Below are 56,103 nucleotides of genomic sequence, written 5' to 3'. Positions count from 1 at the left end.
ACGGCTTGGCTTTAGAGCCAAGATCCCTGCGCCAGGCACGGAAGGCTTTTTCGACCGCATCATAGCCCAGAGGTTCATTCAGGTTCTTAGACAGTATGTACCGGGCTGACTTTGTTTATGTCGATCACGCGCTGGGCGTTCAGGTGATCGAGGACCGCAAGGGTCATGCGACCGACGTGTTCAACTTGAAAAAAGCGATCCTTGCTGCGCAAGGCGTCGATGTGGTGCTGACATGACGATGGCGGCAGAACTGGTGCCCCCGCTGCCTGACAGTGTCGCTGAGATTGCCGAAGTCATCGGCCGGGACCAAGCGTTGCATTTGATCGGTTCATTGCCGCAGTCGGGGTCTCGTGCCTGGCGCAAGTGTTTCTATGTGCCAAAGAGCCTTCCCTCGGTTGATCATCCCCTTGTTCATGTTCTGGGGTGGAATGATGCGAACAAACTTGTGAGTGCCTTTTCCGGGATGATTTTACAGCCTTCAAACTGCAGGTTTCTTGTACGCGCCGCCCGAAATCGCAGGATCAGAGAGATGGCCGACGAGGGCTGTTCCGTCAAAGAGATTGCACATGGTATCGACCTGTCGATTGACCGGGTGCGCGAGATCCTCGCAAAACTTTGATTGGCGGGTTAAGTTCAGACTTGGCTGGTGGATTTTGCCGCAGTACAACATCTTGAATCTCGCTATTATTAGCTGTAGTCAACTTTGAGATTACCTGCTTCCTGACACTATCGTAATGCTACCGTTAAGAGCGTTGTTAAATGAAAATAAATACAATCGAAGTGAATGGACTCCTCGGTCGAAAAGGTGTCATGAAGGTCCATTTTAACGATGACTTGAATATTGTCACCGGCCGAAATGGCGCAGGAAAGACTACCTTCTTAAAGCTTTGTTGGTACTTGGTCAGTGGATCGATTCACCATGCCATATCGGAAATTCAATTCGAAACGGCTGTATTGGAAACCGAAGATTTTACTCTCGCAATCAAGCGGCATTCGGAGAATACATGTACTGCGTTGCTGATAGATGAGAACGGTAGGACGGAATTCGAAGACCAGTATGAAGAGGACGGATTTGTCGAATCTGACGCTCGAGACCAACTATCGTCTGCCTTGGTGGATAAGGCTACAAGCCTTTTCTTTCCAACTTTTCGGCGAATCGAGGGAGGTTTCTCAACCTCAGTAAGAAAGAGGGCGAGGCACAGACTTCGTGCCCAGGCAAATAGTGACCTCGAAGAGGCTATGTCGGCTCTTTCAAAGAACCTGTCGAATTCTGAGAATACATTTGTTAGCTCTATTTCTACCGTCGATATCGAAGCGTTGCTGTTGAAAAATTATGCTGACCTTTCAGAAAGATATAATAAGCTGCAAAGGGCAGTCACCAGCGAAGTTATCGAGTCTATCCGTGGGTACGAAATCGAAGCTTCGCAGTCGGCTAGTTCCGGACAAAGCGATATAGACAGCGCCCGTCAGGTCATCGAAGGGGTTAGGGCGAAGATTGAGAGCATGGAAGCTCAGAGATCCGCGATAATGGCACCAATGACTGCCGTTCAGAAAACTGCGGTTAGACTTTTGCGTCACTCAGGCATCCAGTTCGGCTCTCGACTAAGTTTTGGTGACGCCGCCGAGGCCATAAGCTCTGAGCATCTTTCTGCAGGCGAAAAGCAGATGTTGAGTTTTGTTTGTTATAACGCTTTCAAAGAGAATTGCATTACTTTCATTGATGAACCTGAGCTTAGCCTTCACGTCGACTGGCAACGGAATTTATTTCCAACACTTTTGGAGCAAAATTCTACAAACCAGTTCATAATAGCAACTCATTCCCCCTTTATTTACTCAAAATACCCTGACAAGGAAATTTGTATCGATATTGATGAGAGCCGCGGTGACGACTTTGGTGAAGGCTTCGAATAAAAATGCCGATTCCAGAGCCGACTGTGGATGAGTTGTTTTCATCAATCAAGAAGTCAAATTCAATTAGTATCGTTGTCGAAGGCAAGGATGATATTGTTGCATTCCGAATTCTCGAAAAGGACTTGATAAATTCCACTGTTGATATGGTTGCACTTGTACCAACCGGTGGTAGGAGTAAACTCCTAGAACTGCGTGATCGTTTGAGAGAAGATCCAGCTCAGAGACGTTGTGTTTTCGTTTGCGACAAGGACTTTTGGGTTTTCGACGGGGTTCCGGAGAATGTATCCGGTGGTGATTTGATCACAACTGATGGATATTCAATCGAAAACGATTTGTTGCGGGACAATCCGCCCGAAAGTTTAATGACTATTGATGAAGAGGCCAAATTCAACGACGAACTCAATTATTTTGCGGGTTGGTTTTGCATTGAACTCGACAAGGTTCGGAGGGGAGAACGCGGGAGTGAAGTAAAAAAATTCGTTGGCTTGGTTCTTGATAATGAAAAACCGGACCTAACGACTTCACTTAATGATGGTGGGCAATTAAGCGAACTACATAGTGTGGTGAGTTCGGACAAGGCGCGCTACGTGAGGGGTAAGTCATACCTTCAAGTGGTGATGCGTCAATTGGCTCGGAAAGGTCGAGTAAACAAGCACCATCATTTATCATATCTTGAATCCTCCGCGGCAGTTCAAGGGCAGTACTTCAAGCGAATAAGGGACGAGGTTTTTGAAAAGATCCGGTGAGGCGGAAAATAACTTTATGAACCGCTGACATACAGCGCCCTCTTTCTCAGAATATCTCTATAGGGTTCGTAAAATTCTACTGTCCGATTGTAAGCAATGAACCGATCAAACCCGGGCCAGTCTCCACGGAAGTTGAGGGTGAACCTCTCAAGGCAACTAGAAAGGCTCCGATCCACAATGCGCCGGACAGTGCGAACGCATTCGGTAGCAATTTTCCATAAGTAGCTGAAAAACCTTTTCCTTCGCGGTATTCCGCCATTTTATCACTGGCCAAAACTATTTCCGCGCTGTGGTGTCTTATTCTTGCTGCCATGCATCTTTGTTGAACTTTTAGCAGTGCCTCGTCGCATAAAACTAACTGTTCATTTCTTCGATCCAATCTGCCGAACAGAACGCAGATTAATAGGGCGACGCCAGCAACGGCCGCAGAGAAATAGAACGCATCCTGATGATAGGCTGTTCCGAAAGCGGCTAGGGCCAATCCCATTGCTAAAATAAAAAACCTGAATCCGTGGAGCCGTTGTTGTGCATGGTAAACATACATTGTTGTCGCATGGGACAAAGCGACTTCGTCAAACTTCGGTTCAATGCTCAAGTCGCTACCTAGACACTCCATTCTCGAGTAAAATTCTTCAACGGATCTGCTCATATCTTCGGACGAGGTTTGCTGTTCTTGTGGGGCAAGGCAAAAGGCCAATCTCGCTGGCTCACTCACTTTGCCATCCATTTTTGCAAACTCCTCTTTCAGATCGTCCACAAAAAACACGGTACGTCCCGGGTAAAGCTGAAGTATGTGCTCAATTTGAGTGAGCTTAGAAACCCTACCGACACTAAAAATCTGATTAGGGCGTAGCTGGTGCTTGTCTAGAAACTCATACAGTCGACGAACAGCCGCCGGAGAAGAGCGCGAAGTGAGAATGTACCAATCTGAACAGCGGGATTGTATTCGCTTCGCTATATCAAACAGTGGGCCGGTTTCTATCTCATCGCCAAGCCGATATAGCGCTGTTTGATGGCAAACGTGCCTAAGATATCTTCCTTCTCGCTTGTGCTCGTCGTCATTCCGCCCCGTGCCACTATAGGAAATCCCCAACACCCGAGATAAGCGGTCCAACCTCGCGCGTTCATGCCTTTCATCAAAGTCAGCTTCGTAAATTATGTGATCTTTAGCGCTTGCGAGCGTGCCATCGAAGTCCAGAACTAAGACGGATCTATCGTACATTAACACATTGTTTTCAAAAATTTTCTCTTCAAGCGTTGGTAGGGAAACTCTCTCTATGGTCATGAAACATCCAACTAAAAAAACCACTACATCTGTCCAAAAACTTATTCTCAAAGGGGAAATTTCTCAAATCCCAAGCTGAAATTGGTTCGATCCCCCTCTGGCAGCTGAGGGGGGAACTCGCCAGAGGTAATCAAGTTCTTTCTGCGCAACCGTGGAACACGTCCAATGCAAAAGCGTGATCTATGAGCAGAAAAAACTACGATGCGTGTCTAGCACATGTGCTGAAATGGGAAGGCGGTTACGTCGACCACCCGAAAGACCCGGGCGGCGCGACAAACCACGGAATCACACACAAGACGCTTTCGGCATTTCTCGATCGGCCGGTCACTAAAGCCGAGGTGAAGGCTTTGACCAAGAAACAGACGGGGCAAATCTATCGGTTGCGCTACTGGAATAAGGTTAAGGGCGATGAGCTGCCCCAAGGGCTGGATCTGGTGGCATTAGACGGGGCCGTCAATTCGGGGCCGTCGCGCGGCGCGAAGTGGTTGCAGTCCGGTTTAGGTGTCAAGGCTGACGGCGTCATCGGGCGTGCAACGCTCGGCGCGGCCATCAACGCGCGTGACGTTGTTCCTGTGATCCAGAAAGCCTGTGCCGCGCGCATGGGTTTTCTGCGCAAGCTTCGGACGTGGTCAACGTTCGGCCGTGGTTGGGCGCGTCGTGTGGCGGATACAGAGGCCGAGGCCGTCGCCATGGCCACGCAATCACCCGAGCGCGTGAAGCTCGAAGCGGACAACGCCCAAAAGGCCCGCGCCAAGCAGGCCAAAGGTGCACGTGCGGCCCCTGTAGGCGGTGGCGGTGCGCTGCTGGTGGATCTGCCTGTATGGGCGCTTTGGTCCATCATCGGCGTTCTGACCGTCTGCACCCTGATCCTACCCGCTGGTTTCCGGCATCGGTGACGTGCTGGGGCTTTGGGTGATCGAGGGCGTCACAGAGGGCCAAGCGGTGTTTGTGGCGCAGGGTATTCCGCAACGGCAAGATTTCACAATGAGGATGGCTCGTTATGACGGTGGCCCCAGATCAATTCTACGTCTCGCGCGACGGTGACGTTCTCGATCAGATCGTCAGCGCCCACTATGGCGGCGAGGACGTCGAAAAGGTCGAAACTGTACTAAAAGCGAACCCGGGACTTGCTGCACGTGGCGCTGTTCTCAACGCTGGGGTTCGGATGCGACTGCCGGATCTACCATCCGAAACACCGCAAGAGACAGAGCAACTATGGGGTTGACCGATTTTCGCCCATTGGTGCGCGTTGTCGTCGACGGCGTGCCACTGTCGAATCTGGCGTTCTCCCAGCTGTCAGCGGTGCGCGTTACCGATGTGGCCGGGTTCGTGTCGGACGCGGCCGAGGTGTCATTCGCAAATGTATCGCCAGCGTCCCGGCTCGTAATGCCCGAGCCCGGGGCAGAGATCGAGATTGCCATGGGCTACTTGGGCAAATTCAAGTCTATGGGCTTGTTTGTGGCCGATGAAGTCGAGGAATCCAGCCCGCCGCGCAATATCTCGATCGTAGGACGCGCAAAGGCGCAGGGGGAGACCAAGGGCGGTCTGGCACCTATACACCAGCAGAAAACGCGCTCTTGGGCCGCTGGGATGACGCTGCAAGCCTTGGTCGACACCATTGCCAGCGAAAACAACCTGAAACCGGGCCTCACAGACGCCGTCAAGTCCATCGTCTTAGGGCATATCGACCAACTTGACGAAAGCGATCTGTCGGTTCTGACCCGGGTCGCATTGGCGCATGACCTCGTGGCAAAGCCTGCCAGCGGGGTTCTGTTCGTTGGGCGGCGCGGTGGCGCAACGAAAGCCTCTGGCGGTGCAACGCCGACCGTGACGCTGTTGGAAAGTGATATTTCCAGTTGGACCATGCGGCGCGGACTGGGCGAGGTCGCAGGAACGGTTATCGCGACTTACCGGGATCTTAAACTCAAACAGGACATAGAGGTGAAAATCGGTGACAAGGAGCCAGAGCGACGACTGCGCCAGAGGTTCGCATCAGAGGCCGAGGCCCGGGCGATCGCGGAATCCGAGGCGCGGCGCGCGAGCCTGGCAAAAGAAACCTTAGAGTTCGAAATGCCAGGCAACCCCTCGATTGTTGCCGAGGGCAAGGTCGTGCCGGTCGGCCTTAGCTCGGCAGCGTTGGGCGAATGGCTGGTGGCGTCCGTGTCACATTCCGTTTCCGAGGCTGGCTATACAACGGCGGTGCGGGCCGAGCGCCCAAAGTAGGGAACCGCCAGAGGAAACGCGGAAGCGCGTCGGGCAGGGTGGCCGGACAAGCAACAGGGATAGCCATGTCTCTTTACACCTACCGCGCCCGGCTACCCGAGCATCCGACCAGACACCCTATTTATGATGCGGACACCGTTCGCTTAACTGTCGACCTTGGGTTCGGCCTGACCAGTGAGTTAGGGTCGTGCCGTTTGTTCGGGATTGACGCGCCGGAAATGCGAGGCGACGAACGCCCGGCCGGGATCGCTGCGCGCGACTTCTTGCGGGACCTGATCGAGCCCGGGAAGTGGTTCACGGTCCAAACCATCAAAGACACTAAGGGCAAATATGGCCGCTATCTCTGCAACATCGTGCTGGATGACGGCACCAACATAAACGAGTTGCTGGTCAAGTCGGGCCACGCAGTCGCGCGCGAATACTGAGGGCGAGCATGACAATAGTAGAATGGATCAAACTGCTTTGGCCGATGGCCGTCTTGCTGCTGGGATTTGTTATTCGCGTTGAGGTCGGTCAGACATTGACCAGATGGCGCAACCGCCAGTTCGAAGAGAACTTTAAGACCATCAAGTCGGACCCCGCGAAGGACATCGAAGCGGTTCACGCCCGAATGTCGCGACATGAGAACCAGACGAACAATTATCTGTCAGAGATCCGCAACGACATTAAAACTTTACTGGCACGGGACAAATGAGGAGGCTCCTTATTGTTGACTTTCGAATGCCTGCTTCGATGAAGGTTCTTCGACGCGGGCCATTGCGCGCGGTTTAGGCTGGGGCCGACAATCAGAAGTAAGTCTCAATAGACAAACCAGAATAAAAATGCGCCATAAGGTATTCTGTGCTACAATCCCCATTACTTGATAGTTTGTAATTCATTGCGCATAGGGGGTGCTCGACGTGAATTATATTATGAAATCGATTGGTTTTGGCATTTTGACCACCATGCTGTTATCGCCTGTGGCTGGTTTTTCAGCCACTCTACTTCTCAACGAAGCCTTTGGCACCGTGCAAGACTTTGACCGCGATGGATCTCCGGATAGCGCTAACCCTTCTATTTTTGAGGTGTCGAACCACAATTCCGGGCAGTTTGAAAACCGAGGAGTAGCTGAGTTCGACATTTCCGGTATTTCTGGGCCAGTCGCATCAGCGTTTTTCAACTTGTCACTGCTTCGATCGAGTTACAGCGGACCTGTCAATTTCGAGTTGGTTGGGTACGAAGCGAATGGATTTCTTTCGGTTACGGATTGGAACCCGGCAAGCTCAACTTTAATTTCCAACTTCACATACTCAAATGAAGCGACCCTGGATCTTGATGTTACGAGCTTCCTGACTTCCAGTTTGATCAGTGGATGGTCAAACGTCGGGTTCCTCCTTAGACGCACAAACGAGGACTTACCCGGGGAATACGATTTCTTCCAGTTTGGTGCGACTTTCGCAAACAATTCGCCGCTACCCACCCTGACCGTCGAGACTTCTATAGCTCCCGTCCCGCTCCCCGCAACTGGCTGGCTCCTGCTTGTAGGGATATTGGGAATGGCTCTCGTACGCCCCAAGAAGCACGGCTAATCTAGCGTCGTGCCGCCTTCTGGATTCGTCGGCAGCGGTGGATGTCCAAAGCCCCGTACCACGCTACTGCTTATTTGGTTGTCTACCGAAACTCAGTTGAGGCCAGAACAAACAGGGGTTTGGGGGCGAACAAAGCGTTTAGCGCTGCCCTCCGAAAGCAGAGGCCTGAGACAACGTTCAGGTGTCAGTTATTTTGTCGCGTTGCTCGATTTGTTTTAGAGCCCCTTGTGGCAAGTTCGCATAAATTTCATCTACGTGCTTCGGCTCGGAGATCATCTTATCTGCAATAATGTTGAGCAACTTGAAAAGACTTTCAGCGGTAGCCCGATCATCCCGGAGGTCGATCTTTCCCGGGTGGACGGCCTCGTTTCCGATTACGCGAACAGAATCAAGAGCTTTTTGAATTCTAGCATCGAGGCCATCACGGACCAACGCTCCAATGTCAGAATTGATGTTTTTGCCCGGCTTGCCCAACTCAACGCACAGCTTTTGTATTGCTAGTCGAATCAAAGCAGCCGCGCCACGAGGCGAAAGTTCCAAAATCGAACTCGCTTCATCATAGTCAACACGGATTTCGTCGGACAAGTCCGGGTTCGCGGGGGGGGGGCTTCACCTGCCTTCGGATAAACCATACGATTGTGAACCCAAACCGCTATTTTTTTGCAATTGTAGCAATCGGAAACATTCATGTTATGCAAATTTTTACGAAGGTATTCCGCTTCTTTGGCAAGTTCAAAGAAAGGAAGTCCGGACTTCATGTTTTGTGCCCATTTTTGGAGCGTCGCACGCAGCTCAGAGTCTTCGATTTTGGTAAATGAAAAATCCCCTTCGTTGTCCGCTGTTATGACCATCGGAGTGGGGTGATTATCCGGGTTTTTTTGTGCAAACAATGAGTGCCAATTTTGGGTGGTCAGCACCCCGCAGTGAGGGCAGTTAAATGCTGTTTCACTTGTTGTTGGCCCCACGTACTTCATATTTTTTTCCTATTTTTGAATCAATAGATATGCTCGTCGGCAACGAGAGCTTGAATTAGAAGTCTTGGTCAAGAGGGCTAACTGACTTACTCACAGTTTCACCTTATGTTTTCGCTATGTTTCTGTGAGTGGAAACGGCCAAGTTGTTGAAATTAAACAAAGTCGTTAGAATTCAAAATCCCCCGGTAGTGATACCGTGCCGGTTCGAGTCCGGCCTTGGGTACCAAAGTAAAAACAGAGGGTTAGGGGAACCTGCTCTCTGTTTTTTCTTTTCTTACGTTTCGAATGCTCATGTTGCCACTTTTGGCCGGTGTATCGAAAATGTCGGGGTTTAGACGGTCGTTGGAAAGCTTGGCGACAATCTGAGTTCCGGATTGTGCGCGCAGTTTCATCGGGCAAGTTTTCTAGCAAACTAAGGAAAAAGCGAACAGACTAGGGTTGTTCGGGGCGAATCTGTTCCCAGTTTCTGCGCTCACTTACTGCGTCGCAGGATCAGCCACGCCAGAAACCCGATATAGGCGAAAACGCTTAGGTTCAGTGCGGTGTCGATCAATTGGCCACTCATGATCGATCCTCTTGCGCCAGACGTTTGAAGAGGCAGACAACAAGAACGGGCACGATAAACACGAAAGCGATGGCTGACAGCGCTATGATGGACCGAACCAGAGAGATATCGCCCACCAGAATCATCGCCATCCCTAACGCGCCAAGGATAATGCCCCAAATCGTACGAATTCGGGGAGAGGGGTTGTCGTCGCCTCCGGTCCCTATCATCGCAAGGGTGAACCCGGCGCTGACGACGCTGGTGACCACGAACAGGAACGCGGCCAGGATTGTTGCTATTCTTGTGATGCCGTCCAGCGGGAAGCGCTCAAGCAACGCAAATGTTGTTGCGTCGAGGTTCTCTGCGTTGACGGCTGATAAGGCTCCGTCCTGACGCAAAGCATCGAAAAAACCCAAGCCGCCAAAAACGCCGAACCACAGGATAGAGAAAAGTGTAGGGGTGACGACGACTCCGATCAGAAACTCTCGGATCGTGCGTCCGCGGGAAATCCGGGCGATGAAAATGCCCACGAAGGGTGACCAAGCCAGCCACCAGATCATATAGTTCAGCGTCCAGCCGTGGAACCAGTCGACCAACTGGTCGTCGAAGAATTCCGCGGTCGAGAACCCTGCAGGCAGGACACCGAACAGGTACCGTCCGAACCCGGAAACAATGCCGTCCATCAGATAAGAGGTTGGGCCGAGCACCAGAAGATAGACCATCATCCCGACGGCGATCAGCATTGCCGCGTTGGACAGCAGGGCCATTCCGTCGCCCAGATCGCGACGCAACGGTATGATGAACGCAATACACAGCGCGGCAAAAACGGGCAGGGTCAGCACGCCTGAGGTTTCTATACCCAACAGGCCTGCCAGTCCGGTCTGGATCTGAAATACCCCCATCGCCATCGAGCCCGCCAAACCGACGGCAATTGCGACGATCGAGAGTAGATCGAAAATCCACCCCAGCGCTTTTGTCCATCCTGCTTCGCCAAGTGCGTCGGTGACTGGGGCGCTCAGCAACAAAGTGCGATTTCGGCGATAGGCGAAATAGGCGATGACCAATCCGACGATTCCGTAAATCGCCCAGGCGTGGAATCCCCAATTCAAGTAGGTCACGAACATTGCATAGCTGGCCGCTTCGGCATCGCTATTGTACTGGCGCAGCACTTCGTAATGGGTAAGGGGCTCGGCCGCCCCATAAAACAGCAGCCCGACCCCCATCCCGGCAGCAAATAGCATTGCGATCCATGCGGTCGTTGAAAACTCTGGTTCGGCTGCGTCAGGGCCAAGGCGGATATCTCCGAATTGTGACAAGGCCAGAAAGAGGACCACAAACAAAAGCCCGCTGACCTCAAGCATGATGAACCAGCCGCGGCTGTTGAATTGCGTCGCAACCGCCGATGCAGCAATGCGGCCCAAGCCTTGCGGGTCAGCAATGCCCCAGATTGCGATGGCCGCACTGAGGGCTAGGGCGATCACAAGCATCGGACTGGGTGATTTGCCGTCCACTGTCCAGAACCCTTCCGCGTAAATTTATGAAACATCGGGTCGTTAGGCCAAGCCTAGGTTGGGGATTCCAAACTTTCAAAGTGTTTTTGGATATTTAGCTGCCACGGTTGTTCATGATCCGGTCCAGTGATGCCGATCTGTGCAAAACCGCCCCGCTAAAGGGGGAAACTTTCGGAAATCTCCTCACATCTGCGGATCGGGGCCTTCATACCCCGCGCAGGGGTTGACAAGCGGAGTGTCTGAATGAAACGTCAAAGGTGTTGGGAGACTTTTAAATTTCAGATGCTTGACCCGTTGCAAGACGGGTTCGCTTGCCGTACCGGCGAGGTCCCTGGATGGGGGCCGCTGAACTGTCTCTCATCCACAAAAAGAGTTGGGAGTTCTCAAAAATGAAAAACAGCAGCAAGCTTAGCCTGGGCGCGGTCGTTACCGCTGCTCTTATGGCTCCGGCCGCTTATGCAGAAGAGTTTATCACCATTGGTACCGGCGGCGTGACCGGCGTTTACTATCCGACCGGTGGTGCGATTTGCCGTCTGGTGAACAAGGGCCGCAAAGAGCACGGCGTGCGTTGCTCGGTCGAGTCGACCGGTGGTTCGGTCTACAACATCAACACCATTCGCGAAGGCGAGCTGGAGTTTGGTGTCGCTCAGTCCGACTGGCAGTACCACGCGTATAACGGCAGCTCGAAATTCGAAGAGGCTGGCCCCTTTGAAAACCTGCGCGCCGTCTTCTCGGTTCACCCCGAACCGTTCACCGTTGTGGCACGTGCCGATTCCGGCATCACCAACTTCGAAGACCTGAAAGGCAAGCGCGTCAACATCGGTAACCCCGGTTCCGGTCAGCGCGGCACCATGGAAGTCCTGCTGGGCGAAATGGGTTGGACCACCGACGATTTCGAACTGGCGACCGAGCTGAAAGCGGCTGAACAGTCCGCAGCTCTGTGCGACAACCAGATCGACGCGATGGTTTACACCGTTGGTCACCCGTCGGGTTCGATCCAGGAAGCGACCACGGCCTGTGACTCGGTTCTGGTGAATGTCAGCGGCGACGCCGTCAGCAAGCTGGTTGACGACAACTCGTTCTACCGTACTGCAACCATCCCCGGTGGCATGTACCGTGGTTCGGATGGTGACACCTCGACCTTTGGTGTGGGCGCGACCTTTGTGACCTCGGCAGACGTGTCGGATGATGCGGTTTATGCGGTTGTCAGCTCGGTCTTCGAAAACTTCGACGACTTCAAAAAGCTGCACCCTGCATTTGCCAACCTCAAGCCTGAAGAAATGATTGCAGATGGCCTGTCGGCTCCGCTGCATCCGGGTGCTGAGAAGTACTACAAAGAAAAAGGCTGGGTTCAGTAAGCCAGACCTAAAGCAGGGTGCCCAACGGGCGCCCTGCAACCAAAACCCGAACAAATCGGGTGGTTCAGAAGGCCAAAATGGCCGCGACGGGGAGACAATTCATGAGTTCCGACACACAATCCAATCGTCCGCTATCCGAAGAAGAGCTACAGGATCTTGTAGCCTCATCCGATGCGGGCGGACGTAATCCGGTCGGTAATGTCGGGGTTTTCCTGGCCGTTGTGGCCGCGATCTGGTCGATCTTTCAGGTCATCCTGGCCTCGCCTCTGGCGAACTATGTTCTGCCAGGCAGCGTAGTGAACAACGCGCGGCAGTTTCACCTGGCCTTTGCCATGTTTCTGGCCTTTGCTGCCTATCCGGCGCTGAAATCCAGCCCACGTGACTATATCCCAATTCAGGATTGGATCATGGGATTGCTGGGTGCGTTTGTCGCGCTGTATGGTTATTTCTTTTACAACAAGATCGTCGATGCAGGCGGTCTTGCGGATGACACCGACAAATGGGTCGCCCTGGTTGGTCTGCTGTTGTTGTTCGAGGCCGCGCGTCGTGCGCTTGGCCCCGCAATGGCGATCATTGCGACGATCTTTCTGGTATATGTGTTTTTCGGATCCTCTGATTGGGTTCCCGAGGTTATTCGCTGGAAAGGCGCAAGCCTGAAAAAGGCCATGAGCCATATGTGGATCACGTCCGAGGGCGTGTTTGGTATCGCGCTTGGGGTTTCGACCAAATTCGTCTTCCTGTTCGTTCTGTTCGGCGCGTTGCTGGATAAGGCCGGGGCAGGGAACTACTTTATCAAGATGGCTTTCGGTGCCTTGGGGCACCTGCGTGGTGGCCCTGCCAAGGCGGCCGTCGTGGGTTCGGCCGCGACCGGCCTGATCTCGGGTTCGTCCATCGCCAACGTTGTGACAACCGGTACATTCACCATACCGCTGATGAAACGCGTTGGGTTCAGCAGCGAGCAGGCCGGATCGGTCGAGGTTGCCTCATCCGTGAACGGACAGATCATGCCGCCGGTGATGGGCGCTGCAGCCTTCCTGATGGTCGAATATGTGGGCATCTCATATGTCGAGGTGATCACCCACGCCTTCCTGCCTGCCGCGATTTCATACATCGCGCTTGTTTATATCGTGCACCTTGAGGCCGTGAAGCGGAACATGCCCACGCTGGGCGACCGCGACGTAAAGCTGGCGCGCACAGTTGTCGGTATGTTGTCCTTCTTCCTGGTCTTTGCCGGGCTGTGCTACGGTTCTCAATTCCCGGTCGAAGCGGTGACAAACTGGGTGCCGTCATCGGCTGGGCTGGTCCTTAGCCTGATCATCTGTGCCATCTATGTGGCACTGCTGTATCTGGCCGCTCAGGTGCCGGATCTTGAGCCGGACGATCCAAACGCCAAAGAAGTGACCTTGCCGGTCATTGCCGACATCTACAAAGCTGGGCTGCACTACCTGTTGCCGATTATCGTGCTGGTCTACTTCTTGATGATCGAGCAGAAGTCACCGGGTCTGTCGGCTTTCTGGGCCACGACGCTTCTCTTCGTGATCCTACTAACGCAGAAGCCGCTCAAGGCGATATTCCGCGGGCAAAGCAACGTCTACAACACGTTCATTGATGGTGTCGCTGACCTTTGGCAGGGCATGATCGACGGCGCGCGGAACATGATTGGTATCGCGCTGGCAACGGCAACTGCAGGCGTCATCGTGGGCACCGTGACCTTGACTGGTGTGGGGCAAGTGATGGCTGACCTGGTTGAGTTCCTGTCTGGCGGCAACCTGATCCTGATGCTGATTATGGTCGGACTGCTGAGCCTGATCCTGGGCATGGGCTTGCCAACAACCGCGAACTACATCGTCGTCAGTTCGTTGATGGCTGGCGTGGTTGTTGAACTGGGTGCGCAAAGCGGACTTATTGTGCCACTTATTGCGGTGCACCTGTTCGTCTTTTACTTTGGGATCATGGCTGACGTGACCCCGCCGGTTGGATTGGCGAGCTTTGCGGCCGCTGCAGTATCCGGTGGTGACGCAATCAAAACCGGGTTCATTGCGTTCTTTTACAGCCTGCGCACCGTGGCCTTGCCGTTTGTGTTCATCTTCAACACGGACCTGCTGCTGATCGATGTGACGTGGGTCGAAGGCATAACCGTGGCGATATTTGCGACAATCGCCATCCTCGTCTTCACGGCTGGGACAATGGGGTATTTCCTGACCCGCAGCCGGATCTATGAAAGCGTCGCGCTGATCCTGGTGGCGTTCGCGCTGTTCAGGCCTGACTTCTTCATGAACCGCATCGCGCCACCGTTTACCTCGGTCGAGCCTGCTGCATTTGTGGAAACCATCGGCGAAACGCCTCCGGGTACCGAGGTGCGTATGGTCATCAGCGGGCCGGACTTTGACACGCTTGAGATGACGGACACCACGGTTGTTGTTCCCGTTGGCAGCGAAGAAGGAGGCCAAGCGCGTGTCGACGCGATGGGCCTGCTGCTGCTTGAGGAAGACGGGCTGGTCAAACTGGAAGAGCCGCTGTTCGGAACTCCGGTCGCGGATGATCTGGATATCTTCGATTACTACGGAGATGAGGCCGTCCGTCTGACCTCGGTCAGCTTGCCAGCCAGCCAGCCACCGAAACAGTTGATCTACATTCCGGCAATGCTCTTGCTGGGACTGATCGCTTTCCTTCAGCGCGGCCGCGCCGCAAGACAAGAGGTGACCGCATGACAAACGCTGTTCTCTGCGCCGTCGATATCAGCAATGGCGATCTTGATACGCATGTTCTGAAGAAAGCTGCGAAGCTGGCCGATCAGGAAGGTGCGCAACTGGATGTGGTAACCGTTCTGCCGGATTTCGGGGAAAGCTGGGTGTCTGGCTTTTTCGAAAGTGATTTTCACGACAAGGCGCTGGAAGAGGCACATACCAAACTGGCCGAGATGTGTGTGTCCACACTTGGGGCGGATCGGAATGAAAAGATCCGCCACGTGGTCGCGACGGGTACTGCCTATCAGGAAATCCTAAAAACTGCGGACAGTGCTGGTAGCGATCTCATCGTGATTGGCGCGCACAAACCAGACTTGAAAGACTATCTGCTTGGCCCGAATGCTGCACGGGTCGTGCGGCATTCAGACGTCTCTGTCTACGTGGTGCGCTAAGAAAACTAGGCGGATCAGTACCCTGTCATCTCAAGATATCCCCGTCCGGAATGGCTGCCGCTGATCTGGACGGGACCCTCCCAGTATTCAAACCGGGTGGCCATCCACGCGTCGGGTGTCAGCGCTGATACCTCGACGTCCAGATCCCGGTCAGGCAATGTGACGCGCCATCTGACAGGTACGTCGCGGCCAGCAACGGGCGCGGTCGTCAGCGGCTCGAACGCGACCGAACCATCGGGGATCGCGGTCGTCGTACCATCGGCGGCGATCCACGTGGCCGCGGTGAAATCACCTCGGTCGCCGCGTAGCCGAAAAGCCATCATCTTGTCGCCATCGTCAAAGCTGAGCGAGAACCAGTCCCAGCCGCTTTGATCTGCGGCCAAAGGTTGTGATGACCATTCGCGGTCCAGCCACCCTTGTCCGGTGACGGCGACATCTCCACCCGGCATGCGCAAGACGCCTTGGACCTCGTAAAACGGCTGGGAATAGTAGTAGCTGGCTTGCCCGTCGCCGGATTTCACCGAAAACCCATTCCGGCCGTGAAACACGAGCGGCCCGTTGGCTTCGAGTTTTAAGTCATAGCCGAAATCCGCACCGTTCGCAGACAGGCTGACCGCGTTTGGGTCTGACCCGCGCATGTGCCATTCGTCGATCCACGCCTCGAATGGCGCTGCCGTAACCCCTGCCTGACCGATGCCGCCGCGCGACAGACGCTCCGCGAAATAGTGTTTGTCGGGCGTGGTCACCGCAGCATGGCCCATCCATATCTGCGGGCTTTGCCACCCCTCGACCTCATGCGGTTTCAGTGCCGACCGAAATAGCGTCCACTGGATACCATAATCACGCCCATCCTCACCTTTGAGGTTTGCCGTCAGATACCACCACTCGATCCGGTAGTCCGGGTGGGGGCCATGATCCTGCGGGAATTGAAACGGATACCCCGGCTGGGGCACAGTGAACCCCTCGGCAGAACCGCCCAGGCCTGCGTATCCCTGCGAGCGGGCAATGCCGGGCACGGCCAGCAGCAAGACTATAAGCCAGATCCTAACGTTCATTGGCAAACACCTTCAGTAGATCCGCAGGCGGCAGGCGCACCACACGGGCGGCAGGCAGGGCCGCGGCAACGGTCGCCGCAAGCAGGGTCAGACCCAACAGATAGACCCAGTCGACAGGGAACAGGTAAATCGGCAGCCTCCAGCCAAACGCTTCGACATTGATGATCGTCAGCAAGGCCCAGGCTAAAGCCAACCCCAGCGGAAGAGCCAGCAAGGCGGTCAAAGCGGCCAGCAGAACGCTGCGCAAAAGTTCAAGCCGGGCCAGTTCCGCACGCGTCAACCCAAGGGCCCAGATGGGCGCAATCTGGGGCAAGCGCTGCGTCCACAACGTCAGCAGGCTGGTCAGAATGGCGAACCCTGCAACCCCCAGCGTCAGGATGTTCAAGGCCGAGGTCACAACGAATGTCTTTTCGAACACCTGCATGGATTGCGCCTTCATTGCGGCTTGCTGGACGACTGCTCGGCGGGGCAGGTCGAATTGGTTGCGTAACGCTTGGGCCAGATCTGTGGCCCGATCTGGCGCGACACGAATACCAAACCGGCGCGCCTCAGCACCGGGCGCGATACGGTCAAGTTGGGCCATGGAAACGATGGCCTGACCGGTTGGATTGCCATAGTCCGAATAGACACCTGCGATGGTCAACGTGTCAGCGGATGTGATCGCCAGAGTATCTCCGGGCCACAGGTTTTCCCGGCGGGCCAGCTGTTCGTTGATCAGCACGGCGGTTCCGTCATGGACCCTGTCCCAAACACGTTCCGAGGAGCTGATAAGCGGCCATTTCTCACGATAAGTCTGATCGTCGATGATACCATAGAGAAACAGAGGCCCCGACGAATGTGCCAATTCAACGCTTCGGATCGGCAGGATGGCATCCACCTGTGGGGCCAGCCATTCAGCGATGTCCTGACCCTGCTGATCAGTGGCAGCGGTGACGTAGAGCGCTGATGTCAGGCGCTGGTCCAGCCAGCCGGTAAAGGTCAGCCGAAAGCTGGAAACCATCGTGCCCACGCCGATATTCGCGGCAAGCGCCAGCAACAAGGCCATCAGCGCCAGGGACAGGCCCGGCAGTTGGGCGCGCATGTCCGCCCAGACCCATTGGGCGATCGGCCCCTTCGCTGAACGCTGAAACAGGATCAGGACGCGCGACAAGGCATAGGGCAGTACCAAGGCAGAGCCGACCAGCAACCCGGCGACCATGACGAAACCGGCCACCAACCCCCCGAACAACAACAGGGCTAGAATGCCCCCGACAATAGCGGCGACACCGGCAAGGGCGACGACCCAGCTGCCCGAAGCCGCGCTGCGCCAGGCCTGTAAGCCTGCGCCGCTTAGGATCGGCATTCGTGACAGGCGATACAAGGCGTGTCCGCTGGCCAAAAACGTGCCACCCAAGGCCATCGCCAACCCGGACAGTGCCCATTGTGGTTGCAATGAGATCTGGCCGCTGACAGGTGCGCCGTAAAGTCCGCGCAAACTTGCAGCCACATCCGGCAACAGCGCGCCTGCGAGGAAAAAGCCCAACACCAAACCGAGTATTCCGCCGGCAATCGCCAGCACGGAAAGCTCAGCCATGATCAGCCAAACCAGCCGCCGCATCGAAACGCCCAAAGCGCGCAGGGTCCGGATCATGCCGCGCCGCTGGGCAAAGGCCAGGCCCACGGTTCCGTGCACGATGAACAGACCCACCGCAAAGGACAGCAGGCCAAAGGCGGACAGGTTCAAGTGAAAACTGTCGGTCAGTTGTGCGGTATCCAGTTGTTCCTGTGCCGGGACCCGCTCCAGTTCGGGGGCAATAGTCGACAGCGGTGGAATTGAACCGGGCTGATCCGGTAAAATGATCAGGTGCGAAATCTCTCCCGGCTTCTTCAGTAACGACTCGGCCACACCAATGTCGGTCAGGATCAGATCGGGCGGTAAGGCATCGCTGATCAGGATCGGAGGCAAACCGGTCTGGCCGGCCAATAGCGGCTCCAAAACCGGAGCCGTCAGCAATCGCCCCGGCGCAGTCAACATATCGGCAGGGTTGGGTGGCGTGCCGCTTTGTTCCATCTGTGTGACAGCGGGCAGGGCGGGATAGGCCACCATATCAACGCCAAGGACCCGTAAGGTCTGACCCTGAACGCGAAATGGGCCTTCCAGTACCGCTGCAACCTGCCAGCCCGCGCGCCTCAGCTCGACGTAACGCGACAGGGGGATCGGGCCGGAGGGGTTGTGCAATTCGTCAAACCGACCTAGCGCCAGTTGATCTGCGGCCCGGTCATAGCTGGCACGAGCCTCGGCATTGATGGCCTGCACCGCAGACCAAAGACCGGTTGCAAGGGCCAGGCCGATCAGCAGGGTCGCCAGTTGCAGCCGGTGTGCCCGCCAATGAGATGCCAGCGCCTGAATGACGGTCAGCGTCATGCGATAAGCCCGCCAGACAGATGCACACGCCGATCCAAACGGGCCGCAATCTCGTGCGAGTGGGTGACCAAAAGCAGCGCGGCCCCGGTATCCGCAACAAGAGCCAACATGAGGTCAAGAACGGTGGCGCTGGCGGTTTCGTCCAGGTTTCCCGTAGGTTCATCCGCCAGTAGCAATTTGGGCCGGGCGGCTATGGCACGACCGATGGCAACGCGCTGTTGTTGTCCGCCCGACAGGTTCTCGGGATATCGATCAAGCAGATCGGAAAGGCCCATCCGTTCGGCCAGATGCTCGCACCAATCGGGGTCGTGGCACCCGGCCAAGCGGGCATGAAACGACAGGTTTTGACCTGCTGTCAAAGATGGGATCAGGTTGAATTGCTGAAACACCAGCGACAAGGACGTGCGGCGCAGGGCGGCCCGGCCTGGATCATCCAGTTGCGACAGGGCTACGCCGTCCAGTGTGATTTCCCCGCTGTCCACAGTGTCCAATGCGGCAGCGAGGTTCAGGAGGGTGCTTTTACCGCTGCCGCTTTCGCCGGTTAGGGCCAGTGTTTGGCCGCGATCCAGCGATAGGGACACGTCGCGCAGGACCGGCCGACCACCGGGATAGGATTTCTGAACCTTGTCAAATATCACAAGCATGTTCGCCCTCATTTTTACAAGGATTTGCAACAGTTTCGCCGACTGTCCAGTGTTGACGCGCCATAGGTTCCTTTCGCCGCACTATGAACATGGGTGATCGGGTTGTCTCAGCCGGAAGTGCAGGTCATTGTGAGGCGATCCGTCGTCGGTACAATTCAGGATGCGATAACATGACCTTGTCACAGCAGATCCTTTGGGGCAGCACGTTTCTCGGGCTTTGCTTTCTGGTCGAAATCTTTCTTCTGACCATGTGCACGCTGGCCATCAACAGGCTGATCGAGCGTTGGGAAGCCAGAGGCGCCATTTTGGCAACGGCCGGTCCAATTGCAACCGCGCTGGCCTTTATCGTCGCGACCCACACCATTCAGGTCTGGATTTGGGCCATCGTCTGGGTTTTCGGCGATGTATTGCCCGACTGGAATACGGCGCTGTATTTTTCGCTGGTCTCATTCACAACACTTGGCTACGGCGACATCGTCTTGGGCGAAGATCTGCGGATTTTCGGTACTTTTGCTGCAGTTACAGGCCTGTTGGCCTTTGGGTTGTCGACGGCCTACATGGTCGCCCTTATGACCCGGGTGTTTCAGGAAAGGTTCATGGCCTAAAGGATCGGCGCGAACAGTCGCGCCAGCGGAGCGCCGAGGCGTATGTACACTGGTTGCTGTTCCAGATAGCGCGTCAGCTCATAGCTATTGGCAAAATCGTCTTGCAGCATCGCATCGACTGCGGCTGTTGTCTGGGGATCAAAGAACAGGGCCATTGCCTCGAAATTCAATCGAAATGATCGATTGTCCAGGTTGGTCGTGCCCACTGCGGCCAGTGAGTCATCCACAACGAAGACCTTTTGATGCATGAACCCGTCCGTATAGCGCAGGACTTGTGCACCACAGGCGCGAACTTCATCAAAATAGGCGAAAGCCGCCAGCCACGGCAGGCGGTGATCAATGGCATCGGGCACAAGAATACGAACATCGACACCGCGCAAAGCTGCGTGTTTCAGGGCGGTCATGATATCGATGTCGGGTACGAAATACGGCGATGCGATCCAGATCCGGTTCTGCGCCTCGGTGATCGCGGCGAAGAACATCATTGACCCGGTTTCGGTTTCATCGCCCGGGCCTGTTGCGACCAGCAATGCGTTGATATCCTGATCCGCCTCGGACCCGGCCCAATCCAACTGGTCGATCAAATCTTCTTCATGCGCCCAATGCCAGTCTTCGATGAAGATCAACTGCAATTGCCGGACTATGTGGCCGGTTAACCTGACATGGGTGTCGCGCCAATGTCCGAAATGCGGGTCCTGGCCCAGATACTCGACCCCGATGTTGTGACCACCGATGAATCCGGTTTCGCCATCGATAACAACGGTTTTGCGGTGGTTGCGGTAGTTCAATTGGAAACGAAATTTTGGTCCGCGTTGTTCATTTGGATCCGAAACCGCGATACCGGCCTCGCGCATCTCTTCGATGTAGTCATTGGACAGGGCGTAACTGCCCACGGCATCCATCATGAACCGGACGCTGACACCACGTTTGGCTGCTTCGATCAGCTTGTCTTTCAGTTTTTGACCCAAGGCATCGGCGCGTACGATGTAGAACTGGATCAGAACGTAAGTCTTGGCCGCATCGATGGCCTCAAAAATCGCATCAAAGGTGGCCTGCCCATCGATCAGCAGCTCTGCCCCGTTGCCGCGCGACACGGGCATATGCGCCAGCGCCTCGAACGGTTTGGGATTGATAAGCAATTTGTCGGCATCGGGCGTTGAGTAGTCGGCGAAGGTCTTGATCCCCTGAACCACGCGCTGGCTCTCCTTGCGCGCGATACGGTAGCCCCGAAATCTATGGTGTCCCAAAAACAGGTAAAGCGGCACGCCAAACATCGGGGCCGAGATCAGAAAGACCACCCAACCGACAGCGCCCTGAGGTGTCCGCGCGGTTTGGGCCGCGCGCACAGAAAAGAATACTGCTGTTGTGTAAAGCGCAAAGACGAAGGCGGAAACAAGCAGTGTCCACATAGGGTTATCGGGCTCCGTGGTGGTTCAGTTCGCCCCAGTGTAGATGCGCGACCAGTCTTGCGCCATATCTACAATCACCCATCCCATGTCTGGCCCTTTGTCCAATCCATCGACCAGTTTGCCGATTGGGCTTTCACGGTCATAGGCCCACTCTCGTTCTGCATCGGTATGGTGAATCAAAACACCCAACCGTGGCCCATCGCCTGCCGTGGTCCATTCCAACATGGCAAAATCGCCGTCTGAATTTCCCCCGGCCAGAATCGGGCGTCTGCCGATCGTCCTCTCGATGTTGATCGGTTTGCCTTCTTTGTCGTCCACAAAAGCGATGCCATCGGCTTTGGTGATAACCGGTTCGCCTTCCGCGCTGTCATAAGTGGTGTCCATGTATGTGCCCAGAATCTGTTCGGGCGGAATGCCATAAGCGTCTTCGGCGAAGACGCGCATAAAGTGCACTCCACCGCCGGAGACGATGTAGGTCTTGAACCCTTCGTCTCGCAGATACCGCAGCAACTCGACCATAGGCTGATAGGTCATCTGATCAAAGGGCAGGTCGGTTTCCGGGTGGCGGGCGGTTTCCAGCCAGTCGGCTACGGAAGCTTGGAAATCATCCACTGAGACACCTGAGTGTGAGGCATTCAACACCTCGATCAAAGCATCATGACCACCTTCCGCGACCGTCTTCAGATCGCCTGTCGCTGCGGCCTGCAAAACGGGCGTAGTCAGGATCGAGGGGTCATCCTCAGCCATCTGAGCTAGCCGATCCATCGCAAAGATCATTTGAAAATACACAGGCTGTTCGGCCCAAAGCGTGCCGTCATTGTCGAAAACGGCGATCCTTTCTGCCGGCGTCACGTATTCCGGGCGCTGTGGGTCGGTCACGGCGGCGACAAACTCGATGATCCTGTCTTTGCTTTCGGTCTCGGTCCAACTGGGCAGAGGGTCAGCAAGCAGAGACAGAGGGACACAGGACAGCAGGGCGCTTAGAACTAAAGGTCGCATGAATTTCTCGTTCAATTTCAAGATGAAAAGGGCCGCCCTTGAAGGGGCGGCCCGATTGGATTTTAGATACGACTTAGTTGTTTGTCGGTGTCGTCAGCTTGTCCATGACCTGATCCAGGTTGAAGCTTGCCGCTTTCTGGCGCGGCGGGAATTCCTGGAAGGTTGCCAGGAAGTTGCCCACGTATTCCTGTGCCGGAACCAGGAAATACGCCCGATCCAACAACCAGTCATAATATGTGTTGGAGGTGCGATAGGCGCGCTCATAAGGGTCACGACGCAGGTTCACGATCAGAGGAATACGCAGCTCGGTCCAGGGCTCGATCCATGCACGCAGGGTCGCCCATGCTTTCTGCTCAAGGAAGATCAGCTTCCAGTCGTCATAGCGCAGAGCCGTCAGGTCACCATCATCCGAGAAATAGAAAATCTCGGCGCGTGGGCTTTCGGTTGTTTCGCCGGTCAGCATGGGCAGGATGTTATATCCATCCAGATGCACCTTGTAGTCACGGCCCATGCCGGACGAGCTATAGCCAGTTTTCAGCTTTTCCTTGATGTCCGGGTCGCCAGCAACCGCCAGGTATGTCGGCAGCCAGTCCATGTGGTGCACGATCTCATTGGTGATCGAGCCCGCTTCGATCTGACCAGGCCAGCGAACCATCGATGGAACGCGCCATCCGCCTTCCCAGTTGGTGTTCTTTTCACCCCAGAACGGCGTCGCAGCAGCATCCGGCCATGTGTTCATGTGCGGACCATTGTCCGTAGAATAGTGCACGATGGTGTTGTCCGCGATGCCAAGCTCGTCCAGCAGGTCCAGCAGTTGCCCGACATGCATGTCATGTTCGATCATGCCAGCGGTGTATTCATCAGCAACGCCACCAAAGATCTCGTTGGCCTGTTGGCGCATTTCATCTTTGACGTGGGTACGGAAGTGCATGCGCGTGCCGTTCCACCAGACATAGAAGGGCTGGCCTTGTTCATTGGCCCGCTTGATGAAGTCAATCGCGGCTGCGACGGTTTCGTCGTCAACGGTCTCCATACGCTTCTTGGTCAGCGGGCCGGTGTCTTCGATGGTTCCGTCCGCTTTGGATTTGATCACGCCCCGCGGGCCATAGGCTTCACGGAAGGTGCGACCATCGGCAAGAACCGCATCGCCCGGATAGTCTTCATTCTCCGGTTCTTCTTCGGCATTCAGGTGGTAGAGATTTCCGAAAAACTCATCAAAACCGTGGTTTGTCGGTAAATGCTCATCTTTGTCGCCAAGGTGGTTTTTACCAAACTGACCGGTCACATAGCCGTGGTCCTTCAGCAAACCCGGAATGGTCGGGTCTTCGACCTGCATTCCCAGATCAGCACCCGGAAGGCCAACTTTCGACAGGCCCGTGCGGAAGACAGACTGGCCCATAATGTAAGATGAACGACCGGCGGTGCAGGATTGTTCACCATAATAGTCGGTAAAGATCATGCCTTCTTTCGCGACGCGGTCGATGTTCGGCGTTTGGTATCCCATCAGGCCCATCGTATAGGCCGAGATATTGGATTGTCCGATGTCGTCGCCCCAGATCACAAGAATATTGGGCTTTTGATCCTGGGCCCAGGCAGGCAGGGCCAGCGCAACCGCGACGGAAGCTACGGCGAATTTGCGCAATGTGCCGCGCCAACTATCTGCAATCAATAAGGGTGGTGACATGGTCTACTCCTGAATTGGCCGGATCTTAATGATCCGTTGATCTAAAAGTAATTGATGGCGGTGACTATCTTTTCCGCCAACAACGTATTGATTCCCGGTAGGAAAAATTCACATTACGTCGAGAATCGAATAGCCTTACCTTAGGCTATGACAATGCTTGGAAACCTATCATATGATGAGATTGATGAATACTAATGTTTGAAAACCCACGTGACCGACAGATGCTGCTTGCCTCAGGGTGGTTTGGGGCGCGAGGCGCAAGCTTTCAATCGGATTTACTTGCATGCGGGGTCGCAAAATCTTTCGATGAGGGTGAGGCGCTGTATAACTACGGAGATCCCGCCAACGGGGTCTTTGCGGTTCTAGAGGGTTCCGTTCAAATCACTGCACCAGCGGATGATGGACAGGACTTCGTTGTCCACAGACAGGGTGGCGGGTTCTGGATCGGTGATCTTGCGTTGTTAGCCGAGTCCAACCGACTGGTAAGTGTTGTTGCGACACAGAAAACGCGAGCATTGTTTTTTCCGTCTCGGCGGCTGGACCGACTTGTTCGTGACAACCCCGAATATGTTCGTGATTTCTATGCTTTATCGCACGAGAATATGCAAACTGCGCTGCGCATCATGGCAAATTTGGCAGTGACCGGGGCGGAAAAACGGTTGGTTCTGCGCCTTTTGCACTTGGATGAAGGGGCCTCAAAGTCCGATGGGTGGATCGTCGTGTCACAGGATGAACTGGCCGAAATGGTGGCAGTGTCGTTGCCTACGCTACACCGTAAATTGCACAACTTGGTAGAGCTGGGATTGATCGAACTTGGGTATGGCCGCGTACGGCTTAAGGATAGGCGCAAGTTGATCGCCGCCTGCCAGTGCTGACCCTACGGGTTAAGCGGCGGTAGCGGGTTCCGAGCGCGGTGTTCCGCTCGTTTCATAACCTTGAGTTCGGACAATGCCGCAGCCCAAGCCTCAGGTATTGAGCCGGTGCGGGATGAGTATCTTGCGGCCCCAATCCTAGCCAGTTGCTCTTCCAGGCCAATTGCTTTTTCGGGGGTATCGCTGCGCAGTTTCCACAACTCCAAGGCGGAATAAGACATTGAGATATCATGCGCTTGCAAGGCTTTCCTCAATGCATCTAGCGCAAAGTCCGAAGATTTCTGATATCTGTCCCGCCGCGCTTTTTTCCATTTTTTGACACGCGGACCAAGGAACCGTACCAAGCCCCAAATAACCAGCGTCAACGTGGCCGCCAAGGCGAGCAGCCTGAAAATCGTATCTGCATCCGGCGGTTGCCACTCCGGTGGCGCAAGTGTTAGTTCAACTGCACCGATATCAATGTTCTCAACCTGATTGGTATCCAGATTGTACCACTGGATCGTGACAGGCGGCAGTTGGGTCTGGCCACCTTGCTGCGCAAGGTAGACGATCTCATCAACGCGCTGCCCGGACAGAACGCCCCGGTCTTCGCTTTCGGTAAAACGCGGCTCTTTCGGATAGGCGCTCAGCAGCGGGTCCTTCATGTCGGGGATCAATTCAGGCACCAGAAGGGGCGTCGTGCCGGCAATTTTTGCGGTCAGGCGTCGGGTGATGGCACCCCCGTTTTCCATATCGGTTGATCCGTCGATCTGCTGGTCGACCGTGAGTCCCGTTGCTAGGATCAGCGGGTCCAGATCGCGTGCGCCCTCGGGCACCACGGCATTTAACGCGACGTCGGGCAGGGCGATGGTGGCCTTCGTCGGCGCATTCGTATCGGGATCTGCAAAGGTCACAACTACGTCTTGCGTGCCGAATTCGACTGTCCCAACCTGAAGCGGATACAGACGATAACTGCGTTGGACACCGGACCAGGTCTCGCCATCCACAGTTTCACTAATTGGGCCAGAAGCACGCTCAGGCAGGCGCACAAGCAGGTTTTCTTGTTCGAGCGACGGACACACCGGAGGAGACGGCATGAACGTCGGGACTAGGACTTTGATCCGTACGATTGCTGGTTGTCCGACAGTGACGGGATCCGTGGGTGCCTCGACTGTGACTTGCGGCTGAATGCCAGTTTGCGCCAAAAGCTGCGTTGGAAGGAAAAGAATGAGGAATATGAGGTATCTCATTGCTGTTGTTCCTGATTTTCCAACAGGAAGCGATTACGCAGAAAGTCCTGCATGTCCGTGTCAATCGTGCTGATCCATTGATCGGCAGACATCGCCTGCGCGTCCTCGGCGGGGGCCTGAATGGTTGTGTCCTCGCCGCGCCCGGCCTCATTGTCAAAGACTGTGTCGTCAGCGCCGATGCCCGCTTCTTCGCCTGTGTCCGACTGCTCTCGGGTTGTTTCAACGAAGTCGAGGATTGCTTTGGAAACGTCCAAGTTGTGTTGCGCTTCGGGCCAATTTGGCCGACGCTCCAAGGCCGTTTCAAATGCTGCTATGGCTGGCCTATACTCGCGGTTTCGAATGCGCGCCATTCCCTCGGAAAACGCAGCCTCGGGCGTGTCCAGTTCGGCAAAGACTGCTGCTGCTTCGGGGTACTGACCTGCTTTCAGGTGTGCATAGCCCTTATGGTACGGGTCTCCAAACAGCTCTGACGCTGCGTCATAGCGTTTCTGATTCATGGCAATTTGCCCCTGTTGATCCGGGGTCAGGAACCAATCTCGCCAACCATCGGCTTTTGCGGGTCCTGATGGAGCTGCAAAAATCACAGTCAGCAACAACAAACGGATCACCCAACCACGCCGGAACCAAAGCAACGACAATAGCGCGGCGGGCCAGGCTAACATCCACCCTCTGTCCTGCCAGTCCAATCGGTCATCGTCGTCCAGCGCTGCGGTATAGGCAGATTGAATTTGACGCTCTAAGCGGTTGATATCACGTTCGTCGTTAGAGAACGGAACAACCGTCGCAGTCCTCAGATCGTTTAATTGAGCGATGTTTTGACCGTTCGGCAGCATGGTCAAAAAAAACACGGGCACGGTCGTGTTTTCAAAGGCAGCAAGTTGAGACGGGTCAAGGTCGTCCAGAACGAACAAGACTGCGCCGGGTGTATCACTGTCGTTCAGGATCGTTTCGGCAAGGGCCAGTGCATCAGCCGCGGCGTCCCCCGGTTTTGGCATGACCTCAGGCGCGAGACCCTCCAAAAGAGGGCGCAGGATGTTGGCGTCTTCGGTCAGGGGCGCGACGCGGTGCGGGGTTCCAGCATACGCGATTAATGCGGTCTGCGCGCCGACGCGCGCGTTGATCAGGTCAGTCACCTTGAACCTCGCCCGTTCCAGACGGGATGGCGGCAAGTCCGGTTCCTCCATGCTGGCCGTGACCTTCAGTGCTATTACCAGCGGTGCCGTGTCCGCGACCAAAGGGTTCGGGGCCCGTGACCATGTCGGTCCGGCCGCGGCTAAGGTGACAAGGATTGCAGCGATCATCGCGACGTCTATCGGGTACACGCGCTTCTTGTCCTCAGCCCCAAGTGTCAGAGCCGCAGCAAGGTGCGGCGCGATACCGGACAGGGATTGTGCGTGTGATCTTGGTTTCGGTCGCATCATCCACCAAAGGATCGAAATTGGGATGAGAAACAGCAGCCAAGCAGCTCTTAAAAAATGGAAATCTTCCAACACACCACTCATGCTTCACCTCTGCGCCGCTGGATGATGTGCTGGCTGGTCATGGAAATGAGCATTGTCAGCAATGCCAACGCAAGCGGGTAATGGGCAAGACTTTCGCGTGGCCTGTAGCTTTGCGTTTCCACGACCCGGGGATTGAGTTCGTCAATGCGAGCATAAGTGTCGGCCAATGCCTCTTCGTCGTCTGCAAAGAAGTATTCGCCGCCCGTGCGGACTGCGATGTCCTTCAAGGCGTCCAGATCAACCCTGTCCTCGCCCGAGGCATCTGGATCACCAACGCCAATCGTGTAGATGACGACGCCTTTCTGGGCCGCGATTGCTGCGGCGTTTACCGGCGTCATGCGGCTGGACGTATCTGCGCCGTCGCTCAGAATGATCATCAGGCGCTGGTCGACCTCGCTGGAGTCAAAGGTGCGTATACCCAGACCGATTGCGTCCCCCAGTGCGGTGTTGGGCCCGGCCATACCGACTTGAGTTTGATCCAGGAACCCATTCAAACTGTTCAGATCTTCGGTGAAAGGCGCTTGGACAAAGGCCCGAGTACCAAAGATGATCAAAGCCATCCGATCACCTTGGCGTTCGGCAATAAATTGACGCAGAACATCCTTAACTGCGGCCAGTCGTTGTTTTGGAGCGCCATCCGTTGTTGTGAAGTCCCGCTGGTCCATTGATCCTGAAATGTCCAAGGCAAGCACCACGTCGCGCGCCGACTTTTCGATAACCAACGGTTCCCCCAATTTTTCAGGGCGGGCCATGGCCGTCACTAAAAGGAGCCATATCGATGCGACTGCGGCGGCCTGAAACCGTGCTCGGCGGAGAATGACGGAACCTGACTTGGGTTCAACCCCAGCGGCCTGTGCGACATGGCGAAAGAATGGGATGCGGATCGAACTGCTTTTCTCGCGGTGCGGTGGGGCAACCCAATACACTAAAAATGGCAACGGGAGCAGGAGGAAAACCCAAGGCGCGGCAAAGGAGAACATCACGCTGTCCTTTCCCGCTTATGGGACTTGATCCAATTTCGCGCGAGGATTTCCAGATCAGGATCGGCTTTTACATCTCTGTATGGTGCTTCCAAAAGTTGGCGGCCAGCGCCATCAGTAAAGGTAACATTATCAGAGGTTTGGTTTAGGAAGTTGGTCCAATCTTCTCCATGTAATGCAGCGACTTTCCGACGTGGATACGCGACCAGAGCCGTGCGGCGGAGTATCTCGGCTATCTTTGCGGTGTCGTTGTCTGACGCGGCCAATTCGATCAACGCTTCACGCCGGTATGCGTTCAACTGTCGGTGGCGAAGAAAGGCATAAACGCCAAGGATGATAAGCCCAGCAAGGATTAGGGCCAAAACGCCCCATCCCCAGGTCTGCGGCATCATGGATATGGGCTCGGGCACCGGGGCAGGTTCCAGCATATCCAGCAGGTCGACGAGTGATTTGCCTTCGACATCGACGCTCATCTTCGGCCTCCGGGATGACCAAATTGCTTGAGCAACTGGTCGAGCGTTGGTTCCGCCGTGGTCAGAGGCACGACCGGAAACCCATAGCGGCGCGACCACGTCTGCAGTTGAGCAAGGCGATCTTCCAGCGCTGTTCTTATTCGGTGCGACAAGTCGGGGTCCGAGCTGTCGAGTTCAATCTGACGGTCGCCATCGGACACCGTAAGCTGAAGGTTCGGGGCAAGTTCACGCGAACTGGGGTCAGAAATATTGAACAATATTAGGTCATTCGAGGCAGAAAGTCTGCTAAGTAGTTTCTCTGACACCTCGTTCAGCCCATCGAAATCGGAAAAGACACACACCAAAGTATTGGTATGCGCGATCCGCGCGGCCTGTTTCAGTACGTCATTCAACGCCACGGTTGGTTCATCCCGCAGCGTTGCACGTAGGTTTGAATTCAGCGCGCCCACCGATGACAGGAACCGCGTCAGTGCAGCGGGTCGGCGTTGGGGTCGGTGCTCGGCTACATCAGTATCGCCAAAGACGATCCCACCGACCCGGTCGCCTTGCCCCAGCACCCGGTGTGCAGCGATCGCTGCGGCTTCGGCTGCGATGACCGATTTCATGTAGACTTGCGTGCCGAAAAACATCGAAACGCGCTGGTCCACAAGCAAAAGGGCGGGGCGGTCGCGTTCCTCGGTATAGACCCTAACATGGGGCTCTCCGGTGCGCGCGGTCACTTTCCAGTCGATGGTACGGATGTCATCCCCGGGCAAGTAGTTTCGCAGTTCTTCAAAGTTCAGGCCGCGCCCCCGCAAGCGTGAGGCATGCCGGCCGTTTAGGATCGAACGGGCAGGTTGGCGAGGCAACAGGCTGATCGCGCGGGACTTTGGACCCAGCTTTAACAGGTGGTCCGCATCAACGTATATGCGTGGGTCGTCGGGATATGCGGCGGTCTGGGACACGCGGCGTTCCTTTGGTTTCAGGGCAGCGCAACAAGCTGCAGGATTTCCGAAATCACATCATCCGCCGATTTGGCGCTTCCTTGTGCCTCGAAGCTCAGGGTGATGCGGTGGCGGAATACATCATGTGCGATGGCGCGAATATCGGCGGGGTCGACATAGTCGCGTTGGTTCATCCAGGCATGCGCGCGACCGCATTTGTCCAATGCCAGCGAGGCGCGTGGGCTTGCTCCTATGTCGATCCAGCTGGCCAGCTCGTCACTGAGCGCGCCGGGCGTTCGCGTGGCCTGCACCAGATCGGCCATGTAGCGGTCCATTGCGTCGGATACGTGGATCTGGCCGATTTCGGCCCGTGCAGCAAAAACAGCGTCCCGAGGGATTGCTGGTGGTGTATCTTTGGATGCGCCCTTGCCCGCAGAAATCTCTTCCCCGCGAACCAAGCGGATCACCTCAACCTCATCCTCGACCGGAGGGTAAGTGATCTGAACGTGCATCAGGAACCGGTCCATCTGCGCTTCGGGCAAGGGATAGGTGCCTTCCTGTTCAATCGGGTTCTGGGTCGCCATCACAATAAACAGCGGTTCCATTTTATGCGTGGTTCCCGAGACGGTTACCTGCCGTTCCTCCATCGCTTCAAGCAACGCAGCCTGAACCTTGGCGGGCGCGCGGTTGATTTCGTCCGCGAGAACGATATTGGCGAAGATGGGGCCTGGCTCGAAACGGAATGTGCCACCGTCATCGGTCTGCTGAAACACCTCGGTCCCCGTAACGTCGGATGGCAGCAGATCCGGAGTGAACTGAATCCGGCTGAAACGTGCGTCTAAGTTACGTGCCATTGCCTTGACCGCGCGGGTCTTGGCCAGACCGGGAAGCCCCTCAATCAGCAAGTTTCCGTTGGCCAACATCCCGATCAGCAATCGGTCGATCACGTCAGTCTGCCCGATGATCGATTGTCCCATGCGGGCTTTAAGATCATTTATCTGATTAAGTGCATTCATTTGGCGGGTCCAATCGGCGTCAGTTATTGAAACTGAATTTTTACTTTGTGCGGTGATTAGAAAATGTCCTGTAACAGCGGAATGTTAGCAGCCTTTGTGTCGCCGATCTACTGTGAAATCCGCGCCGTCAGCCGGTGCAAGTCCTCATTTAGTTCTGGCCGGATAGGACCGTTGTTTGGTGTGTCACGCAGGGTTTGAAGCCAATGGATCGGAGGGTTTCGACCGGCTGCCCGGCTCCAGTTCAGGGCTTTAAGGATGGCCTGTGCGTCCACGCCCAGCGCATTGGGGATATCAAAGTCATTCAATGTGGCCCAAACACCGGTCCACAAGCGGCCAACCGACCATGGGTTATACCCGCCGCCGCCCAGAACCAGAACCCGGGGCGCAATGCCCTTCAGCGCGGCAACGGCCTTCCAGTGAGAGTTGTTTGACAGCGCCAGTCGAGACAACGGATCCTCGGCAACCGCGTCGGCACCACATTGAAGAACAAGGGCCTGCGGTTTGAAGGCCTCGGTGGCAGGTAGGATCAGTTGGTCGAGAATGACGTCAAATTCATCATCGTTGAGGTTTCTGGACACCGGAAGGTTAAACGCCGCGCCACCCGCGTCATCATCAAGCCTGCCGGTGAACGGCCACCGTCGGGATTCATGAATGGAAATCATCCGAACCGTGTCCGAACCCTGAAAGGCGGCCTCGACCCCGTCGCAGTGATGGGCGTCGATATCGACGTAGACAATCCGGTCCAGGCCCATTCGCAACAGTGTCAGGATCGCCAGCACCGGGTCGTTCAGATAGCAAAAGCCATTGGCACGGTCGGGCAAGCCGTGGTGTGTTCCGCCGGCAGGATTAAACACGATGCCGCCGTCGCGGATCAGTTCAGCGCCCAGCATCGATCCTCCGGCCGCTGTAGCCGGTCGTCGGTACATCTCGGGGAAAACCGGGTTGGACAGAGTGCCCAGCGCATAGGTCGTGCGTACGTCATCCGAGACGCTTTGAGCTCTTTCCGCGGCCTGCAACGCCTCTATGTAGTCCGGCGTGTGAAAGCGGTGCAGCGCGTCGGGTTTTGCGCGTGGGCTGACCCTGTAATTTTCCGAATTGATCCAGCCCAGCGCGCGGCACAGGTCCATGACGGTGGAGACGCGCGGTATAGCCAGCGGGTGTTTTGAGCCATAAGTCGAATGGCGATAGATCTCGGACCCTATGAAGATCGGGTTTTGCACAGGTTATTGGGTCCGTGCAGGCACGTTGTCATCACCAAGGCGGCCATCAAGAGACATCAGAATTGCCACAGGCCTAAGCGCAGGGATATGGCTGAAGATGATCAGAATGCAGACGGTCAACGGTACACTCAGGAACGCACCGATCAGCCCCCAGACGGTGGTCCAGAACGTCAGCGCGAGGATCACCAGAAACGTAGACATATTCAGTGACCGGCCTAACAAGGCGGGGTCAACAAAATTGCCGATCAGAAATTGGATGGTGCCGCAGCCAAGCACGATGATCAGGAAAGGCCCGATCGTTTCATATTGAACCAGGGCAATCATGGCCGGGAAAATCACGGCGATGATCGACCCGATGGACGGGATGAAGTTCAGCGCAAATGTCAGCACGGCCCATGTCTCGGCGTATTCAAGTCCAAGGGCCTTGAAGACCGAGTAACTGATGCCCGCGGTGACCAGACTGATGAAGGTTTTCACCCCGACATAGCGCTGCAGGCTGAATGTGATCGCATCCAGAATTGTGGTGAATTCGGCCCCGGTTTCGGGATTGCCCGCAGCCAGTTGTATCTTTTTGCGAAAGGCCAGACGCTCGGCCATCAGGAAGGCCACGTACAGGCTGATCAGGAAAAACTGGTTCAGGAGCGATGTTGCACTGCTGAGCAACACGCGCGCGACATAGGACATGTCGATACTGACCAGATTGTCGCGAATGAACGTGGTGACGTCATTGCCAACCAGCCCCGTGACCCGGTTCACCGCGCCGTCGAATTGGGTTTCATACGTGCTGATGGATCGGGCGAACTGTGTCGCCTGGCTGCCGAGGATGTACATGATCACGAACAAGCCAGCCAAAACAACTGTGACCGCGGCGATGTTGGCCAGCCAGACGGGCACCCGCGCCATCGAGATAACCCGGTCGCTCAGAGCGATAATCAAAACGTTGATCAACAAAGCCATGGTCAGCGGGATCAAAAAAGCCGAGCCCGCATAAAGTCCCAGCACAATCAGCGTGGCAACAATTGTCGTATCGCGGACAACCGACAGCCTTAGCCGCGGGCCGCCCGTGTTCTGATCAGGTTCCAAAGTCATCGCTTAGCCCGCCTGTGATGTCGCGTGGCACGTTACAACGATTGGTGGTCGCTCTGGAAGATGATCCTGCACCGCTGGGCGAGATTCTGCAATGTGCCCAAACATTTGGGCGAGATAATTTACGTTCTGAAGGGATTTGCCATTTCAGAGCAAAGCAGAGGCGGGTTAGGCTGAGCGCATGAGCGCACGTGTGATTCCTTTCGTTGGTAGACCGGTTCAAGCCCTGTGGCTGGCCGTAGTGCGGTTCAACAACAAAAACGGGTTCGTGATGAGCAGCCACGTCGCCATGTCTCTGATGATGGCCTTGTTTCCATTTGTGTTGTTCACAGTGGCTTTGGCGGGGTCGTTGTCCCAGGGCTATGTCACCGATGAACTGATCGAGCTTGTGTTCGGGGCGTGGCCCAAAGACGTCGCGGGGCCAATCGTGGCTGAATTGCGGGCCGTCCTGCGGGAATCCGGCTCGGGCGTCATAACGCTGGGTGGTCTTTTGGCGATCTTCTTCGCCTCAAACGGTGTCCTGGCGGTTCGCGCGGCCATGAACCAGGCTTATCATGACAGGGACGTCTGGCCGTTCTGGAAAACCCGATTGCTGTGCCTGGGGCTGGTGATCGTTGGTGGCGTTGCCATTCTGGCCATTGCCGCGGTCGAAGTTGTTTTGCCCGCCTATACCCAATTGGTAAGCGAGAAGACTGATGTGAACGTTTCGGACTGGTTGTCGGTAGACAGGTTGCGCTGGACCTTCACGGTTGCAGTTCCGGCGGGCACTGTCCTGTTGGCGCATCTGATCCTGCCGACGCGGCGGCACAAGCTGATGCAAATTCTGCCTGGCGTTGTTCTGACGTTGGCCTTGTGGGCGGCCGGCGGGTGGGGGTTCTCGATCTACATCGCGCAATTCGCCAGCTACAGCGCCACGTATGCGGGATTGGCTGGCGTCATGGCGGCGCTGATCTTTTTGTACCTGTGCGCGGCCATTCTGATCCTTGGCGCCGAATACAACGGCGCTTTGATGGATCTGGAAGACAATCAGGATCGGGGTTCTCAGTGAAATTTCTGACGTTGTGTGTCGGGCTGTTTGTGCCTGTGGCCGCCTTTGGCCAGTCTCCGGCCTATGTCGGGTCGGATCAATGTGCTGAATGTCACAAGGACGAGGCGGCGGCATGGTCCAATTCCCACCACGCGCTGGCCTGGACCGAGGTTGAAGACGGGGCTGTTGTTGCCGATTTTGACGGAACGCGGTTCGACCATGACGGGATGTCCGTTGAATTCACCGACACCGAAGGCGCGCTGAGCGCAAAAGTCACGGAAAAAGGCGGAGTGACCACCGAATACGGCGTACATTCCGTCGTCGGCATTGAGCCGTTGCAGCAATACTTGTTCGAAACAGAACCCGGCCGGTTGCAGAGTTTCGATGTTGTTTGGGATACCGAGAACAAGCAGTGGTTTCACCTCTATCCCGAACAGGATTTACCCCCAGATGACGGGTTGCACTGGACCGGACCCTACAAGAACTGGAATGCACGGTGTGCGGAATGTCACGCGACCGGTTTTGAGAAACAGTACAACGCTGAAACCAGAACGTACGACTCGGTACAGGCCGAGATCGGGGTAGGGTGCGAAAGCTGCCATGGCCCGGGTTCTGCGCATATCGAGTGGGTCGGGGGGCAAAGCCTGCCGCAGGGTCTGGGCGATACCGGGTTCTTGATGGATTGGGGTAAGGGCCAGACCGAGGCCGAGATTCAGCAATGCGCCGGGTGTCATTCTCGTCGTGAGGCGCATGGAGATGGCAACCCGCTGCCCGGAACGCCCTATCATGACGCCTACAATCTGGCGGTCCTGCGTCCGGGATTGTACCACCCGGACGGTCAGATTTTGGATGAAGTCTATGTGTACGGCTCATTCCTGCAATCCAAGATGTATGACCGCGGCGTGGGTTGCATGGATTGTCACGAGCCGCATAGCGCAGGTCTGAGGGCAGATGGAAACGGGGTGTGTACGCAGTGTCACTCGCCTGCCGCGAATCCCAAGTTTCCAACCCTGGCTGCCAAAGAGTACGACGTGCCGGAACATCACAATCACCCAGAGAATAGCGAGGGTGCGCAGTGCAAGTCCTGCCATATGATCGAGCGTGTCTATATGGGCGTCGACGGCAGGCGCGATCACAGTTTCCGTGTACCTCGTCCCGATTTGGGGCTGGGGCAGGATGCCTGTACGGGTTGCCATTCGGATCAGGATCAGACATGGGCCGCCCAACAGATCGAAGGCTGGTTTCCTGACAGCGCGCATCGAGAACCGCATTTTGGATCGGCCTTTCAGGCAGCAACGCTTGGTCGAGCGGATGGGCCGGAGGAACTTCTGGACATTGCGACCGACCGTGATCAACCCGGTATCGTGCGCGCCACGGCCACCTATCTGCTTCAACCTTTTGGGTCCGTTGATATAGCGGCCAGAACGGCTGGGCTTTTGGAGGACGAGGACGCTCTGGTTCGCGCAAACGCAGCGCCGTTGCAGCGTCAGGCCAGCTTGCCCGATCAAATCCAACGGCTTGAGCCGCTGCTGTCCGACCCGTTGCGAAACGTCCGCATCTCGGCGGCAAAAGAGTTTCTGAACATTCCGCCGCAGGCTCTGACTGCGGAACAACAGCAATTGTCGGGGCAGGGCATGTCCGAGTGGCAGTCGGCGATTTCCAACCGTCTGGATTTTCCTGAAACGCATCTCGTGCTTGGCGGTATGGCCCTGACGTTCCGCAATGCTCCAGCTGCCGAGCGGGCGTTTCAAGAGGTCGTTGCGCTGGACCCGCAACGCGCCGAAGCTTGGCCAATGCTGGTGCAACTGGCGCAGATCAATCGTGGACCTCAGGCCGCACGCGATGTTCTGGCCCAGGGATTAGAGATCATCCCAGAGGACCCGAACCTATTGCAGTTGAAGGAACAACTGGGCCGCTGAAACGGCACGGCTTGGCCCGGTTTCCGTCATTTTCCCGGCAAATTTCATAGTTACCGATCAAGCTGAGGCAAGAATTGCCCCAGCTTATAGGTGACACATGTTTCTCAAACCGGTCCACACGTCCAAGCTCAAAAAGCCACTGGCTTTGTCGCAACGGATCGAGGAATTGCGGGCCCGACCACCGGAATACATCAATCACGGCCAAGCGTTGTTGATACAAGGTATTGCCGCCGCTTCACTGCGCGAACAGGTGCTGACAGAGGATCGGATTTCGCTGGACGATTGATCTAGCCCCGGAACCCGGTTGCGACAACGAACTTCTCGGAACTGTCCGAACGCGACGCGGGTGGTTTCACATTCGCAACTTTGTCGAATTTCTGCTTCAGCAGCTTTTGCAGATCGCCTTCGGCGCCACCGGCCAGAACCTTGGCAACAAACGTGCCGCCTTCTTCCAGTACGTCAAAGGCGAAATAGGCCGCCGTTTCGCACAGAGCCATGATGCGCATGTGGTCGGTTTGTTTGTGCCCAGATGACGACGCGGCCATGTCGGACATCACCACGTCAGCCTTGCCGCCCAGCCACTCTTTGACTTTGTCGTCGGCATCGTCTTCCATGAAGTCCAGCACATGTGCCTCGGCACCTGCGACCGGTTCGACCTCTTGCAGGTCGACACCCAGAACTGTGCCGATCCGCTTGCCGGAACGTTCGCCCAGCGCGTTCACTCGTTTGACCGCGACTTGCAACCATCCACCCGGCGCACAGCCCAGGTCGACGACACGTGCACCCGGCACGAGGAACCGGTACTTTTCGTCCAGCTCCAATATCTTAAACGCTGCGCGCCCACGGTACCCTTCGACCTGCGCACGTTTCACATAGGGGTCGTTCAGCTGCCGCTCGAGCCAACGGGTCGAGCTGAGCTTACGCCCGCGTGCAGTCTTTACCTTGACCTTCAGGTCACGCTGCCCGCGCCCCGAGTTGTTTTTGCCACTTGGTGTCTTCGCCATCAGAACGGTCCGTCTTCCAGTACGCCGTCCGCGCTCATCTGCGCATAAAGCAGGCCTTCGCGCAGCCCCCGGTCCGCCACGGAAAGGCGGTCGGTGGGCCAGCATCTTAACAGCGCCTGCAAAATGGCCGAGCCGGACATGATCAGCGCCTGCCGGTCATCCCCAATCCGGGGATCACGTCGGCGACCCTGAGGGCCGAGTTCTAGATACCCTCGTATGACTTTGTCAATCTGATCGCTTGTCATGCGCAAACCATCGACCTTGGTCCGGTCATAGCGCTTGAGCCCAAGGTGAGAGGCCGCAACGGTTGTAACCGTGCCACTGGTACCGACGATCTGGAACCCAAGGCGGGCTTGCTCGTCCTTGTAAGGCGCGAAATCGGCGAGGTTTTCTTCGAAAAACCAACTCATCAGAGCAAAGCGAGCCGAGTCATCTTCGACGTCGTTAAACTGGTCGCGCAAGGTTGCAACACCCAGGGGTACGCTGATCCAGTCGACGACTTTTGCCGCAGGGAAGGGGCTATCAGTCGTGTGAAACCCATGGTGCAGCCGCATGATTGCGGCGGGACGGTCCCGGCGCGGTACGGATGAGATGTCGATCCACACCAGTTCGGTCGACCCACCGCCGATATCCACGACCAGCAATTGCTCGGTCTTGGTGGATACCAGCGGTGCACAAGAGATCACGGCCAAGCGTGCCTCTTCCTCGGGCTGGATGATCTCGAGCGTCAGTCCGGTTTCGCGTTTGACCTGTCGGATAAATTCGCGTGAGTTTTTGGCACGCCGACACGCCTCGGTCGCGACCAGACGCATGCGCCTGACCTTGTTGCGTTTCAGCTTTTGCTGACAGATGCGCAGCGCCTGAATGGTGCGCGCCATGGAGGACCGAGACAACCGTCCGGTCCGTTCCAAACCCGCGCCCAATTGCACGGATTTGGAAAAGCTGTCGACCACATGGAAGCCGCTGCCCTTGGGCTGGGCTATCAACATGCGGCAACTATTGGTTCCCAAATCCAGCGCCGCATATAACGCATCTGGATCGGGTCTTGCCGGCGCGGGGCTTTCGACCGCCTTCGGGAACGCGCCCGCACCTTTGGGACGCTTGGGCGCCATATTAAACGCCCTCCGATTTTCGAGTTACCCCGACCATAGGTCGGGCGATTGCGTCGTGCAAGACGCTCATTAAAGTGATGAGAATTTTGATATGCGCGTTTGGTTCAGTCTTCGTTACAACCCCGGTATCCATCGTGGGCAAAAACGTCGCTGGAAATGCGCCGTGTGTCGAAAATCGACCGACTTGCCCCCACATAGACGTTTAGAACCGGTCCATCTGGTTAGGAGGAATCAAACGCAATGCCTGACGTCACCATTGTTTACTGGCGCGATATTCCCGCCCAAGTCATCGTCGGCAAAGGCCGTCGTGGCGCAAAGCGGCAATTAGAGGAACGGTTCGAACAAGCCATCGACCGCGCGGCCATGAAGGTGAACGCCAAGGACAGCGATGCCTATCTGGCCGAATGGCGCAAGGCGGCCCCCTTTGCAGTCGACGGCGACCCGTCCGAGATTGCCGAGGCCGAAGCCACGCGTTTGGAAACGGAATACGATCAGGACCGCATCAAAGCCCTGATCGCCAATGACGGTTGGGCATGAGCCCGAGACATCTATGGGAGGCCGCAATGGCTTTGCTGAACTTCAAGAAACGTGATGCGGTCGAAAACGGCCCTGTAAACCCGACCGTCGAAGCCTTTTTGCAAGGCTATTCGATTGAGGTGATGCCGCGCACCGCCGAAAAGGTCGAAGATTTCCGCGCGTTGCTGCCCGAAGGCACGCGTGTGTACATTGCCCATATCGAAGGCACGCCGATCGAGGATATGGTCAAGACCGCCAAGCGGATCGCTGACGAAGGTTATCCGGTGATGCCGCACTTCCCTGCGCGGATCATCAAGGACGCCGCCACGCTGGAAAGCTGGATTTCCATGTATCAAGGCGAGGCGGGCGTTGATCAGGCATTGCTGCTGGCCGGTGGTGTTACCAACCCGCACGGCGATTTCGACAGCTCGATGCAGTTGCTGGAAAGTGGTTTGTTCGACAAGGCGGGTTTCAAACGCCTGCACGTCGCAGGTCACCCTGAGGGCAACAAGGACATCGACCCCGACGGCTCGACCAAGAATGTCGACGACGCGCTGCGCTGGAAGCAGAAATTCAGCGAGACCACGGATGCCGAAATGGCGCTGGCAACACAGTTTGCGTTTGAAGCCAAACCGATCATCGAATGGGCCGACGGTCTGAAAGAAGCTGGTATTGATATTCCGATCCATATTGGTATCGCAGGTCCGGCCAAGCTGCAGACGCTTATCAAGTTCGCCATCGCCTGCGGCGTTGGCCCGTCGCTGAAGGTCCTGCAAAAGCGTGCGATGGATGTGTCCAAGCTGCTGCTGCCCTACGAGCCGACCGATGTGATTACCGAGCTGGCCAATCACAAAGCGGCCAACCCGGATTTCAACATCACCAATGTACACTTCTTCCCGCTTGGCGGCATCAAGACCAACGCCAACTGGGCCATCAATAACGGCGGCGCTTCGGCAAAGCCTGTAAACTCCTAAGGAACGGACATGACGCGTACAGTCGTAGAATCAAAAACAAAAACTGCCGTTCTGGGCTTTGACGAACCGTTCTGCGTGATCGGTGAGCGGATCAATCCGACGGGCCGTAAGAAACTGGCGGCCGAGTTGGAAGCCGGCGATTTCTCGACTGTCGAGAAAGACGCGCTGGCGCAGGTTGCGGCCGGTGCAACCGTTCTGGATATTAATGCGGGCGTTGTCTATAACTCGAACCCCAACCCGAACGAGACCGAACCGCCATTGATGCGCAAGATCGTAGAGCTGGTGCAGGGTCTGGTTGACGTGCCGCTATGTGTCGACTCGTCCGTTCCCGGCGCACTGGAAGCTGGTCTTGAAGCTGCCGAGGGCCGCCCGTTGCTGAACTCGGTCACCGGCGAAGAAGATCGTCTGGAACTGGTTCTGCCGCTGGTCAAAAAATACAACGTGCCGGTTGTTGCGATCTCGAACGATGACACCGGTATTTCCGAAGATCCCGATGTGCGCTTCGAAGTGGCTAAGAAGATTGTTGAGCGGGCCGCCGATTTCGGCATCCCGGCGCATGACATCGTAGTTGACCCGCTGGTGATGCCCATCGGCGCGATGGCAACCGCTGGTCAGCAGGTCTTTGCGCTAGTCCGTCGCCTGCGCGAAGAACTGGGCGTTAACACCACTTGTGGTGCTTCGAACGTGTCCTTTGGTCTGCCAAACCGCCACGGCATCAACAATGCGTTCCTGCCGATGGCAATGGGCGCAGGCATGACGTCGGCAATCATGAACCCGGTGGCGCTGCCTGTGGGTCCCAAAAAGCTGGCCGAGAAAAAGGCCGAGGTCGAAGCCAAGGGGATCATTCTGCCTGCGGACATGGATGACGAAACCTTCTGTCAGCTGTTCGGTCTGGGTTCGACCAAACCGCGTGCCGGAAAGGAAATGGAAGCCATCCGTGCCGCCAACCTGCTGACCAATAATGACCCGCATGGTGGTGAGTGGATCCGGTTCAACAAATCCCCGGAAGAGGCCGGCGCAGCGGGCGCTGTCGGTGGCCGTCGCGGTGGCGGGCGTCGTCGTCGCGCCTGACACCATCGCTGTTCAAGTGAACAAAGGCCGGACCAAGTGTCCGGCCTTTTTTCGTATTGATGCTGATCGCCGCCGGAACCTGACAAGATCGCTAGATTAGTGGCGATAACGCGAAAGTCGTCACGTACGAAGATGGGCGAACATCGTCGTCCAACACAGGCAGACGCTGACTTAAGCAAGCGTTTGGGAAAAATGAATATTTCGAGGGGCTGGTCGATCTGCAAGTGCAACTGGCGTTGAGGCAGAAGGTATTTCTGATTCACGGAACCAGGTGCGTTGTCCTGTTCGAAGGCTGTAGTGGGTTTGGACGGAAAAAGGCGGTGCCGCTTTTCCGATGATGGGTTCTTGAAGTCGATAAGCCTCTGGTGATATCGGTGAAAAACGCGGCGGGTATGATGTAATGGTAGCCTGTCAGCTTCCCAAGCTGAACGCGCGGGTTCGATTCCCGCTACCCGCTCCAGAACTCAGTTTGTCATCGGAAAAGCTTAGAAATCAGCGCTTTGGGCGTGGTTGCGTCGGTGGTCATTTACTCCGGGCGACGCGCCTGAAATAGGTTGATATCAGCCGGGATGTGCACCGCACCATTTTTGGCAAAGGGGTGAAACGCTTCGGCGACGGCGTGTTGGATCGCAGTCACGTCTTCGGGTTTACCGTCGAAATGGGTAATAACACGGGCGGCGGGGCCAACACGGGTACACAAGGCGGCGCAATCCAGCAAAGAGCCTTGAAAGTCCAACATCAGGTTAACAGAATCGGCGCGAATATTGCTTAGACCTGCCTTTTCCAGCAACCCGGTAACACGCTCACGATCATGAAACGCCAAGGGGCCCGGTGCATTCCGGTCGACCTTGGGCGGCGTGCCCAGCCGTTCCGTGGCCGCTATATGAGGTACTCGGAACCATGGGTTGCCGGGCAATGGTCCCCAGGCGGCAAAGGTCATCGTGCCGCCGGGCTTTAGCGCGCGGGTCATGTTGGCAAAGGCGGCAACCGTATCCTCAAAAAACATGACCCCAAATCGCGAGATCATGGCGTCTCGGTCCGCTGCTTCAAAGGCGTAGGTCTGGGCGTCGGCGAACTGGAAGGTGATGTTTTGCGATCCGGCATCGGATGCCCGTGCCGATGCGCGGTCCAGAAATGGCTGCGAGACATCTGCAGCCAGAACGTGGCCTTCTAGCCCCACGGCATTTGCGGCGGCGATCGCGCTTGCACCCGTACCACAGCCGATATCCAGAACACGCAGGCCGGGTTTTAACCCGGCACGTTCCAGCACCAGATCAAGGACCGGGGCCATCAGCTGATCCAACTGGTCCTCATAGGTCAGCCATTTGGCTCCGGACGAAGATTTTCCCCAGTACTCAGCCTGTTCCTCGTTTGCGATCTGCATGTCGTCTCCCTCGTGTCAGGGGTGACTATGACCGCCTGCGCCGTCTGCGACCAGAGCCTTCTTCTCCGCCACCGGCATTGAAGGAGGGCGAGGGCAGAGTGACCACCTGCGCCAATTCCGGGAACGGATCCGTCTTGTGCGGGATGGCATTTGCGGCGACGAAATGGTCCTGAAATTTCGGCTCGATGGCCGTTTCGACCTTGGTGATCTCGCGTACGACACGCTCAATCTCGGACCGGGCACCAATGTTGCACAAGGCAATCCGCGCGCCGGTGCCAGCCGCGTTGCCTGCACTTGAGACTTTGTTCAAGGGCGCATCGGGGATCATACCCAGAACCATCGCGTGCTTGGTCGAAATATGCGCGCCGAACGCCCCGGCCAGCACAACGCGATCCACCGTGTCGACGTTCATTTCATCCATCAACAGGCGCGCACCGGCATAGAGCGCGGATTTGGCCAGTTGGATGGCGCGGATATCGCCCTGCGTGACCGTGATGCGCGGACCGCCCTCGGCGCTGGCGTCGTGGATCAGATAGGCGTGGGTGCGACCTTCGGGTACACAACGAGGCGTGCCGGTCTGGTCTGCAGACCCGATCAAGCCGCTTTCGTCCAGCAATCCGGCGACGCGCATTTCGGCGACCGCTTCGATAATGCCCGAGCCACAGATGCCGGTAATGCCGCTTGTGGCAATGTCCTGATCAAAGCCTTCCTCGTCGGACCATTTTTCGGACCCGATCACGCGAAAGCGCGGTTCCTTGGTGACAGGGTCGATTTCGATGCGCTCAATCGCCCCGGGCGCGGCACGCTGGCCGGAACTGATCTGCGCGCCTTCGAATGCCGGGCCGGTAGGTGAGGAACACGCCAAGACTCGGCTGGTATTGCCCAGCAGGATTTCAGCGTTGGTGCCCACGTCCACGATAAGCACAAGGTCTTCGGACTTTCCCGGTTCCTCCGACAGTGCCACCGCGGCGCAGTCGGCGCCGACGTGGCCCGCAATGCACGGCAAGATGTAGACCTGCGCGCGCGGGTTCATATTTGTCAGGTCCATCTCACGCGCAGGCAGGGACATGCTTTCCGAGGTTGCCAAGGCAAAGGGGGCCTGACCCAACTCAACCGGGTCCAGACCCAACAGCAGATGGTGCATCACCGGGTTACAGACGAAAACGGTTTCCACGATCAGCTCGGAACTAATCCCGGCTTCCTCAGAAATTGAGGTGGTCAAATCGTTGATCGCCTCACGCACGGCTTTGGTCATCTCCTGATCACCGCCGGGGTTCATCATCGAGTATGAAACGCGGCTCATAAGGTCTTCGCCAAAGCGGATCTGCGGATTCATCAGGCCCGAGGACGCTTTGACCTCGCCGGTCTCCATATCGGTCAGGTGAGCTGCGATTGTGGTCGAGCCAAGGTCGATGGCCAGACCATAAAGCCCATGTTCATGCAATCCGGGCCAGATTTCGACCACGCGCGCCGCTTCATCCTTGTGGCCTTTGTGGAGGGCGACAGTGACCTCCCATTTGCCCTTGCGCAGGACGGGCTGCAGCTTGGACATCAGCGAAAGATCGGCGGTGATGGCGTCAATGTTCCACTGCTCGCGCAGCGCGCGTTCCAGCCGTTCCAGATCGCCTGTTGGCGAGTGCATGTCGGGCTCTTCTACCACCACGAAATACAGCCGGGTTGCCGGGTCCATCGTAATGGCCCGCGCGGTGGCGGCCTTGCGAACAACCTGACGGTGGACCTGGCTTTCGGGTGGAACATCGATCACGATGTCGCCCTGAACTGTCGCCTGACAGCCCAGACGACGGCCCGATTTCAAGCCGCGTTTGTCATCGTAACGCTGTTCGACCGCGTTCCATTCGCTCAGCGCGTCCTCGGATACGGTTACGCCGTGTTTAGGAAACTCGCCATAGCTGGGTGTGATCTGACATTTCGAACAAATCCCGCGGCCGCCGCAGACCGAATCCAGATCCACACCCAACTGCCGTGCAGCGGTCAGAACCGGGGTACCCACGGGGAAATGCCCGCGTTTGCCCGACGGGGTAAAGACAACAAGGGGATCGGTGGTCATGGTTTGCCTGCCTTTTGTATTCGCGCGTATGTCGCGCAAGATATGGGTTTGTGCGCAAAGGGAAAGGCCAATCAGCGGCACGTTTTGTACGTCTAGCGTCGTTTTTTGCTGCGGCATCTGCCCGCAACGACAAACTAGTTTAGGTCAGGGGCTTTTCCTTAGGTTAAATCCATGTAATAGGGTCACCGCCAAACGGGCTTTTGCATGGGGTTAACAGATGCAGATTCGTGAGGCACTTACCTTTGACGATGTTCTTTTGGTTCCGGCGTCCTCGTCGGTGCTGCCGGCGACGGCGGATACGACCACGCGCGTGACGCGTGAAATTACGATGAACATCCCGCTGCTCAGCTCAGCGATGGACACGGTGACCGAGGCGCGCATGGCCATCGCAATGGCACAGGCAGGCGGTATCGGCGTTGTTCACAAAAACCTGACGGTCGAAGAACAAGCCCGAGAGATACGGCGCGTGAAGCGGTTTGAGTCGGGCATCGTGTACAACCCGGTCACGCTGAGTGTGAACCAAACGTTGGCGGACGCAAAGGCGCTTGTGCAGCGCTATAACTTTACAGGCTTTCCGGTCGTCGATGAAAGCGGGCGCGTTGTGGGTATCTTGACCAACCGCGACATGCGGTTTGCAACGTCTGATGAGACGCCGGTTCACGTGATGATGACATCGGACAATCTGGCGATGCTGCAAGAGCCCGCAGATCTGGAAGAGGCCAAGAGCCTGATGAAAGCGCGCCGGATCGAAAAACTGCTGGTGGTCGATGGTGAGGGTAAGCTGACAGGCCTACTGACCCTGAAAGATACCGAACAAGCTGTGCTGAACCCGACCGCCTGTAAGGACCGGTTGGGTCGCCTGCGGGTCGCTGCGGCGACATCCGTTGGCGATGCTGGCTTCGAACGGTCCGAGCAACTGGTGGATTCGGGCGTTGATATCATCGTGGTCGACACTGCTCATGGGCATTCGCAAGGGGTTTTAGACGCGGTGAAGCGGGTGAAATCCCTGTCGAATGAGGTTCAGATCATTGCGGGAAATGTGGCAACAGGTGACGCCACTAAAGCGCTTATCGACGCAGGCGCAGATGCGATCAAAGTGGGCATCGGGCCAGGGTCAATCTGTACCACGCGGATGGTTGCGGGTGTGGGCGTGCCTCAGCTGACGGCGATCATGGACTGCGCCTCTGCCGCCGGTGAAGTTCCGGTGATCGCCGATGGCGGTATCAAGTTCTCGGGCGATTTTGCCAAGGCCATTGCAGCGGGCGCGTCCTGCGCGATGGTCGGTTCGATGATCGCAGGCACCGATGAAAGCCCCGGCGAGGTAATCCTGTATCAGGGCCGCTCGTTCAAATCATATCGCGGTATGGGCAGCCTGGGCGCGATGGCGCGCGGCTCGGCCGATCGCTATTTCCAGAAAGACGCAGCCAGCGACAAGCTGGTGCCCGAAGGGATCGAAGGGCAAGTGCCCTACAAAGGCTCGGCCAGTGCTGTGGTGCACCAACTGGTTGGCGGCCTGCGTGCTGCGATGGGCTATACCGGCTGCGCGACAGTCGAAGAAATGCGTAAGAACTGTAACTTCGTCAAAATCACCGGCGCTGGCCTGAAAGAAAGCCATGTGCATGACGTTCAGATCACGCGTGAGAGCCCGAACTACCGGGTAATGTGACGCAACAGAGTTTGCAGCACGGCGCCCCAACGCGGGCGCCGTTTTGCGTTTTTTGGGCTTAGCAGAGAAATCGGAAACATCTTATGACCCCAGCAGCGCGCGTTCAGGCTTCGATAGAAATCCTTGATGATATCCTTGCGGGTGCACCTGTCGAAAAGTCTTTGACAGGATGGGCGCGCCGCAGCCGGTTTGCGGGCTCGAAAGACCGGGCCGCCGTGCGTGATCACGTGTTCGAAGCGTTGCGTTGCAAACGGTCCTTCTCAGCCTTGGGCGGGGCAGAAACCGGGCGCGGGTTGATGATCGGTTCGATCCGGTCAAACAGCGGTGATCCAGAGACGCTGTTTACGGGCGAACGATATACGCCACAGCCGTTAGCCGCCGCCGACGCGCCGCGCGCGTTCAGCTCGGATGCCGAGCGGTGCGACATCCCCGAATGGCTCTGGCCGCATTTTCAAACGTCGCTCGGGGAACAGGCAGAGGCTGCGGCACAGGCATTGCAAACCCGTGCACCTGTTCATTTGCGTGCTAATCTTGCCAAAACCGATCGTGCTGGTGCTATTGCTGCTTTGACCGTTGATGGGATCACCGCGCAAGAACATCCGGCGTGTGAAACCGCCCTAGAGGTCACTGAAGGGGCCCGGAAAATTGCCCAAAGCCGCGCTTATTCCGAAGGTCTGGTCGAATTGCAGGACGCAGCCAGCCAAGCCGTGGTCGCAGTTCTCAATCTGCAGCCAGGTCTGCGTGTTCTGGATTATTGCGCCGGCGGTGGCGGCAAGTCTCTTGCTCTGGCGGCCCATTCGGGTGTCGAGGTCTTTGCGCATGATGTGAACGCAGGGCGCATGCGCGATCTGCCGACGCGGGCAAAACGGGCTGGTGTGCGTGTTACCTGCCTGCAGCCGGAAGATGTGGCCCGTCAGGCTCCGTTTGATATTGTCCTGACGGATGCGCCATGCTCGGGCAGCGGCTCGTGGCGGCGTGCCCCAGCAGGCAAATGGGTTCTGTCCGAAGAAGGGTTGAACGCGCTGAATGCATTACAGTCCGACATCTTGAATACTGCCGCTCAACTGGTTGGACCGGGTGGAATTCTGGCCTATGCGACCTGTTCCATGTTGGATGATGAAAACGGCGACATTGTCGACGGATTTCTGAAACTGAATCCCGACTGGACCGAAACGCTGCGAAAGTCGTGGCTTGTGACACACGGTGCAGACGGGTTCTTTACGTCGCACTTGACGCGATAGTGTGTCATTGCATAACAACCCTAGGTAGATGTTTTCGCTATCCTTAAGGGGGCGTTAACCAAATTCGGGCTGAGTGTGACAAAGCCTTTTGACCTGAGTTGTTAATGTCCGACACTGCAGAGATCTTTTCTGAACCGACCTCGCGAAAAACGCCGGCCTTCTCGCGCCTTGTACCGCTCGTTGTTCTGGGCACATTGCTGAGCGTAACACCGTTGACAGACGTGTTACCGACCGCCTGGAATACGGGGCTTGTTGTTGCTGGCGTCTCGCTGTTATCCGCCGGTCTTCTTGTTGTTTTTCGGGGGTTCACGGCCGAACGGACGGCACGCAATTCGGCAGAAGTGATGGCCGTCTTCACCGAACAGGACTTGTGTCCGACGGTGATCGCCAACGCAAATGGCGATATTCTGAGCGCGAACACGCGGGCAAGGGCGCAGATAAATGCTTTTCCGGGTGCGCGATTGCAGCATTGCCTGAAATCCAAATTCGCTAACCCCGCAGCGATCCTGCTGCGCCTGCAATCCATCGCAGAAATCCACGAACGCGCCCGCGAAGATATCGTGACCGTTGGCTCGACAATCCCGATCTCGGTTTTCAGCGTGGGGCAGGATGTGTTCTGCTGGCGGTTTCATCTAATTGAAGGCGGGCAATGGGATGACGCCCCTGTTCCAGTGCTGACAGAGGGTCGCAACGGGGCAATTCTGCGCGTGAACGGAATGGCAGAGGCCATGATCGGTAACAGGCCCGACGTTATGGGTAAGATATTTCCCAATGACATCCCGCAACCGGGTGAAATCTCGCTGGTTGAAACTTCGGACGGGCGGGTGCCTGTGACCGTGTCCGAGCTGTCCCGCTCGGGCACTGTGCGTGATCTGCTTTTGTTGCCGATGAAAACTGCGGGTCCATCCGGGGGCGATGCCCCGTTCGCTGAACTGCCCGTGCCGGTTATGTGTTTGTCCCCCGAAGGCGAAATTTTGGATGCGAACCGGATGGCGATCAAGCTGATCGGAGAGATCCAGCGGGGCAAGTCGAACGTGGCCGAAATCATGCACGGGCTCGGCTATCCCATCCTGGATTGGTTGACCCGCACCGAGACCGAAGAGAATGCCGTTCCCCGGTCGGAATTTCTTCGCCTGTCACGTCAGGACAAAGAAGTTTTCGTGCAAGTCACACTGAACCGAGTGACGTGCAAGGGACAGACTTGTCTGATCGCCGTCCTGAATGATGCGACCGAGTTGAAGACACTGGAAGCTCAGTTTGTGCAGGGGCAAAAGATGCAGGCTGTCGGGCAATTGGCGGGCGGCGTGGCTCATGATTTTAACAACCTTCTGACTGCGATTTCGGGGCATTGCGATCTATTGCTGCTGCGGCATGATCAGAATGATCCGAACTATGGTGACCTGGTTCAGATCAACCAGAACGCCAACCGGGCCGCGGCGTTGGTCAGTCAACTTCTTGCATTCTCGCGAAAGCAGACTTTGCAGCCCGAGGTTCTGGACCTGCGCGACACAATTTCCGACCTGATCCATCTTTTGAACCGCTTGGTGGGCGAAAAGGTTCGCCTGACGTTAAGCCATGATCCCGTCCTGAAGCCTGTGCGCGCAGACAAAAGGCAGCTCGAACAGGTGTTTATGAACCTGGTTGTGAACGCACGGGACGCGATGCCCGAAGGTGGCGAGGTGCGCATCGAGACTGAGGTTATTTCTCTGACCGAACCGTTCCGGCGGGATCGTGCAACGGTTCAACCCGGCGAATACGTCACCGTGAAAGTGATCGACAGCGGCACAGGCATTCCCGCAGACAAGCTGCAAAAAGTGTTTGAGCCATTCTATACGACCAAGCGCACCGGTGAGGGGACCGGTCTTGGATTGTCGACGGTCTACGGCATCGTCAAGCAGACCGGAGGGTTCATCTTTGTCGATAGCATTCAGGGCAAGGGAACCGAATTTACCGTGTATCTGCCGGTTTCAACCGCACCGCAGAAAATTGATCAGGACATCGCCAGCCTTCCGGAAAACCCAACGTCCCGGCAGGGTGAAGGCGTGGTTCTTCTGGTCGAGGATGAGGCCCCGGTTCGGGCCTTTGCCACACGTGCATTGCGATTGAAGGGCTACACCGTGCTCGAAGCCGGATCCGCCGAAGAGGCGCTGCACCTGCTGGAGGATGGGTCGGTGCATGTGGATGCTTTCGTGACAGACGTGGTCATGCCCGGCATGGACGGGCCAACCTGGGTGCGCAAAGCGATGGAGACCCGACCGAACGTGCGGGTGATCTTTATGTCTGGCTATACCGAAGGCGCCTTTGGTGATTCAGGCCCCGAGGTTGCGAATTCCACCTTTTTGCCCAAGCCGTTCTCTCTGACGCAGTTGACCCAGGCTGTGTTTAACCAACTAAACTGACTAAAGCGCCGTTTCGTGGCAGGAAAATTCGGCGGCGTGGTGTTTGCGGAACTTCTTTTCCGTTTGCGGCGACAAGAATAGGTCGCGCTTTGGTGAGACATTCTCGCGCTGCAGGGTGATTTCCATGTTCAACCGGTCCTGCAGAAAGTTCAGGATCTTGTCTTGATTTTCGTATTTAAAAACATGCGTTGCACCGAAACCGTTGTTACGGGTGCGGAAAAACTGGCTTTGACTGCCGACATCTGCGAATTCCGGGCGGGGGTTTTGCATGTAACCTTGCACAAAATCATCAAAGTTCAGGTCGCGGGTTGAATGCGGATGCCCGATGCGGTCGTCCCGGCTGCGGTATTTGTACCAACTGCCGAGCCAGTCGATAGGTTCGCGCACGACGGCCATGATTTCCATTTCGGTGTCATACATTTTGCGAAAAATGTTCTGAAAAAACCTATCATAACGGCGAACAGGCGCATGTTTCAATTCGGGCGGGCCGGTGACGACAAAGTCGGCCCGCGCGCTTAGGGCGGTGTGATAGGCCGTGCTGCCTGTTTTTGGAACTGCCAGAAACGCAAGGCGTTCTTTATAGAAAACAAGCATTTATTCGCCCTTCGCAGCTTGATTTTGTAGTCGCAGATTGGCGTAAACGACTCTTTAACACAATTGCCGAACAGTAAGTATTGTAAGTTTTAGTTGAAATGTTCTCTTTTTGGTCCCATAAGGAACAAGAGGCGAACAAAGCAGTGATTGCCGCCCGATCATGGGTGTGACAAAAGAGAAGGCGACAGGACAATGGCGGATCTTCTGACAATGAGCGACAAGAAAAACGCAGACAAGCAAAAGGCGCTTGATAGCGCGCTGGCGCAAATCGAACGGCAGTTCGGCAAAGGGTCGATCATGAAGCTTGGTGAGGATTCCAAGCAAGACATCGACGCAAGCTCGACCGGATCACTGGGTTTGGATATCGCGCTGGGAATCGGTGGTCTGCCGATGGGCAGGATCGTCGAGATTTATGGCCCGGAAAGCTCGGGTAAGACCACGCTGACACTGCATTGCATAGCGGAACAGCAAAAACGCGGCGGGGTGTGTGCATTCGTGGATGCCGAACACGCGCTGGATCCTCAATATGCCCGCAAACTGGGTGTTGATCTGGATGAGCTTCTGATCTCGCAGCCTGACACAGGTGAACAGGCGCTAGAGATCACCGACACGCTTGTTCGTTCGGGCGCGGTGAACATGGTTGTGGTCGACTCGGTTGCGGCATTGACGCCTAAGTCCGAGTTGGAAGGCGATATGGGTGACAGCAGCGTCGGCGTTCAGGCCCGATTGATGAGCCAAGCAATGCGAAAGCTGACCGGTTCCATTAACCGCTCAAACTGCATGGTGATCTTTATTAACCAAATCCGGATGAAGATCGGCGTAATGTTTGGCAGCCCCGAAACCACGACCGGTGGGAACGCGCTGAAATTCTACAGCTCGGTTCGCTTGGATATTCGCCGCATTGGCGCGATCAAGGACCGCGACGAAGTTGTCGGCAACCAGACGCGCGTCAAAGTGGTCAAGAACAAGGTGGCGCCGCCCTTCAAGCAGGTGGAATTCGACATCATGTATGGCGAAGGCATCAGCAAGATGGGTGAGTTGCTGGATCTGGGCGTCAAGGCTGGCGTGGTTGAAAAATCGGGCTCGTGGTTCAGCTATGGTGACGAACGGATCGGGCAGGGGCGTGAGAATGCCAAACAATACCTGCGCGACAACAGCCGCATTGCGCTGGATATCGAAGACAAGATTCGCGCCGCGCATGGTCTTGAGTTCGACATGCCGCCCGGTTCTGCCGAGGAAGACGACATCCTCGAGGCATAAGGGAAGCAGTCGGGGGCTGCAGAAATCCCTCGGTTTTGCAAAAATTGAGAATACTCCAAACAAGGCGGTCCGCGTGGCCGCCTTAACTCGTTCTGCATACGGTTATCTTGTATTATTGGTGTGTACGGATCTTGTTGACAGGTTTTCTAGCCCTACAAAAAGAAGGCCGATTTATCTTTGTGGACTATCTTTGGGGACGGGGATAAACCAATTCAGAACACTGAGATTGCGCGCCGAGAGAGCCATATGCCCACGCTAAACGAAATCCGCTCAACCTTTCTGAATTATTTTGCCAAACAGGGGCATGAAATTGTCGCGTCCAGCCCGCTGGTTCCGCGCAATGACCCGACTTTGATGTTCGTGAACTCGGGCATGGTGCAGTTCAAGAACCTATTCACCGGCGTTGAAACCCGAGATTATCAGCGCGCCACGACGGCGCAGAAATGCGTGCGCGCCGGCGGTAAGCACAATGACCTCGATAACGTTGGCTATACTGCACGTCACCACACTTTCTTTGAAATGCTGGGCAATTTTTCGTTCGGCAACTACTTCAAACACGAGGCGATCCCTTTTGCGTGGGAGTTGATCACCAAGGAATTCGGTATCGACAAGAACCGCCTGCTGGCAACGGTGTATCACACGGATGACGAGGCGTTTGAAATCTGGAAAAAGGTCGGCGTGCCCGAAGACCGGATTATCCGCATCGCCACCAGCGACAATTTCTGGCAGATGGGTCCGACTGGTCCGTGTGGACCGTGTACGGAAATTTTCTACGACCATGGCGATCACATCTGGGGTGGGCCTCCGGGATCGCCCGACGAAGACGGCGATCGGTTCATCGAAATCTGGAACATCGTTTTCATGCAGAACGAGCAGTTCGAAGACGGCTCGATGGTCGAACTCGACATGCAGTCGATCGACACCGGCATGGGGCTGGAACGGATCGGCGCGCTGCTGCAGGGCAGCCATGACAACTATGACACCGACCTGTTCAAGACATTGATCGAAGCGTCTGCTCATGCCACCGGGGTTGATCCCTATGGCGACCAGAATGTGCACCACCGGGTAATTGCGGACCACCTGCGCGCGACATCCTTCCTGATCGCGGATGGCGTGATGCCTTCCAATGACGGGCGTGGCTATGTGCTGCGCCGGATCATGCGTCGCGCAATGCGTCATGCGCATCTTCTGGGGGCGAAAGATCCGGTTATGTATCAGCTGGTGCCAAGTCTGGTGCAGCTGATGGGCGCGCAATACACCGAGTTGGGACAGGCGCAGCCGTTGATCGAAGAGACGCTCCTGTTGGAAGAAACGCGGTTCAAGCAAACCCTCGATCGTGGTCTGAAACTCCTGGATGATGAAGTTGCAGGCTTGCCCGAGGGCGCGGCACTTCCGGGTGATGCGGCATTCAAATTGTACGACACGTATGGGTTTCCGCTGGACCTGACGCAGGACGCCCTGCGCGAAAAGGGTCGTTCCGTGGACACGGACGGGTTCGACGCTGCCATGGCCGAACAAAAAGCCAAGGCGCGTGCTGCATGGGCTGGTTCGGGTGAAGCTGCAGATCAGGCAGTGTGGTTTGATGTGCTGGATACTGCCGGAGCTACGGATTTTCTGGGCTATGACACGGAAAAGGCCGAAGGGCAGATTGCCGCTTTGGTGGTTGACGGTGCGTTGGTCGACACAATTGAAAAAGGGGGATCCGGCTGGGTGATTGTCAACCAGACACCGTTCTATGGCGAAGCTGGCGGTCAGATCGGTGATACTGGTGAAATCCGGCGTTTGGAAGAACGCGATGACATGGCGCGGGTCGAAGACACCAGAAAATTCGCTGATGGCAAAATCTATGCCCACAAAGTGACCGTTGATCAGGGCGCTTTGTCCAAAGGTGACGCGGTCGAGCTTGAGGTCGACCATGCGCGGCGCACGGCAATTCGCGCAAACCACTCGGCCACGCACCTGCTCCACGAGGCGTTGCGTGAAACGTTGGGCGATCATGTTGCACAGCGCGGCTCGCTGAACGCGGCTGACCGGTTGAGGTTTGACTTCAGCCATTCCAAGGCGCTGAGCGCGGAAGAGATCCAAAAGGTCGAACGCGATGTAAATGACTTCATCCGTCAGAACTCGACTGTCGAAACGCGGATCATGACCCCTGATGATGCGCGCGAACTGGGTGCACAGGCGCTGTTTGGCGAGAAATACGGCGACGAAGTCCGTGTCGTGTCCATGGGCAAAGCTCCGACCGGTAAAGGTCAGGATGGCGAGACCTGGTCGATTGAACTGTGCGGCGGCACCCATGTACGTCAGACTGGTGACATCGGTACTTTTGTGGTTCTGGGCGACAGCGCCAGCAGCGCGGGCGTACGCCGGATCGAGGCTCTGACCGGTGACGAGGCGCTGCGGCATCTGTCCCAGCAGGATCAGCGTCTGGGTCAGATCGCATCGGAACTCAAGGCGCAGCCAGATGACGTTGTCGGCCGTGTCAAAGCACTGTTGGACGAACGCAAATCGCTGCAAAACGAAGTGGCGCAGCTGCGCCGCGATCTGGCCATGGCCGGCGGGGCCGGGCAGAGTGGCGGCGAAGCGCGTGAGGTGAACGGGGTCGCCTTCCTTGCGCAGGCGCTGAACGGCGTATCGGGCAAGGACTTGCCGGCGTTGATTGATGAGCACAAAAGCCGTCTGGGGTCCGGCGCCGTTCTGCTGATCGCGGATGCGGGCGGTAAGGCTGCTGTTGCGGCCGGTGTGACGGCCGATCTGACCGACAAGGTTTCGGCAGTCGATCTGGTTCGTGCGGCCGTCTCAGAACTGGGCGGCAAGGGCGGCGGTGGACGCCCCGACATGGCGCAGGGCGGTGGCAAGGACGCGTCGAACGCAGATGCGGCGATCAAGGCCGCAGAACAGGTTTTGGGAGGATAAGATGGCAGCACTCTGGATTGCTCACGTCACCGTGACGGATGCGGACGCATATGCGAAATACGCAGAACTCGCAGGGCCTGCGATTGCCAAGCACGGCGGGGCGTTTATTGCCCGCGCTGCACGTTATGTCCAACTGGAAGGCAAAGAGCGTCCGCGCAATGTGGTCGCCAAGTTTCCGTCCGTCGAGGCCGCGGTCGAGTGCTATAATTCACCGGAGTACCAGCAGGCCCTGGACCACGCGCGCGGCGCAAGTGAGCGTGAACTGGTGGTTGTAGAAATTACCGAATAAGAATAAGCCAAGTCTGATCGGCGGGTTTCCTGCCAATCAGATCCATTCATGGGCGAAATTCAGCCGAACTGTTCACAAGTGAAGTGAACCGTATTGTGGCAGTTTTCCACCCAATCGGAATCTTCGTGATTCCAGTATCTTATTTTATTGGAATGAGAGTTATTAGGTATCTTCCCGCCTAGATTGTGGCGCTTTTTTCTCAATTCCTGCGCGAAATGGTCATATTGAGTGACGAATTTCCGCCTTTTTTCCCCTTCACTTTCGCCAAAGATTGTACAAGCGCTACCGTTTACCATTAGGTTTTTCTAATCGAATACGGTCCTGCTTGTCGTCAATCGTTGCGTAGACATAGATCGAGGTACGGGCATGAAATCGGAAGATATCGGACTCAAGGCCGCTCTCGGGCGGTTGAAGACATTTTCAGGTCGGGCAGTGGGGATTGCTGCTTTGGTTTACGGGGCCGCGGTTTTCGCGTCTCAGGCGGATGCGAGCGAGGGCAACTTCATCCGTACTCTTGCGGCGTCCCCTCCGCCTTCCGGTGCGCAGCAGTTGTGCCGACAGTACGCTTGGGCGTGCTCAAGCAAGACGTCAGTACGCATGACGTCCCAACAGGAAATGCAGATCATTGAGCGGATCAACCGTCAGGTCAACGCAACGACGCGCGCGGTTACGGATCAGACGCAATATCGCACCACCGAGCGGTGGGCTTTGCCGACAACGCGCGGCGGGGATTGCGAGGATTTTGCTCTTTTGAAGAAAAGAGATCTGATCAGGGCAGGCGTTGATCCAAACAAATTGCTGATTGCGACAGTGTTGGATACGCGCCGAAATGCACATGCAGTTCTTGTCTATCGCTCCGCTCAGGGCGATTTGGTGCTGGACAATTTGACCAACCGGATCAAACCCTGGTCGGCCACGCGGTATTTGTTCCTTCGGATGCAGGATCCGGCGAAACCCAGCCATTGGGTTGGTGTGTACGGAAGAAGTTAAAAATATCGACTGATCTATCAGGCTATGCATGGCAAAAGGGGCGACACGATAGTCGCCCCTTTGTTTGTCAGGCCGAACGTCGAGACGTTTTCGGCGTTTTTCAAGGCGTCGCCAAAAATTTCAGGCTGCTTTGCGGTTGATCGCGTCAGAGGGTGCCGCCGCTGCCATCGGCGCCGCCGCCACCGGCACCGCCGCCGCTTCCGTCGCTGCCACCGCCACCGGCTCCACCGCCGCTGCCGTCGCTGCCACCGCCGCCGTCGCCGCCACCGCTGCCATCGGCGCCGCCACCACCGGCACCGCCACCGCTTCCGTC

53 protein-coding genes and 2 tRNA genes (1 of these 55 only partly in view) are annotated in these 56,103 nt (G+C 56.4%); 31 read left to right on the top strand and 24 right to left on the bottom strand.

Going from position 1 to position 56,103, the window contains the following annotated elements; genetic code table 11:
- Window positions 1-70 carry the 5' portion of a site-specific integrase gene (locus tag AC2FJF_RS21635; protein ID WP_496727182.1) on the bottom strand. The gene continues 170 nt to the left of window position 1, outside the view, so only the first 70 of its 240 coding nucleotides appear in the window; it begins with the start codon at window positions 68-70; its stop codon lies beyond the left edge, outside the window.
- A gap of 25 nt (window positions 71-95) precedes the next feature.
- On the opposite strand from AC2FJF_RS21635, the gene AC2FJF_RS21630 reads away from it, so the two are divergent.
- The 4 genes from AC2FJF_RS21630 (at window position 96) to AC2FJF_RS21615 (ending at window position 2,657) form a co-directional block, all read left to right on the top strand.
- On the top strand, window positions 96-236 hold the full coding sequence (locus tag AC2FJF_RS21630; RefSeq protein WP_496727137.1) for a hypothetical protein: 141 nt from the start codon (window positions 96-98) through the stop codon (window positions 234-236).
- Window positions 233-619, top strand: coding sequence for a hypothetical protein (locus tag AC2FJF_RS21625; protein ID WP_496727136.1), 387 nt, complete (start codon window positions 233-235; stop codon window positions 617-619). The genes AC2FJF_RS21630 and AC2FJF_RS21625 overlap by 4 nt, the downstream gene beginning before the upstream one ends.
- Window positions 620-759: 140 nt before the next feature.
- Window positions 760-1,911 (top strand): AAA family ATPase, encoded by a 1,152-nt coding sequence (locus tag AC2FJF_RS21620; protein WP_496727135.1) that lies wholly within the window; start codon window positions 760-762, stop codon window positions 1,909-1,911.
- A gap of 2 nt (window positions 1,912-1,913) precedes the next feature.
- Window positions 1,914-2,657 (top strand): DUF4435 domain-containing protein, encoded by a 744-nt coding sequence (locus AC2FJF_RS21615; RefSeq protein ID WP_496727134.1) that lies wholly within the window; start codon window positions 1,914-1,916, stop codon window positions 2,655-2,657.
- Between the two features lie 76 nt (window positions 2,658-2,733).
- On the opposite strand, the gene AC2FJF_RS21610 is transcribed toward AC2FJF_RS21615, so the two are convergent.
- Complete coding sequence (locus AC2FJF_RS21610; protein ID WP_496727132.1) at window positions 2,734-3,942, bottom strand: hypothetical protein; 1,209 nt, start codon at window positions 3,940-3,942, stop codon at window positions 2,734-2,736.
- Window positions 3,943-4,124: 182 nt separating this feature from the next.
- Here AC2FJF_RS21610 and AC2FJF_RS21605 point away from each other — a divergent pair, with 182 nt between their 5' ends.
- The 7 genes from AC2FJF_RS21605 (at window position 4,125) to AC2FJF_RS21575 (ending at window position 7,733) form a co-directional block, all read left to right on the top strand.
- Window positions 4,125-4,838, top strand: coding sequence for a glycoside hydrolase family 108 protein (locus AC2FJF_RS21605; RefSeq protein WP_496727131.1), 714 nt, complete (start codon window positions 4,125-4,127; stop codon window positions 4,836-4,838).
- Window position 4,839: 1 nt separating this feature from the next.
- Window positions 4,840-4,986, top strand: coding sequence for a phage tail protein (locus AC2FJF_RS21600; protein ID WP_496727130.1), 147 nt, complete (start codon window positions 4,840-4,842; stop codon window positions 4,984-4,986).
- Window positions 4,943-5,167 (top strand): tail protein X, encoded by a 225-nt coding sequence (locus AC2FJF_RS21595; protein WP_496727129.1) that lies wholly within the window; start codon window positions 4,943-4,945, stop codon window positions 5,165-5,167. Before AC2FJF_RS21600 ends, AC2FJF_RS21595 begins: the two co-directional genes overlap by 44 nt.
- Complete coding sequence (locus tag AC2FJF_RS21590) at window positions 5,158-6,165, top strand: phage late control D family protein (protein ID WP_496727128.1); 1,008 nt, start codon at window positions 5,158-5,160, stop codon at window positions 6,163-6,165. Before AC2FJF_RS21595 ends, AC2FJF_RS21590 begins: the two co-directional genes overlap by 10 nt.
- A 65-nt stretch (window positions 6,166-6,230) precedes the next feature.
- Window positions 6,231-6,590, top strand: coding sequence for a thermonuclease family protein (locus AC2FJF_RS21585; RefSeq protein WP_496727127.1), 360 nt, complete (start codon window positions 6,231-6,233; stop codon window positions 6,588-6,590).
- A gap of 8 nt (window positions 6,591-6,598) precedes the next feature.
- Window positions 6,599-6,859 (top strand): hypothetical protein, encoded by a 261-nt coding sequence (locus AC2FJF_RS21580; protein ID WP_496727126.1) that lies wholly within the window; start codon window positions 6,599-6,601, stop codon window positions 6,857-6,859.
- A 205-nt stretch (window positions 6,860-7,064) separates the two neighbouring features.
- Window positions 7,065-7,733, top strand: coding sequence for a VPLPA-CTERM sorting domain-containing protein (locus AC2FJF_RS21575; protein WP_496727125.1), 669 nt, complete (start codon window positions 7,065-7,067; stop codon window positions 7,731-7,733).
- 177 nt (window positions 7,734-7,910) lie between these two features.
- Here AC2FJF_RS21575 and AC2FJF_RS21570 read toward each other — a convergent pair whose 3' ends face one another.
- Window positions 7,911-8,318, bottom strand: a complete 408-nt coding sequence (locus AC2FJF_RS21570) for a DUF4145 domain-containing protein (RefSeq protein ID WP_496727124.1) — start codon at window positions 8,316-8,318, stop codon at window positions 7,911-7,913.
- Between the two features lie 525 nt (window positions 8,319-8,843).
- Here AC2FJF_RS21570 and AC2FJF_RS21565 point away from each other — a divergent pair.
- A tRNA-OTHER gene (locus tag AC2FJF_RS21565) sits at window positions 8,844-8,933 on the top strand.
- A gap of 335 nt (window positions 8,934-9,268) precedes the next feature.
- Here the strand turns inward: AC2FJF_RS21565 and AC2FJF_RS21560 are convergent.
- On the bottom strand, window positions 9,269-10,738 hold the full coding sequence (locus tag AC2FJF_RS21560; RefSeq protein ID WP_496727123.1) for a BCCT family transporter: 1,470 nt from the start codon (window positions 10,736-10,738) through the stop codon (window positions 9,269-9,271).
- 413 nt (window positions 10,739-11,151) lie between these two features.
- Between AC2FJF_RS21560 and AC2FJF_RS21555 the strand changes: the two genes are divergently transcribed.
- From AC2FJF_RS21555 to AC2FJF_RS21545, 3 genes are all read left to right on the top strand, one after another.
- On the top strand, window positions 11,152-12,120 hold the full coding sequence (locus AC2FJF_RS21555) for a TAXI family TRAP transporter solute-binding subunit (RefSeq protein WP_058271718.1): 969 nt from the start codon (window positions 11,152-11,154) through the stop codon (window positions 12,118-12,120).
- Between the two features lie 101 nt (window positions 12,121-12,221).
- Complete coding sequence (locus AC2FJF_RS21550; RefSeq protein ID WP_496727122.1) at window positions 12,222-14,831, top strand: TRAP transporter permease; 2,610 nt, start codon at window positions 12,222-12,224, stop codon at window positions 14,829-14,831.
- Window positions 14,828-15,259 (top strand): universal stress protein, encoded by a 432-nt coding sequence (locus AC2FJF_RS21545; protein ID WP_058271716.1) that lies wholly within the window; start codon window positions 14,828-14,830, stop codon window positions 15,257-15,259. Before AC2FJF_RS21550 ends, AC2FJF_RS21545 begins: the two co-directional genes overlap by 4 nt.
- 14 nt (window positions 15,260-15,273) lie before the next feature.
- Here AC2FJF_RS21545 and AC2FJF_RS21540 read toward each other — a convergent pair whose 3' ends face one another.
- From AC2FJF_RS21540 to AC2FJF_RS21530, 3 genes are read right to left on the bottom strand one after another with little or no spacing between them, the layout of a single operon-like run.
- Entirely contained in the window at window positions 15,274-16,314 is a 1,041-nt protein-coding gene (locus tag AC2FJF_RS21540; RefSeq protein ID WP_496727121.1) for a lipocalin-like domain-containing protein, read from the bottom strand.
- Window positions 16,304-18,718 (bottom strand): ABC transporter permease, encoded by a 2,415-nt coding sequence (locus AC2FJF_RS21535; protein ID WP_496727120.1) that lies wholly within the window; start codon window positions 18,716-18,718, stop codon window positions 16,304-16,306. The genes AC2FJF_RS21540 and AC2FJF_RS21535 overlap by 11 nt, the downstream gene beginning before the upstream one ends.
- Window positions 18,715-19,362, bottom strand: coding sequence for an ABC transporter ATP-binding protein (locus AC2FJF_RS21530; protein ID WP_496727119.1), 648 nt, complete (start codon window positions 19,360-19,362; stop codon window positions 18,715-18,717). The genes AC2FJF_RS21535 and AC2FJF_RS21530 overlap by 4 nt, the downstream gene beginning before the upstream one ends.
- Window positions 19,363-19,532: 170 nt before the next feature.
- On the opposite strand from AC2FJF_RS21530, the gene AC2FJF_RS21525 reads away from it, so the two are divergent.
- Window positions 19,533-19,967, top strand: coding sequence for an ion channel (locus tag AC2FJF_RS21525; RefSeq protein WP_109311846.1), 435 nt, complete (start codon window positions 19,533-19,535; stop codon window positions 19,965-19,967).
- Here the strand turns inward: AC2FJF_RS21525 and cls are convergent.
- The 3 genes from cls to AC2FJF_RS21510 all read right to left on the bottom strand — a co-directional run bounded on the left by cls (window position 19,964) and on the right by AC2FJF_RS21510 (window position 24,059).
- Complete coding sequence (gene cls / locus AC2FJF_RS21520) at window positions 19,964-21,376, bottom strand: cardiolipin synthase (protein WP_496727118.1); 1,413 nt, start codon at window positions 21,374-21,376, stop codon at window positions 19,964-19,966. The two genes, AC2FJF_RS21525 and cls, sit on opposite strands and share 4 nt — an antisense overlap.
- Window positions 21,377-21,400: 24 nt before the next feature.
- Window positions 21,401-22,375 carry an HAD family hydrolase gene (locus AC2FJF_RS21515; protein WP_496727117.1) on the bottom strand — a complete coding sequence of 325 codons (975 nt, stop codon included), beginning with the start codon at window positions 22,373-22,375 and terminating at the stop codon, window positions 21,401-21,403.
- A gap of 73 nt (window positions 22,376-22,448) precedes the next feature.
- Window positions 22,449-24,059 (bottom strand): arylsulfatase, encoded by a 1,611-nt coding sequence (locus AC2FJF_RS21510; protein ID WP_282168262.1) that lies wholly within the window; start codon window positions 24,057-24,059, stop codon window positions 22,449-22,451.
- A 221-nt stretch (window positions 24,060-24,280) separates the two neighbouring features.
- Here AC2FJF_RS21510 and AC2FJF_RS21505 point away from each other — a divergent pair, with 221 nt between their 5' ends.
- Window positions 24,281-24,934: a Crp/Fnr family transcriptional regulator gene (locus tag AC2FJF_RS21505; protein WP_233493432.1), complete on the top strand. Its 654-nt coding sequence runs from the start codon at window positions 24,281-24,283 to the stop codon at window positions 24,932-24,934.
- Between the two features lie 2 nt (window positions 24,935-24,936).
- On the opposite strand, the gene AC2FJF_RS21500 is transcribed toward AC2FJF_RS21505, so the two are convergent.
- The 8 genes from AC2FJF_RS21500 to AC2FJF_RS21465 form a co-directional block, all read right to left on the bottom strand.
- The gene (locus AC2FJF_RS21500; protein ID WP_496727115.1) at window positions 24,937-26,160 is read right to left on the bottom strand and encodes a hypothetical protein; all 1,224 of its coding nucleotides are present in this window, start codon (window positions 26,158-26,160) and stop codon (window positions 24,937-24,939) included.
- Window positions 26,157-27,662 carry a VWA domain-containing protein gene (locus AC2FJF_RS21495; RefSeq protein ID WP_496727114.1) on the bottom strand — a complete coding sequence of 502 codons (1,506 nt, stop codon included), beginning with the start codon at window positions 27,660-27,662 and terminating at the stop codon, window positions 26,157-26,159. Before AC2FJF_RS21495 ends, AC2FJF_RS21500 begins: the two co-directional genes overlap by 4 nt.
- Window positions 27,659-28,414, bottom strand: coding sequence for a VWA domain-containing protein (locus AC2FJF_RS21490; protein ID WP_496727113.1), 756 nt, complete (start codon window positions 28,412-28,414; stop codon window positions 27,659-27,661). The genes AC2FJF_RS21495 and AC2FJF_RS21490 overlap by 4 nt, the downstream gene beginning before the upstream one ends.
- A gap of 227 nt (window positions 28,415-28,641) precedes the next feature.
- Entirely contained in the window at window positions 28,642-29,115 is a 474-nt protein-coding gene (locus tag AC2FJF_RS21485) for a DUF4381 domain-containing protein (protein ID WP_496727112.1), read from the bottom strand.
- The gene (locus AC2FJF_RS21480; RefSeq protein ID WP_496727111.1) at window positions 29,112-30,059 is read right to left on the bottom strand and encodes a DUF58 domain-containing protein; all 948 of its coding nucleotides are present in this window, start codon (window positions 30,057-30,059) and stop codon (window positions 29,112-29,114) included. Before AC2FJF_RS21480 ends, AC2FJF_RS21485 begins: the two co-directional genes overlap by 4 nt.
- A gap of 17 nt (window positions 30,060-30,076) precedes the next feature.
- A complete protein-coding gene (locus AC2FJF_RS21475; RefSeq protein WP_496727110.1) occupies window positions 30,077-31,054 on the bottom strand; it encodes an AAA family ATPase in 978 nt (325 codons plus the stop codon).
- A 107-nt stretch (window positions 31,055-31,161) separates the two neighbouring features.
- Window positions 31,162-32,274 (bottom strand): acetoin utilization protein AcuC, encoded by a 1,113-nt coding sequence (locus AC2FJF_RS21470; protein WP_496727109.1) that lies wholly within the window; start codon window positions 32,272-32,274, stop codon window positions 31,162-31,164.
- Between the two features lie 3 nt (window positions 32,275-32,277).
- On the bottom strand, window positions 32,278-33,363 hold the full coding sequence (locus AC2FJF_RS21465) for an AI-2E family transporter (RefSeq protein WP_496727108.1): 1,086 nt from the start codon (window positions 33,361-33,363) through the stop codon (window positions 32,278-32,280).
- A 178-nt stretch (window positions 33,364-33,541) separates the two neighbouring features.
- Between AC2FJF_RS21465 and AC2FJF_RS21460 the strand changes: the two genes are divergently transcribed.
- From AC2FJF_RS21460 to AC2FJF_RS21450, 3 genes are all read left to right on the top strand, one after another.
- On the top strand, window positions 33,542-34,408 hold the full coding sequence (locus AC2FJF_RS21460) for a YihY/virulence factor BrkB family protein (RefSeq protein WP_496727107.1): 867 nt from the start codon (window positions 33,542-33,544) through the stop codon (window positions 34,406-34,408).
- The gene (locus tag AC2FJF_RS21455) at window positions 34,405-36,306 is read left to right on the top strand and encodes a multiheme c-type cytochrome (protein ID WP_496727106.1); all 1,902 of its coding nucleotides are present in this window, start codon (window positions 34,405-34,407) and stop codon (window positions 36,304-36,306) included. The genes AC2FJF_RS21460 and AC2FJF_RS21455 overlap by 4 nt, the downstream gene beginning before the upstream one ends.
- 97 nt (window positions 36,307-36,403) lie before the next feature.
- Window positions 36,404-36,592 carry a hypothetical protein gene (locus tag AC2FJF_RS21450; RefSeq protein WP_058271699.1) on the top strand — a complete coding sequence of 63 codons (189 nt, stop codon included), beginning with the start codon at window positions 36,404-36,406 and terminating at the stop codon, window positions 36,590-36,592.
- Between the two features lies 1 nt (window position 36,593).
- Here the strand turns inward: AC2FJF_RS21450 and AC2FJF_RS21445 are convergent, their stop codons facing one another.
- Entirely contained in the window at window positions 36,594-37,310 is a 717-nt protein-coding gene (locus AC2FJF_RS21445; RefSeq protein WP_058271698.1) for an RlmE family RNA methyltransferase, read from the bottom strand.
- Window positions 37,310-38,422: a Ppx/GppA phosphatase family protein gene (locus AC2FJF_RS21440; RefSeq protein ID WP_108858582.1), complete on the bottom strand. Its 1,113-nt coding sequence runs from the start codon at window positions 38,420-38,422 to the stop codon at window positions 37,310-37,312. The genes AC2FJF_RS21445 and AC2FJF_RS21440 overlap by 1 nt, the downstream gene beginning before the upstream one ends.
- 240 nt (window positions 38,423-38,662) lie before the next feature.
- Between AC2FJF_RS21440 and AC2FJF_RS21435 the strand changes: the two genes are divergently transcribed.
- The 4 genes from AC2FJF_RS21435 to AC2FJF_RS21420 all read left to right on the top strand — a co-directional run bounded on the left by AC2FJF_RS21435 (window position 38,663) and on the right by AC2FJF_RS21420 (window position 41,443).
- Window positions 38,663-38,959, top strand: coding sequence for a virulence factor (locus AC2FJF_RS21435; RefSeq protein WP_058271696.1), 297 nt, complete (start codon window positions 38,663-38,665; stop codon window positions 38,957-38,959).
- 26 nt (window positions 38,960-38,985) lie between these two features.
- Window positions 38,986-39,912, top strand: a complete 927-nt coding sequence (locus AC2FJF_RS21430) for a methylenetetrahydrofolate reductase (RefSeq protein WP_496727105.1) — start codon at window positions 38,986-38,988, stop codon at window positions 39,910-39,912.
- Window positions 39,913-39,921: 9 nt separating this feature from the next.
- On the top strand, window positions 39,922-40,983 hold the full coding sequence (locus tag AC2FJF_RS21425) for a methyltetrahydrofolate cobalamin methyltransferase (protein ID WP_058277989.1): 1,062 nt from the start codon (window positions 39,922-39,924) through the stop codon (window positions 40,981-40,983).
- Between the two features lie 386 nt (window positions 40,984-41,369).
- Window positions 41,370-41,443: transfer RNA gene (locus tag AC2FJF_RS21420), tRNA-Gly, on the top strand.
- Window positions 41,444-41,509: 66 nt separating this feature from the next.
- On the opposite strand, the gene AC2FJF_RS21415 is transcribed toward AC2FJF_RS21420, so the two are convergent.
- On the bottom strand, window positions 41,510-42,367 hold the full coding sequence (locus AC2FJF_RS21415) for a class I SAM-dependent methyltransferase (RefSeq protein WP_496727104.1): 858 nt from the start codon (window positions 42,365-42,367) through the stop codon (window positions 41,510-41,512).
- Between the two features lie 25 nt (window positions 42,368-42,392).
- Window positions 42,393-44,435 carry an ASKHA domain-containing protein gene (locus AC2FJF_RS21410; RefSeq protein WP_496727103.1) on the bottom strand — a complete coding sequence of 681 codons (2,043 nt, stop codon included), beginning with the start codon at window positions 44,433-44,435 and terminating at the stop codon, window positions 42,393-42,395.
- A gap of 217 nt (window positions 44,436-44,652) precedes the next feature.
- On the opposite strand from AC2FJF_RS21410, the gene guaB reads away from it, so the two are divergent.
- The 3 genes from guaB (at window position 44,653) to AC2FJF_RS21395 (ending at window position 49,741) form a co-directional block, all read left to right on the top strand.
- Window positions 44,653-46,101: an IMP dehydrogenase gene (gene guaB, locus AC2FJF_RS21405; RefSeq protein WP_496727102.1), complete on the top strand. Its 1,449-nt coding sequence runs from the start codon at window positions 44,653-44,655 to the stop codon at window positions 46,099-46,101.
- Between the two features lie 83 nt (window positions 46,102-46,184).
- Window positions 46,185-47,342: an RsmB/NOP family class I SAM-dependent RNA methyltransferase gene (locus AC2FJF_RS21400; RefSeq protein ID WP_496727101.1), complete on the top strand. Its 1,158-nt coding sequence runs from the start codon at window positions 46,185-46,187 to the stop codon at window positions 47,340-47,342.
- 104 nt (window positions 47,343-47,446) lie between these two features.
- On the top strand, window positions 47,447-49,741 hold the full coding sequence (locus AC2FJF_RS21395) for an ATP-binding protein (protein ID WP_496727100.1): 2,295 nt from the start codon (window positions 47,447-47,449) through the stop codon (window positions 49,739-49,741).
- Here AC2FJF_RS21395 and AC2FJF_RS21390 read toward each other — a convergent pair whose 3' ends face one another.
- Window positions 49,742-50,335: a sulfotransferase family 2 domain-containing protein gene (locus AC2FJF_RS21390; protein WP_496727099.1), complete on the bottom strand. Its 594-nt coding sequence runs from the start codon at window positions 50,333-50,335 to the stop codon at window positions 49,742-49,744. It lies immediately after the preceding gene.
- A gap of 192 nt (window positions 50,336-50,527) precedes the next feature.
- On the opposite strand from AC2FJF_RS21390, the gene recA reads away from it, so the two are divergent.
- The 4 genes from recA (at window position 50,528) to AC2FJF_RS21370 (ending at window position 55,790) form a co-directional block, all read left to right on the top strand.
- Window positions 50,528-51,595, top strand: coding sequence for a recombinase RecA (gene recA, locus AC2FJF_RS21385; RefSeq protein ID WP_170557243.1), 1,068 nt, complete (start codon window positions 50,528-50,530; stop codon window positions 51,593-51,595).
- Between the two features lie 246 nt (window positions 51,596-51,841).
- Window positions 51,842-54,511: an alanine--tRNA ligase gene (alaS, locus tag AC2FJF_RS21380; RefSeq protein ID WP_496727098.1), complete on the top strand. Its 2,670-nt coding sequence runs from the start codon at window positions 51,842-51,844 to the stop codon at window positions 54,509-54,511.
- Window position 54,512: 1 nt separating this feature from the next.
- Complete coding sequence (locus AC2FJF_RS21375; protein WP_472723800.1) at window positions 54,513-54,800, top strand: DUF1330 domain-containing protein; 288 nt, start codon at window positions 54,513-54,515, stop codon at window positions 54,798-54,800.
- Window positions 54,801-55,166: 366 nt separating this feature from the next.
- On the top strand, window positions 55,167-55,790 hold the full coding sequence (locus AC2FJF_RS21370; protein ID WP_496727097.1) for a transglutaminase-like cysteine peptidase: 624 nt from the start codon (window positions 55,167-55,169) through the stop codon (window positions 55,788-55,790).
- Window positions 55,791-55,910: 120 nt separating this feature from the next.
- On the opposite strand, the gene AC2FJF_RS21365 is transcribed toward AC2FJF_RS21370, so the two are convergent.
- The coding region (locus AC2FJF_RS21365) for a hypothetical protein (RefSeq protein WP_496727096.1) at window positions 55,911-56,103 on the bottom strand (193 nt) is incomplete at its 5' end.

Source organism: Ruegeria sp. CDSB013 (assembly GCF_059611165.1).
The sequence above is the reverse complement of the archived record's forward strand: the minus strand, read 5'-3'. Positions and strand labels throughout refer to the sequence as shown.

What these genes read in the sequence shown, in the direction of transcription:
- AC2FJF_RS21485 (WP_496727112.1), bottom strand. Translation starts at nt 29,115, where the DNA reads ATGAGCGTCGATGTCGAAGGCAAATCACTCGTCGACCTGCTGGATATG.
- AC2FJF_RS21445 (WP_058271698.1), bottom strand. Translation starts at nt 37,310, where the DNA reads ATGGCGAAGACACCAAGTGGCAAAAACAACTCGGGGCGCGGGCAGCGT.
- AC2FJF_RS21465 (WP_496727108.1), bottom strand. Translation starts at nt 33,363, where the DNA reads ATGACTTTGGAACCTGATCAGAACACGGGCGGCCCGCGGCTAAGGCTG.
- recA (WP_170557243.1), top strand. Translation starts at nt 50,528, where the DNA reads ATGGCGGATCTTCTGACAATGAGCGACAAGAAAAACGCAGACAAGCAA.
- AC2FJF_RS21605 (WP_496727131.1), top strand. Translation starts at nt 4,125, where the DNA reads ATGAGCAGAAAAAACTACGATGCGTGTCTAGCACATGTGCTGAAATGG.
- AC2FJF_RS21460 (WP_496727107.1), top strand. Translation starts at nt 33,542, where the DNA reads ATGAGCGCACGTGTGATTCCTTTCGTTGGTAGACCGGTTCAAGCCCTG.
- AC2FJF_RS21510 (WP_282168262.1), bottom strand. Translation starts at nt 24,059, where the DNA reads ATGTCACCACCCTTATTGATTGCAGATAGTTGGCGCGGCACATTGCGC.
- AC2FJF_RS21435 (WP_058271696.1), top strand. Translation starts at nt 38,663, where the DNA reads ATGCCTGACGTCACCATTGTTTACTGGCGCGATATTCCCGCCCAAGTC.
- AC2FJF_RS21495 (WP_496727114.1), bottom strand. Translation starts at nt 27,662, where the DNA reads ATGAGTGGTGTGTTGGAAGATTTCCATTTTTTAAGAGCTGCTTGGCTG.
- AC2FJF_RS21515 (WP_496727117.1), bottom strand. Translation starts at nt 22,375, where the DNA reads ATGCGACCTTTAGTTCTAAGCGCCCTGCTGTCCTGTGTCCCTCTGTCT.
- AC2FJF_RS21395 (WP_496727100.1), top strand. Translation starts at nt 47,447, where the DNA reads ATGTCCGACACTGCAGAGATCTTTTCTGAACCGACCTCGCGAAAAACG.
- AC2FJF_RS21425 (WP_058277989.1), top strand. Translation starts at nt 39,922, where the DNA reads ATGACGCGTACAGTCGTAGAATCAAAAACAAAAACTGCCGTTCTGGGC.
- AC2FJF_RS21625 (WP_496727136.1), top strand. Translation starts at nt 233, where the DNA reads ATGACGATGGCGGCAGAACTGGTGCCCCCGCTGCCTGACAGTGTCGCT.
- AC2FJF_RS21505 (WP_233493432.1), top strand. Translation starts at nt 24,281, where the DNA reads ATGCTGCTTGCCTCAGGGTGGTTTGGGGCGCGAGGCGCAAGCTTTCAA.
- guaB (WP_496727102.1), top strand. Translation starts at nt 44,653, where the DNA reads ATGCAGATTCGTGAGGCACTTACCTTTGACGATGTTCTTTTGGTTCCG.
- AC2FJF_RS21615 (WP_496727134.1), top strand. Translation starts at nt 1,914, where the DNA reads ATGCCGATTCCAGAGCCGACTGTGGATGAGTTGTTTTCATCAATCAAG.
- AC2FJF_RS21375 (WP_472723800.1), top strand. Translation starts at nt 54,513, where the DNA reads ATGGCAGCACTCTGGATTGCTCACGTCACCGTGACGGATGCGGACGCA.
- AC2FJF_RS21535 (WP_496727120.1), bottom strand. Translation starts at nt 18,718, where the DNA reads ATGACGCTGACCGTCATTCAGGCGCTGGCATCTCATTGGCGGGCACAC.
- AC2FJF_RS21580 (WP_496727126.1), top strand. Translation starts at nt 6,599, where the DNA reads ATGACAATAGTAGAATGGATCAAACTGCTTTGGCCGATGGCCGTCTTG.
- AC2FJF_RS21610 (WP_496727132.1), bottom strand. Translation starts at nt 3,942, where the DNA reads ATGACCATAGAGAGAGTTTCCCTACCAACGCTTGAAGAGAAAATTTTT.
- AC2FJF_RS21590 (WP_496727128.1), top strand. Translation starts at nt 5,158, where the DNA reads ATGGGGTTGACCGATTTTCGCCCATTGGTGCGCGTTGTCGTCGACGGC.
- AC2FJF_RS21550 (WP_496727122.1), top strand. Translation starts at nt 12,222, where the DNA reads ATGAGTTCCGACACACAATCCAATCGTCCGCTATCCGAAGAAGAGCTA.
- AC2FJF_RS21400 (WP_496727101.1), top strand. Translation starts at nt 46,185, where the DNA reads ATGACCCCAGCAGCGCGCGTTCAGGCTTCGATAGAAATCCTTGATGAT.
- AC2FJF_RS21440 (WP_108858582.1), bottom strand. Translation starts at nt 38,422, where the DNA reads ATGGCGCCCAAGCGTCCCAAAGGTGCGGGCGCGTTCCCGAAGGCGGTC.
- AC2FJF_RS21555 (WP_058271718.1), top strand. Translation starts at nt 11,152, where the DNA reads ATGAAAAACAGCAGCAAGCTTAGCCTGGGCGCGGTCGTTACCGCTGCT.
- AC2FJF_RS21370 (WP_496727097.1), top strand. Translation starts at nt 55,167, where the DNA reads ATGAAATCGGAAGATATCGGACTCAAGGCCGCTCTCGGGCGGTTGAAG.
- AC2FJF_RS21530 (WP_496727119.1), bottom strand. Translation starts at nt 19,362, where the DNA reads ATGCTTGTGATATTTGACAAGGTTCAGAAATCCTATCCCGGTGGTCGG.
- AC2FJF_RS21450 (WP_058271699.1), top strand. Translation starts at nt 36,404, where the DNA reads ATGTTTCTCAAACCGGTCCACACGTCCAAGCTCAAAAAGCCACTGGCT.
- AC2FJF_RS21430 (WP_496727105.1), top strand. Translation starts at nt 38,986, where the DNA reads ATGGCTTTGCTGAACTTCAAGAAACGTGATGCGGTCGAAAACGGCCCT.
- AC2FJF_RS21540 (WP_496727121.1), bottom strand. Translation starts at nt 16,314, where the DNA reads ATGAACGTTAGGATCTGGCTTATAGTCTTGCTGCTGGCCGTGCCCGGC.
- AC2FJF_RS21490 (WP_496727113.1), bottom strand. Translation starts at nt 28,414, where the DNA reads ATGGCCCGCCCTGAAAAATTGGGGGAACCGTTGGTTATCGAAAAGTCG.
- AC2FJF_RS21545 (WP_058271716.1), top strand. Translation starts at nt 14,828, where the DNA reads ATGACAAACGCTGTTCTCTGCGCCGTCGATATCAGCAATGGCGATCTT.
- AC2FJF_RS21415 (WP_496727104.1), bottom strand. Translation starts at nt 42,367, where the DNA reads ATGCAGATCGCAAACGAGGAACAGGCTGAGTACTGGGGAAAATCTTCG.
- AC2FJF_RS21620 (WP_496727135.1), top strand. Translation starts at nt 760, where the DNA reads ATGAAAATAAATACAATCGAAGTGAATGGACTCCTCGGTCGAAAAGGT.
- AC2FJF_RS21410 (WP_496727103.1), bottom strand. Translation starts at nt 44,435, where the DNA reads ATGACCACCGATCCCCTTGTTGTCTTTACCCCGTCGGGCAAACGCGGG.
- AC2FJF_RS21595 (WP_496727129.1), top strand. Translation starts at nt 4,943, where the DNA reads ATGACGGTGGCCCCAGATCAATTCTACGTCTCGCGCGACGGTGACGTT.
- cls (WP_496727118.1), bottom strand. Translation starts at nt 21,376, where the DNA reads ATGTGGACACTGCTTGTTTCCGCCTTCGTCTTTGCGCTTTACACAACA.
- AC2FJF_RS21500 (WP_496727115.1), bottom strand. Translation starts at nt 26,160, where the DNA reads ATGAGATACCTCATATTCCTCATTCTTTTCCTTCCAACGCAGCTTTTG.
- AC2FJF_RS21560 (WP_496727123.1), bottom strand. Translation starts at nt 10,738, where the DNA reads ATGCTTGTGATCGCCCTAGCCCTCAGTGCGGCCATCGCAATCTGGGGC.
- AC2FJF_RS21630 (WP_496727137.1), top strand. Translation starts at nt 96, where the DNA reads ATGTACCGGGCTGACTTTGTTTATGTCGATCACGCGCTGGGCGTTCAG.
- alaS (WP_496727098.1), top strand. Translation starts at nt 51,842, where the DNA reads ATGCCCACGCTAAACGAAATCCGCTCAACCTTTCTGAATTATTTTGCC.
- AC2FJF_RS21585 (WP_496727127.1), top strand. Translation starts at nt 6,231, where the DNA reads ATGTCTCTTTACACCTACCGCGCCCGGCTACCCGAGCATCCGACCAGA.
- AC2FJF_RS21525 (WP_109311846.1), top strand. Translation starts at nt 19,533, where the DNA reads ATGACCTTGTCACAGCAGATCCTTTGGGGCAGCACGTTTCTCGGGCTT.
- AC2FJF_RS21475 (WP_496727110.1), bottom strand. Translation starts at nt 31,054, where the DNA reads ATGAATGCACTTAATCAGATAAATGATCTTAAAGCCCGCATGGGACAA.
- AC2FJF_RS21390 (WP_496727099.1), bottom strand. Translation starts at nt 50,335, where the DNA reads ATGCTTGTTTTCTATAAAGAACGCCTTGCGTTTCTGGCAGTTCCAAAA.